The organism is Pseudomonas sp. SR18 (assembly GCF_023701505.1).
Taxonomy (GTDB): domain Bacteria; phylum Pseudomonadota; class Gammaproteobacteria; order Pseudomonadales; family Pseudomonadaceae; genus Aquipseudomonas; species Aquipseudomonas cyclaminis.
In genome coordinates this window covers 1-57,671 of record NZ_JAMQAU010000022.1, presented here as the reverse complement: position 1 = coordinate 57,671, position 57,671 = coordinate 1, and the positions used below count along the sequence as shown (strand labels likewise).

Below are 57,671 nucleotides of genomic sequence, written 5' to 3'. Positions count from 1 at the left end.
ACAAATCAGACAAGAAACTCAAGCCCTTTCTTGCTCCTGTTTGGTCGAACCCAAGCATTTTTTGAAAGCCCAAACCGCTCAAGCGGATGGCAGCCGTTTTCAAGCTCCAACAGCGGAAAACGGTACGGGTGTTGCAGTGCTGGAAGCTGGCAACTGTCACCCATCAGGAATACGGCCAAGGGCATTCAAGCCCCGAACCGAAGACTTCGGCATGGAAGCGGCGCGAACAGCCCCCTTCCTCCTGTCCCGAAGTTGTTATGCCAGGCCCAGGCCTGTTGTAAATGCTTCAGGACGGAACGGTGGGCACCTTGATGGTGCCCAAATAAATACAGAATGTGGAGACAACCCCCCATGCAAACCGACACAACTCGCGAGAACCCGCAGGGCTCCGTGCCGCAGGCAGCAGATTCGAATATGGATCTGTCCGCCACTGCACCTGGCCAACTGCGCGTGATCAAGCGTAACGGCACTGTCGTTCCTTACACCGATGACAAAATCACCGTCGCCATCACCAAAGCGTTTCTTGCAGTTGAAGGCGGCACCGCTGCCGCTTCGTCGCGCATCCACGACACCGTTGCCCGCCTGACCGAACAAGTCACCGCGACCTTCAAGCGTCGCATGCCATCGGGCGGCACGATCCACATCGAAGAAATCCAGGACCAGGTCGAACTGGCCCTGATGCGTGCCGGCGAGCAGAAAGTCGCACGCGACTACGTGATCTACCGCGACGCCCGCTCCAAGGAGCGTGCCGTGCGCACCCCGGCCGAAGAAGCCGCCGTGCAAGCGCACCCGTCGATCCGCATCACCCTGGCCGACGGTTCGTTTGCACCGCTGGACCTGGGCCGCCTGAACACCATCATCACCGAGGCCTGCGAAGGCCTGGAAGAAGTCGATGGTGACCTGATCCAGCGCGAAACCCTGAAGAACCTGTACGACGGCGTGGCCCTGACCGACGTCAACACCGCCCTGGTGATGACCGCCCGTACTCTGGTTGAACGTGAGCCGAACTACTCGTTCGTGACCGCGCGCCTGCTGATGGACACCCTGCGTGCCGAAGGCCTGGGCTTCCTGGGCGTGGCCGACAGCGCCACCCACCACGAGATGGCTGACCTATACGCCAAGGCCCTGCCTGCCTACATCGCCAAGGGTATCGAATTCGAATTGCTGAACCCGATCCTGGCCACCTTCGACCTGGAAAAACTCGGCAAGGCGATCAACCACGAGCGTGACCAGCAGTTCACGTACCTGGGCCTGCAAACCCTGTACGACCGTTACTTCATCCACAAGGACGGGATCCGCTTCGAACTGCCGCAAGTGTTCTTCATGCGCGTGGCCATGGGCCTGGCGATCGAAGAGAAGCACAAAGAAGACCGTGCGATCGAGTTCTACAACCTGCTGTCGTCCTTCGACTACATGTCGTCGACGCCGACCCTGTTCAACGCCGGTACCCTGCGTCCACAGCTGTCGAGCTGCTACCTGACCACCGTGCCGGATGACCTGTCGGGCATCTACCACGCAATCCACGACAACGCCATGCTGTCCAAATTCGCTGGCGGCCTGGGCAACGACTGGACTCCGGTACGTGCCTTGGGCTCGTACATCAAGGGCACCAACGGCAAGTCGCAGGGCGTCGTGCCGTTCCTGAAAGTCGTGAACGACACCGCCGTAGCGGTCAACCAGGGCGGCAAGCGCAAAGGCGCTGTGTGTGCGTACCTGGAAACCTGGCACATGGACATCGAAGAGTTCATCGAGCTGCGCAAGAACACCGGTGATGACCGCCGTCGCACCCACGACATGAACACCGCCAACTGGATCCCGGACCTGTTCATGAAGCGTGTCTTCGATGACGGCCCATGGACCCTGTTCTCGCCATCCGAAGTGCCGGACCTGCACGACCTGACCGGCAAGGCTTTCGAAGAGCGTTACGAGTACTACGAAGCCCTGTCCCAGTACCCAGGCAAGATCAAGCTGTTCAAGACCATCCAGGCCAAAGACCTGTGGCGCAAGATGCTGTCCATGCTGTTCGAAACCGGCCACCCTTGGCTGACCTTCAAGGACCCATGCAACCTGCGCAGCCCGCAGCAGCACGTGGGCGTGGTTCACAGCTCGAACCTGTGCACCGAGATCACCTTGAACACCAACAAGGACGAGATCGCCGTTTGCAACCTGGGCTCGATCAACCTGCCGAACCACATCGTCAACGGCAAGCTGGACACCGCCAAGCTGGAACGCACCGTCAACACCGCCGTACGCATGCTCGATAACGTAATCGACATCAACTACTACTCGGTGCCACAGGCGCAGAACTCCAACTTCAAGCACCGTCCGGTCGGCCTGGGCATCATGGGCTTCCAGGATGCGCTGTACCTGCAACACATTCCTTACGGTTCGGATGCAGCAGTCGAGTTCGCCGACAAGTCCATGGAAGCGGTCAGCTACTACGCGATCCAGGCTTCCTGCGACCTGGCCGACGAGCGCGGCGCCTACGAGACGTTCCAGGGTTCGCTGTGGTCCAAAGGCATCCTGCCGCTGGATTCGCAACAGATCCTGATCGAGCAACGTGGCCAGAAGTACATCGATGTTGACCTGGAAGAATCCCTGGACTGGGCGCCGGTACGTGCCCGTGTGCAGAAAGGCATTCGTAACTCCAACATCATGGCCATCGCACCGACCGCGACCATCGCCAACATCACTGGCGTGTCGCAGTCGATCGAACCGACTTACCAGAACCTGTATGTGAAATCGAACCTGTCGGGCGAATTCACCGTGATCAACCCGTACCTGGTTCGCGACCTCAAGGCCCGCGGCCTGTGGGACTCGGTCATGATCAACGACCTGAAGTACTACGACGGTTCCGTGCAGCAGATCGAGCGCATCCCGCAAGAACTCAAAGAGCTCTACGCGACTGCCTTCGAAGTGGACACCAAGTGGATCGTTGACGCCGCCAGCCGTCGTCAGAAGTGGATCGACCAGGCTCAGTCCCTGAACCTGTACATCGCCGGCGCTTCGGGCAAGAAGCTGGACGTGACCTACCGCATGGCTTGGTACCGTGGCCTGAAAACCACTTACTACCTCCGTGCCCTGGCCGCGACCAGCACCGAGAAGTCGACCATCAACACCGGTAAGCTGAACGCTGTGTCCAGCGGCAACCATGGTGATGATTCGGTACTCGCTGCTCCAGCCGGCCCGGCACCTGTGCCAAAGGCCTGCGCGATTGACGAGCCGGATTGCGAAGCTTGCCAATAAGCTGAATCCGCCTTGGGCCTGATTTCCCAAGGCTGAAAAGCCCTCGATATGCCTACGGTGTATCGGGGGCTTTTTTTGCCAGATACATTTCCTCCGTCCATAAAAAAGCCCCTCTTGCGAGGGGCTTTTTTGTGGAGCGTTACCGCATCACGTCATCTGGATGATGGTCTGCATGATGGTGCTCTGGGTGGAGATAGTCTTGGCGTTCGCCTGATAGTTGCTCTGGGCCTTGATCAGGTCCACCAGCTCGTTGGTCAGGTTAACGTTGGAGTTCTCCAGGGAGTTGGCCACGATCGAACCCAGGGTGCCGGCTTGCGGGGTGTCGTAACCCGGCTGGCCCGAGGAGAAGGTCTCTCTCCAGGTAGTGCCGCCTGCCGGTTGCAGGCCCTGTTCGTTGTTGAAGCTGGCCAGGGAGATCTGGCCGATAGCCTTGCTCTGCTGGTTGCTGAACGTGGCGAACAGTACACCGTTGCCGTCGATTTTCAGGCCGGTGATCTGGCCGGTAGCGTAACCGTCAGTGGTCGGCGGGTTGCGGTAGCTGGCCGAGTTGTACTGGGTGATATTGCCCATGTTCACGGCAATAGGACCGGCAGTCGCGTCGTTCGGCGTCCAAGTACCATCGGTCACCGACCCTGGAACCCAGCCAGTGAGTGTCAAGGTCTTGCTGCTCACGCCGCCGGTCACAACGTCCTTGAGCTTACCCGCGCCATCAAAGGTAATGGTCGACGGCACAGGAGCAGTGGTGCCGGTCGTTGTCGGCTTGGAACCATCCAGGTTACGGCCGTCGATCAACGTGTAGGCGTTCCACTCGTTGGCGTCGGTTTTCACCATGTACTGCACCATGGCGTGGGAGTTGCCCTGGGAGTCGTACAAGGTGGTGCTGTACTGAGTGGTAAACGTGGTGGTGTCGGCAGGGTTGAACGGCTTGGTAGTCTGGTTGATCACCGGCTCCGACGAGTTCAGGTTACTGGTGGAGTCCACTTTGGTGGACGCCTTCGGCGGCAGGTAAGACAAGTTCAGTTGCAGGTCGGTCAAGCCGCCTTTGATGATCTTGCCGTCGTCATCCGCCGCGTAGCCTTGCAGGCGCGAGGTGCCGGTGTTGTTGGTGATGTAGCCGTCTTTGTCGGCGCGGAACGCACCGCTACGGGTGTATTCCAGGGAACCGTCGCTGCCCTTCTGCACGAAGAAGCCGCCGCCCTGGATCGCCATGTCCAGCACGCCGCCGCTGCCGTTGACGTCACCCTGGGTGAACTGCTGGGACACCGCCGCCAGGTTCACGCCGTTGCCGATGCTGTTCTGCCCGGTGCCCAGTTTGGACGCGGCGTAGATGTCGGCGAATTCCGCACGGGACGACTTGAAGCCAGTGGTCGCGACGTTGGCGATGTTGTTGCCGGTCACGTCCAATTGTTTGTTGGCCGCATAGAGGCCGCTAAGGCCGATATTAAAAGACATGTTTCTCTCCCTCTGCCGTAGTTAGCCGGCTCTATGTACCGATAGTCTGAATTTGCGACAGTTTGACGCTGCCCATGCCGCCTGCAAGGTTCAGCAGCATTTCGCCGCCGGTCTTGCTCAATGTAACGCTGGTCACTGTTGCAGGCAGCGAAGTGGCCAGGGCCACTGAATCGCCCTTGTCGTTCTTGGTCGTGGCCGCGAAGGTGTAGGTGCCCGCTGGAGCCACCTCACCCGCGTCGTTCTTGCCATCCCAGATAAAGTCCGAGGTGCCGGCGCTCTGGGCGCCCATGTCGATGGTGCGCACCACGTTGCCGTCTTTGTCGGTGATCTTGATGGCGACGTTGCCGGTGGCAGCAGTCACCGCCACCGAACCGTTCATGCTCTTGCTCGTATCCACCAGGGCCTTGTCGGTCTGGGTGATGATCGAACGCCCTACCAGCGACGAAGCTTGCAGCGCCTGCGAAGAGCTGAAGTTGCTGGAGATTGCATTCACCGAGTCGTTCAGGGTGTTGATGCCTTCCAGGCTGCTGAACTGAGCCAACTGGGCCACGAATGCACCGTTGTCCTGAGGCGACAGCGGGTCCTGGTTTTTCAGTTGGGTGACCAGCAGCTGCAAGAATGCGTCCTTGCCCAACGACTGATTGCCGGTGGCCGCAGAAGCCGTGCTTGCGACATTGTTTGTTGCAGTGCTGACCTTGGAATTGAAAAGGTCCTGGACTGCTGAATTAGTAGTCGTATCAACGATGGCCATTATTTGGCGCCCCTTATCACTGACCCAGGGTCAGGACCTTCTGCATCATGGTTTTGGCGGTGTTCATCATTTCCGCGTTGGTCTGGAACGAGCGGCTGGCGGAAATCATGTCGGCCATTTCCTCGACCACGTTGACGTTCGGGTAGTACACGTAGCCTTTTTCGTTCGCCGCCGGGTGGTTAGGCTCGTAGCGGGCTTCGAGGTTGCTCTGGTCTTCGACCACGCCAAGCACCTGCACGCCTTTGCCGGCTGCGCCCTGCTCCTGAAACAGCGAGTCGCTGCCGCCGTTCTGACCGGCCTGGAACATGGTGGCAAACACCGGGTGACGGGCACGGTACGTCTGGTCAATGCTCGAAGACACAGTCTCGGCGTTGGCGATGTTACTGGCGACGGTGTTGAGCCGCGTGGTCTGGGCGCTCATGCCGCTACCGGCAATATTGAAAACACTGGACAGGGACATGGCTTACTCTCCACGCAGGGCTGACATCAGCCCTTTGAATTTGCTGTTGAGCAGGGTAAAGCTGGCCTGGAAGTTCACCGAGTTCTCGGCATACGCCGATTGCTCCAGCTGGGCGTCGACGGTGTTCTGGTCGATCGACGGCTGCATCGGCGTGCGATACAGCAACGACTCGTCACCACTGCTCAGGCCTTGCGCTTCGATATGACGGTTGTTGGTCATGTTCAAGGCGAAGGTGCCGTTCTTGGTCTTGTCCTGCTGTGCGGCGAGCACGGCGGAGAAGTCCAGATCCCGAGCCTTGTAGTTCGGGGTGTCGGCGTTGGCAATGTTATTGGCCAGGACTTCAGCACGCTGGGCGCGGAAGCCCAGGGCTTGTTCGTGGATACCGAGCGCTTTATCGAAGCTGATGCTCATGGCGGAAACCTTTAGGCTGACCTGCTGTTCGTTAACTGGGTTATAGCAAGGCGCATGCCAGTTTCTGAAAAGCCCATGAATCAAGGGGTTGCGAGGAGGTTGCCGGCGGCAATGCCAGAAAAGCGGCAACGGGTTTCCGCGTGGCGCCAGTAAAGCGGCAATGGGGAGTTGCCGCTTTCATCAACTTTGCCGCAGAAACAAATGTGGGAGGGGGTTTGCCCCCCTCCCACATTATTATTTGGCCTGGTAGATGATCCCCGGGCTGCACTGCACCATCTGGAAGTGATCCGGCAGGCCGTTCAGCGCCTCGGAAGCACCGAGGAACAAGTAACCGCCACGCTTGAGGGTGCCGTGGATGCGCAACAGGATGTCTTTCTTCACTTCTGCCGAGAAGTAGATCAGTACGTTGCGGCAGAACACCATGTCGAACTTGCCCAGGCTGGCGTAGCTGTCGAGCAGGTTGAACGAACGGAACTCCACGCGGCTCTTGATCGGCGCCTTGATCGCCCAACGTCCTGCCCCTTTGGGGTCGAAGTAACGTTGCAGGCGCTCCTGGGACAAACCACGGCCCAGGGCCAGGCTGTCGTACTCGCCGGTCTTGCAGTTGGTGAGCATGGTGCCGGACAGGTCAGTGGCAACAATCTGCGCCCCGGCCTTCAACTGGCCCATGTTGGTCCGCTCGAACTCATCGATGGACATCGAGATCGAATACGGCTCCTGCCCCGAAGAGCAGGCCGCCGACCAGATGCGCAAGCGCTGGCCCGGGCTGGCCTTGATGGCCTCCGGCAGCACTTTGCTCTTGAGCACTTCAAAGGGATAGGTATCACGAAACCACAAGGTTTCGTTGGTGGTCATGGCATCGACCACCATCTCTTTGAGGCCACTGCGCGGCTGCCCCTGGATCCGTTGAACCAACTCGCCCAGGGACTTGATGCCCTGCTGCTCCATCAGTTTATTAAGACGGCTGGATACCAGGTATTGCTTGTTTTCACCGAGCAATATGCCACAGGCTTTTTCCAGGAAGACCCGGAACTGTTCAAAATCCAAATTACCCGTAGACACTGATACCGCCTCTAAAATCGTGTGATCGCCAGGGGAATAAAGCCCTTAGCTGTGATCTGCTGCCTTGATCCGGGCGACTACCCGGGATGCCAGGTCATCAGGACGGAATTTGGCCAGGAAGTCATCGGCACCGACCTTCTTGACCATCGCCTGGTTGAATACGCCCGACAACGAAGTATGCAGGATGATATGCAATTTTTGCATGCGTGGATCGCTGCGTATCTCAGCCGTGAGGGTGTAGCCATCCATTTCCGGCATCTCGATGTCGGAGATCATCATCAAGAATTCTTCTTCCGGTTTCTTGCCTTCATCTACCAGCTTGCGCAGGTAATCCAGCGCCTGGCGGCCATCATTGAGCGCCACCACTTCCACGCCGACGGTTTGCAGGCAACGGGTCACCTGCTTGCGCGCCACCGAGGAGTCATCCACCGTCAGCACACGCAGCGAGACTGCCTTGTGCGCCGTTTCGGCATCCACCACACCCACGGAAATCGATTCCGAGGTCGGCGCCACTTCAGCGAGGATCTTCTCCACGTCGATGATTTCCACCAATTGGTTATCGACCCGCGTCACTGCCGTGAGGTAGTGGTCGCGGCCGGTGCCCTTGGGCGGCGGATGAATCTCTTCCCAGTTCATGTTGACGATGCGCTCCACCGAGCGCACCAGGAAACCCTGGGTCTTGGTGTTGTACTCGGTGATGATCACGAACGGGTTTTCGCGGTCCTGCAGGCCAGCCGAACCGGTGGCCAGGGCCAGGTCAAGAATCGGGATGGTCGCGCCACGGATGTTGGCCACGCCACACACCACGGGGCTGGACTTGGGCATGATCGTCAGCTTGGGACATTGCAGCACTTCCCGCACCTTGAACACGTTGATGCCATACAGCTGCTTGCCATCCAGGCGAAAAAGCAACAACTCCAGGCGATTCTGCCCTACCAGCTGTGTGCGCTGGTTTACTGAATCCATTACTCCTGCCATGCCCAGACTCCTACGCTAAAACCTTGAAGGTGCGACGCGCACCCAACACTAAACGGCACGAGCTTTGCTATTTATTGGCCATGGATATTAAAACGACAGTTTCCCGACGCCTTCGATTCCCACAGTACCGCAGATTGCTCTGCGCCTTGGTGGCGCTGCTTGCGTTGAGCCTGAACACCACGGCCCGCGCAGATAACGTCACCTTGCCTGATCTACTTATCGGCGTCACTCAGGGCTTTCTTGAGTTCACTGTAGAAGATTATCTGGCAACCACCCAGACACCGGGGCGTTATGAAATCCAGGTCAACCAGTTGGACCCACGGCTGCGCATGCCCATGTGCGACAAGGAATTGACAGCCACCCTGGAAAGCCCCGCACAGCCCATCGGTCGCGTAACGGTGCGGGTACGCTGCGACGGCGCCTCGCCCTGGACGGTGTTTGTGCCGGCTCAGGTCAAGCTGTTCCGCGATGTAGTGGTAGTGGCCCGGCCACTCAAACGCACCGGCATCATCGGTTTTGAGGACGTTGTACTGCGCGAACGCGACATCAGCCTGATCAGCCAGGGCTACTTGACGTCTGTGGACCAGGCCGTCGGGCAAAAATTAACCCGACCAGTGGTCACCGACCAGGTCATCACGCTGGTGCATCTGGAGCAGGCCGAGGTAATTCGCAAGGGCGACCAGGTGGTGATTTCCGCCAGCAGCGGTACGCTGAACGTGAAAATGCCCGGTGAAGCGCTGTCCAACGGCGGCATGAGTGAACAGATTCGCGTCAAGAACCTCAACTCCAACCGCGTGATCAAGGCGCGGGTAACAGCCCCAGGGCAAGTCGAGGTCGCTCTATAGATGACTGGTACAGGACGCCGGGTTTTCCTACACTGTGCAGGAGGTAGCCCATACGCAGATTTATTGTCATTTGCGTCTAAAGTTTATCCGGGTATGGCCGAAAACATGGCAAGCGTCCAAATACCCAGAGGTTTTTTATCATGGTCATCGATTTCAGCCGTTTAAATAACACCCCGGCAACGTCAGGCACTACGCGTACCACCGGCACCAAGGAAAGCGTAGAAGCCAAGGCCCCGCCACTGCCCGCCAAGGCAGAACAGGCCAGCCAGAGCGGGGAATCCGTACACCTGAGCAATGAGGCTCAACAGTTGCAGAAGGTCACTGACTCGCTGCGCGATCAACCGGTGGTCAATAAAGCCCGTGTGGCCGAATTGAAACAGGCAATCGCCGATGGCAGCTATAAAGTCGACAGCAACCGTGTAGCCAGCAAGCTGCTTAATTTCGAAGCCGAGCGCTAGGCAAAGGCCTGCGCAGGGCTTTTGGACGCTTAAAACCCAAGGCCAGCCATGCATCACGACGAACATTTGCTGCAACTGATCATTGATGATCTAGCGCCGACGCAACAATTGCTGGAGCTGCTAAAAGAAGAATCACTGGCCCTTTACGGCCGGGATATGCCGCTGCTGGAAGAAATTCTGGCGCGCAAGCAGTCGTTGATTGTCCTGCTGGAACAGCATGGCAAAAAACGCAGCCAGATCCTGATCAGCCTTGGCTTGCCGGCAGACCACGATGGCCTGGCGCAGTTGGCCAGCCACTCTTCGGTCGGCGATCAGTTACTGAGCCAGAGCAAAGAACTCAATCAAGTGCTCGCCCAGTGCCAGGAAGCCAACCTGCTTAACGGTCAATCGATCCAGCTTCAGCAAGCCACGACCGCCAACCAGTTGCGTATACTCCACGGCGGCGAGCCGCCGGCGCTGTATAACGCCCAAGGTTCCACCTCGCGCCTGGTCAAGCCAAGCACCCGCAGCCAAGCCTGACGCCGGTTTACCGTGCGCCCTATCCAAGGCGCGCCACATGCTGGCAAAATGCCGGTTCTTGCGTGTAGTCGTATTTTGTCTGGAGATGGAAGAACCGTGTTCAACGCCCTTAATGCGGAAGATGCCCCGCAGCCACCGAAGGTCCTCACCACGCCTCTGGAAATCGCCGGCACCTTGCGGATGCTGCAAGACAGCCATGACCCGCTGATCATCACCTTCCACGAGCGCAGCCAGCGCTTCCAGAGCTATCTGGTGGACGTCAACCGCGACAGCAACACGCTGGCGCTGGACGAAATGATCCCCCGTGATGGCGAACGCTACCTCGAAAACGGTGAACCCTTCCGTATCGAAGGCTTCCACGACGGCGTGCGCGTCGCCTGGGAAAGCAGCGGCACCCTGACCATCAGCGAAAAAGATGGCCACCGCATCTACACCGGCAGCCTGCCGGACGAGGTGGTCTACCATCAGCGCCGCAACGCCTTCCGCGCCGCGCTGAAGCTCGCGCAATTGGTGAACATCGAACTCGGCGGCGAAAAACTCAAGGCGCCGGTCAACGGCAAATTGCTGGATATCTCCGCCACCGGCTGCAAACTGCGCTTTGAAGGCGACATCTCCGAGCGGTTGCAACTGGGCCAGGTCTACGACCGCTTTATCGCCGCCCTGCCGTTTGGCAGCATGACGACCTCGGTCGAACTGCGGTATCTGCACTTCGAAGACAAGATCAACACCACCTTCGCCGGTGTGCGCTTCCACAACATGAGCGGCCTGGTGCAGCGTCAGGTCGAGCGCTTTGTGTACCAGTTACAGCGTGAAGCGCGACGCTTCGACAAGGACGACGATTTTTAATCCTTGAAGATCGCGGCAAAAAAAAACGGGCAGATCCTTTGCGGATCTGCCCGTTTTTGCTTTCAGGGGCGCGCCCTGCTCAAGTCGTGAGGATGCTCCTCTGGCCCCAGGGGTTCCGGGGGCCCAACAAAGGCGGGCTCGTCCACCGGCGGCGGCGGATCAACTTGCGGCTCGGGGTCGGGGACAGTCTGCATCTGCTCCTGTACCACTTGCTCATCGACGCGCGGGTCAAGCGCGGCCACCAGCGGCGAACTCGACATGCTGTCGGGCATCGCCACGTGATGCAGCGGTGCGTCTTCCACCTGATGCAGGTTGGTCACCGCCTTCGGCCGGATGCGCCATACCAGGATCAACGCGCACAGGCTGAAGAAGGCATACAGCATGTGACTGCCGAACATCTTCATGATCACACCAGCCAGCAACGGCCCGATACTCGCGCCGACGCCGTAAGTCACCAGCAGCATGGCGGTCAGCGACACCCGACGATCGCCTTCCACATGGTCATTGGAAAACGCCACCGCCAGCGGGTACAGGCAGAACTGCACCAGGGAACACAGGAATCCCGCGACGAACAGCACTTCCAGCGGCACCTGGGTCATGATCGCCAGCGGTAATGCCGCTACCGCCAGGCACAGGGCAAAGCAACGGATCAGCAGCGCACGGTCATAGCGATCCGACAACCAGCCCAACGGCCACTGCACCAACAGCCCGGCAAAAATGCAGCTACCCATGAACAGACCGACTTGCTCCGTCGTCAGCCCCTGCTGAGATGCATAAAGCGGCGCCAGGCCGTAGAACGAACCAACAATCAGCCCCGCGCCCAACACCGTACTCAGCGACTGCGGCACGCGCTTTATGAAGAAGCGCGGCTCCATAGGCGCCGGATGCAGGGGGGCCGGGTGAATGCGCCGAGTCATGGCCACCGGCACCAGGCACAGGGCAAAGCACAGCGCCACCAACATCAGCAGTTCAAGGCCGAGCTGGGGATGCATGACCAGGATCAGTTGACCCAGCACCAGCCCAAGGTAGGACGCGATCATATAGCCACTGAACACCACGCCCCGCTGCTTGGCATCCGCCTGCTCATTGAGCCAGCTCTCGATGACCATGTACTGGCACATCATGCCCAGGCCGACGATCATCCGCAGCACGATCCACGCCGGCAACCAATCGACCAGGCCGTGCCCCAATACCGCGGCGCCGACGATCCCGGCGCAAGTGGCATAGGCACGGATGTGCCCGACACGGGCAATCAGGCGGTGCCCGATCTTGCCGCCCAGCACCAGGCCGAAGTAGTTGGCCGCCATCAGCGCACCGACCCACAGGCTGTCGACATGGTCGGCCGCCAGGCGTAAAGCCAGGTAAGTGCTGAGCAGGCCGGAGCCGATCAGCATCATCAAGGAGGCGAAATAAAGGGCTCGAAAAGATTTCCAGATCTGGCGCATCGGCGTTCCGAGCGGCTCCTTGCAGTGAGAGACAGGGCTATCGGCATGATAGTCCTGGGTGGCCGGTTCCGGACAGGCGGTACGAACTGTTTCCGGGGATTATTTTGCTTGAACAGCTCAGACGACGCGGGGTGGCGTGAGAGGTACACCGTGGCGAAAAATACCCGGCAACACCTGCTGTGAACATTGATCGGCGGCAAGGTTCGATTGATGTTTGAAAAGACCGCACAGGCACAAAAAAGCCCCGCACAGAATAAGCTGTGCGGGGCTCTGAATCTGGTGTCCCAGGGCCGGTTCGAACGGCCAACCTTCCCCTTAGGAGGGGGATGCTCTATCCAATTGAGCTACTGGGACTTATGACAGCCGTCGGGCCAGTGGCGTTGTGACGGACGGCGTGCATGTTAACGGCCGAGGTCGGTTTTGTCATGTCGTCCGTGGGCTTTTTGAGTGTAGGACGAGATGCGGCCGGATAGTTGCCGTTTCGCCCCATAAATACGGGCACTTCGCCCAATCGTGCAAAATGCACTCCCCCAAAATGCCGGCATTGCAAATTGCAACCTCCCGACGCTTAAATCAAGTCTCAAGTCATTGATTATATTGACTTAATAGATTGGCACGAGACCTGCAATACTTCTCCTGCAACACCCCTTTCAACTACGGCGTTAAGCGGAGAACATGACCATGAACAGTGCCCTTCTGTTAGTCCTTAACGCCGTTGCCCTGACGGCACTGGTGACATTTCACTTTCAGTCGACTGGCAGCAACGACCCGGCTCAGATCAGCCAAGCGGTACCACATCACCTGCAACAACGCCCGCAACTGGCAGTCATGACGCCGAATGCACAACCGCCGGTACGCTTGGCCCAAGCTACCCAGGCCGCCCCAGCCGCTGAACACTGGGTTTTCTGAGGAAACCGCTCATGACCAAATTTGCCTGGCTGTTTGTGTGCATGACCACCGTGACTGGAATCTTTGGTTTGGTGGCCGACTCCCAAGACGTTCAACTCACCTCACTGATCGCCAGCGGTGTGTGCGCAAGCCTTCTGCTGCTAAGCCTGGTTATGGGTCGCCGCATCAAATTCGACCCGGTTTTGCGCTGATCCCCTTCCCCTTCGCCCTACCTTATGTCGCCTCGCCCTAGTAAATCGGCAAATTGCCACTAGTCTTAACACAAGGGCAAAAGGCCACTTTGCTATACCATGCGCGACCTCAAAACCCCGTTGCGGCCCGGCCTGCGGGATGATCGAGTATCTGTCGTCCTCGCAGAAAAGATTTCCAACCAGTCCGCAAAAATACAAATGAGTGCTGGCATAAAGCCTTTAGGCAGTTCAATATTTGTCACAGAATTGACGCCAAGGAACTGGCAAATCTGAGGCATGATGCGGCCTCTTTGCAATTCGGGTTGAACTTTGGTCGTGAGTCTTGTCTTAACTCTCATCGCTTGCGGCCAATTCCAAAAACCGCTCCCCTGAACTAACCGGTTAAATATATGCGCCCATTGAAACAGGCAATTTATTCCAGCCGTACGGCTGACAAGTTCGTCGTACGTCTGCCAGACGGAATGCGGGAACGCATTGCCGAGGTGGCTCGCAATCATCACCGCAGCATGAACTCCGAAATCATCGCGCGCCTGGAACAGAGCCTTATTCAGGAAGGTGCGCTGGGTGACGAGCTAAGCATGCGCCTGGACAGCCCTGAGCTGTCGCTGCACGAACGCGAACTGCTGCAGCGTTTTCGTCAGCTCTCCCACCGCCAGCAAAATGCCCTCGTCTCGCTTATCGCGCACGACGTCGAGGCGGCCGCAGAAGCCAATTGATCTGCAACTGAAAGCCGAAGCCAGCCATGTGCTGGCTTTTTTTTGCCTGGGATTTAGACAGGCTTCGACAGCGATAGGACGCAGCTGTCGAGCCTTTTGGAGGCGGCGTAGCGGACGCATTGACACCCCGCGACCAGCGGGGAAGCCAACGCAGGGGAGACAGGTCAGAGCAGGAAAATCGTCGCCAAGCCCAGGAAGATGAAGAAGCCACCACTGTCAGTCATGGCCGTGATCATCACGCTGGCGCCCATGGCCGGGTCACGACCGAGGCGCGCCAGGGTCATGGGGATCAGCACCCCCATCAGCGCGGCCAGCAGCAGGTTGAGCGTCATGGCGGCGGTCATCACCACCCCGAGCGACCAGCTGCCATACAGCAAGTAGGCCACCACACCAATCACGCCGCCCCACACCAGGCCGTTGATCAGGCCCACAGCCAGTTCCTTGCGCAGCAGCCGAGAAGAGTTGGCAGTACTCACCTGATCCAGCGCCATGGCGCGCACGATCATGGTGATGGTCTGGTTGCCGGAGTTACCGCCAATACCCGCCACAATCGGCATCAGCGCCGCCAGCGCCACCAGTTTTTCGATGGAGCCTTCAAATAGCCCGATCACACGGGAAGCGATGAACGCCGTAATCAGGTTAACGGCCAGCCACGCCCAGCGGTTATGCAGCGAACGCCAGACCGACGCAAAAATATCTTCCTCTTCACGCAGACCCGCCATGTTGAGGACTTCGGTTTCACTCTCTTCACGAATCAGGTCGACGATTTCGTCAATGGTCAGACGGCCAATCAGCTTGCCGTTCTTGTCGACCACGGGCGCCGAGATCAAGTCGTAACGCTCGAAGGCCTGAGCCGCGTCGTAGGCGTCTTCATCCGGGTGAAAACTCACGGTATCGCTGGCCATCAGGTCAGCAACCCTTTTTTCCGGATCGTTGACCAGCAGCCGCTTGATCGGCAGCACACCCTTGAGAATGCCTTCGTAATCGACCACGAACAGTTTGTCTGTGTGGCTAGGCAGCTCTTTCAGGCGGCGCAGGTAACGCAGAACCACTTCCAGGCTGACGTCTTCGCGAATGGTGACCATCTCGAAGTCCATCAGGGCGCCGACCTGATCCTCGTCATAGGACAACGCGGAGCGCACGCGCTCACGCTGCTGGCCATCAAGAGCCTCCATCAGCTCATGGACAACATCACGGGGCAGCTCAGGCGCGAGGTCAGCCAGCTCGTCGGCATCCATCTCCTTGGCCGCAGCCAGGAGCTCGTGATCGTCCATGTCGGCGATCAGGGTTTCACGAACCGAATCGGACACTTCGAGCAGGATGTCGCCGTCGCGGTCAGCCTTGACCAACTGCCAGAGGGTCAGTCGATCATCGAGCGGCAACGCTTCGAGAATGTAGGCAACGTCGGCGGAGTGCAGGTCATCGAGTTTGCGTTGCAACTCGACGAGGTTTTGCCGGTGGACCAGGTTTTCAACGCGGTCGTGGTTCGGACCTTCCTGGCGATGGGTAAGGTCTTCGACCACGCGCTGGCGCTGCAGCAGCTCGATGACTTGAGCCAGGCGATCCTGCAGGCTGTCCTGTGTTTTCTTTACTTCTACTTCGGTCATAGGCGAACTCCACTCCCAGCAGCGGGGCACGCCGGAAGGATCAATCAGTCAATTCATGATTGGTAAAGCGGGGTACTGAGTAACTACTGGGTAAGTCCATGGAGGTATTCCACAAGCCCCGGCGGGGCTGACGGGCGCAATGATACACCGCCCGGCCGTCTTTAACGTCAAAAAACTGGAAAGAACAAGCGCTTGCGAGCCAAAGCTGAGTATTGGCTGCATATAAGAACTGCGACGCCACCGCCTGAACGGAAAACACATGAGGAAGGAGAAAAAGATAAAGTCCGACACAAACGCCAGACGGCAAAAAGCCCGCACTAGGCGGGCTTTTTGTTTGTATGGTGCACTCGACAGGATTCGAACCTGTGACCGCTCGGTTCGTAGCCGAGTACTCTATCCAGCTGAGCTACGAGTGCAGATTGTGTTTTTAGACCAGATCACAACTGGTTGAAGCAAAGTTACCTGCATTGCTGCAGTTAACTCTTAAATGGTGCACTCGACAGGATTCGAACCTGTGACCGCTCGGTTCGTAGCCGAGTACTCTATCCAGCTGAGCTACGAGTGCATTTGTTGCCGCGCATTATAGGCCGTTCAATCTCTATGTAAAGCTATTTTTTCGTTAATTTTCAACAACTTACCGAAAAAACCAGATTGCAACGTACTAAGCAAATAATGGCGGAGAACGGGGGATTCGAACCCCCGACACCCTTTTGAGGTGTACTCCCTTAGCAGGGGAGCGCCTTCGGCCACTCGGCCAGCTCTCCGCAACACGGGGCGTATATTAACCACGTTCCTCCCCGTTTGCAAACATAAAAAACGATAAAAATTAAAGGCTTGGTTCTTCGTCCTTCTCTTTCTTGATCCGCAGGTAGATTTCCTCGCGGTGGACCGCTACCTCTTTCGGAGCATTAACCCCGATACGTACTTGATTGCCTTTGACGCCGAGCACGGTCACGGTGATTTCGCCATCACCGATAATCAGGCTTTCTGCGCACCGACGAGTCAGAATCAGCATACCTTTCTCCTCACGCATTTCATTTCAGGAACAACAGTCTGCAAAAAAAAGGCGTTCGACCTACGACCCGAGAGTCATAGCCCCAACGGCCTAAGTATTGTCGAGAGCACGCAAAAGACCATGCGCCCTACAAAAAAAGGAAAGGCGCGGTAGACCGCGCCTTCCTGGCATTACTTCATTCGCCCTGGCGGGCCGGAGCGTCCAGCTCGAACGCGGTATGCAGCGCACGTACAGCCAGTTCCAGGTACTTCTCTTCGATCACTACCGAGACTTTGATTTCCGAGGTAGAGATCATCTGGATGTTGATGCTTTCCTTGGCCAGAGCCCCAAACATGCGGCTGGCAACGCCGGCATGGGAACGCATGCCCACACCCACGATCGACACCTTGGCAATCTTGGTATCGCCGACCACTTCACGGGCGCCAATCTCGCTCGCGGTGTTCTCCAGGATTTTCAATGCTGCATCGTACTCGTTGCGGTGCACGGTGAAGGTGAAATCGGTGGTGTTATCGTGCGAGACGTTCTGCACGATCATGTCGACTTCAACATTCGCATCGCTGATCGGACCCAGGATCTTGAAAGCCACGCCCGGGGTGTCTGGCACGCCACGGATCGTCAGCTTGGCTTCATCACGGTTGAAAGCGATACCGGAAATGATCGGCTGTTCCATGGATTCCTCTTCATCAATAGTAATGAGGGTGCCCGGACCCTCTTTGAAGCTGTGCAATACGCGCAGCGGAACGTTGTACTTGCCGGCGAATTCCACCGCACGGATCTGCAACACCTTGGAACCGAGGCTGGCCATTTCCAGCATCTCTTCGAAGGTGATCTTGTCCAGGCGCTGGGCCACGGACACGACACGCGGATCGGTAGTGTAGACGCCGTCCACATCGGTGTAGATCTGGCATTCATCAGCCTTGAGGGCCGCTGCCAGAGCCACGCCGGTGGTGTCCGAACCGCCACGCCCCAGGGTGGTGATGTTGCCGTGCTCATCCACACCCTGGAACCCAGCTACAACTACCACGCGGCCGGCTTTCAGGTCGGTGCGAATTTTCTGATCATCGATCTGCAGAATGCGCGCCTTGGTGTGCGCGCTGTCAGTGAGGATGCGCACCTGGCTGCCCGTGTAGGACACCGCTGGCACGCCACGCTTGTTCAGGGCCATGGCCAGCAAGGCGATGGTCACCTGCTCACCGGTCGACACGATCACGTCCAGCTCACGCGGCAGCGGTTGCTGGTCGCCACTGATTGCCTTGGCCAGCTCGATCAGGCGATTGGTCTCGCCGCTCATGGCCGATAGCACCACCACCAGGTCGTCACCGGCATCGCGGAATTTCTTAACCTTGTCGGCCACCTGCTCGATTCTTTCGACAGAGCCGACCGAGGTGCCTCCAAATTTCTGTACGATCAAAGCCATTTCCAAGCCGCCTCAGCCCGTAAAGGGGCGCCTAAATATCCAATCAACCAGCACCGAACAAGCCCGCGACTAGACCACGGGCCGGTTAACAATGCCTTAAATACCTGCCTCGACAAACGGCACGGTCAAGGCCAGGGCCGCGTCCAGGGCACCGGCGTCTACACCACCGCCTTGTGCCATGTCCGGACGACCACCGCCCTTCCCGCCCACTGCCGCAGCGGCTTGCTTCATCAAATCACCGGCCTTGAGTTGGCCAGTCAGGTCTTTGGTTACACCAGCAACCAGAACGACCTTATCCTCATGGACACTGCCGAGCAGGATCACTGCGCGGCCGAGCTTGTTCTTCAACTGATCGACCAGGGCCAACAGCGCCTTGCCGTCCTGGCCATCCAGGCGAGCCGCCAGGACTTTCACGTCCTTGACGTCCACCGCAGAAGCCGACAGATCGTCGCCCGCCGCACTGGCGGCCTTGGCCTGCAACTGCTCCAGCTGTTTTTCCAGCGCACGGTTGCGCTCCAGCACGGCGGACAGTTTGTCGATCAGGTTGTCGCGGCTGCCCTTGACCAGGCTGGCCGCTTCCTTGAGTTGCTCTTCGGCCGCATTGAGGTAGGCCAGGGCCGCAGCACCGGTCACCGCTTCAATACGACGTACGCCCGACGCCACACCGCCTTCGCTGATGATTTTCAGCAGGCCGATGTCGCCGGTGCGGTTGGCGTGGATACCGCCACACAGTTCCACCGAGAAGTCGCCGCCCATGCTCAGTACACGCACGTTGTCGCCGTACTTCTCGCCGAACAGCGCCATGGCGCCTTTGGCCTTGGCGGTCTCGATGTCGGTTTCCTCAGTCTCAACCGGCGTGTTCTTGCGCACTTGTGCGTTGACGATGTCTTCCAGGGCCTTGATCTGCTCTGGCTTGATCGCTTCGAAGTGGCTGAAGTCGAAACGCAAGCGCTGGCTATCGACCAACGAACCCTTTTGCTGGACGTGCTCGCCCAGCACCTGGCGCAATGCAGCGTGCAACAGGTGAGTGGCCGAGTGGTTCAAGGCAGTTGCATGCCGTACGTCGGCATCAACCTGGGTATCAACCGGTGCGCCGACCGTCAGGTTGCCCAGCACCAATACGCCGTGGTGCAGGAACGCACCGCCGGTCTTGGTCGTGTCACGCACCTCGAAACGACCCGACGTCGAGCTCAGGAACCCACAGTCGCCAATCTGGCCGCCCGACTCGGCGTAAAACGGCGTCTGGTCCAGGACCACAACCGCCTCGTCGCCTTCATTCAGAACGTCGACCGCCTTGCCATCTTTATAGAGGGCAACGATCTTGGCCGAGCCAACGGTCGCCTTGTAGCCGGTGAATTCGGTCGGTACATCAACCTTGACCAGGGTGTTGTAGTCCAGGCCAAAGGAGCTGGCGGAACGAGCACGTACGCGCTGGGCTTCCATTTCACGTTCAAAGCCGGCTTCATCGATAGTCAGCTCGCGCTCACGGGCGATGTCGGCAGTCAGGTCCATCGGGAAGCCATAGGTGTCATAGAGCTTGAACACCACATCGCCCGGCACCACGGTGCCTTTGAGCTCAGCCAGGTCCTGCTCCAGAATCTTCAGGCCGTGTTCCAGGGTCTTGGAGAATTGCTCCTCTTCGGCCTTGAGCACGCGCTCGATATTGGCTTGCTGCTGCTTGAGTTCCGGGAAGGCTTCGCCCATCTCGGCCACCAGCGCGGCAACGATCTTGTAGAAGAAGCTGCCGGTGGCGCCCAGCTTGTTACCGTGGCGGCAGGCCCGACGGATGATGCGACGCAGCACGTAGCCCCGGCCTTCGTTGGACGGCAGCACGCCATCGGCAATCAGGAAGCCGCAGGAACGAATGTGGTCCGACACAACCTTGAGCGAAGACTGGCTCTCATTGGCGCAACCAATGGCTGCCGCCGAGGCACTCAGCAGGTTGGTGAACAGGTCGATTTCGTAGTTGGAGTGAACGTGCTGCATCACCGCACTGATCCGCTCCAGGCCCATGCCGGTGTCCACCGACGGCGCCGGCAGCGGATGCAACACGCCATCGGCGGTGCGGTTGAACTGCATGAACACGTTGTTCCAGATCTCGATGTAACGGTCGCCGTCTTCTTCCGGCGAGCCCGGCGGGCCACCCCAGATGTCGGCGCCGTGATCGTAGAAAATCTCGGTGCAAGGGCCGCACGGGCCGGTATCGCCCATGGTCCAGAAGTTGTCGGAGGCGTACGGCGCGCCCTTGTTGTCGCCGATGCGGATCATTCGCTCGGCCGGCACGCCGATTTGCTGGGTCCAGATGTCATACGCTTCGTCGTCCGTCGCGTAGACGGTGACCCAGAGTTTTTCCTTGGGCAGCTTCAGCACGCCGGTGAGGAAGGTCCAGGCGAAGGTAATCGCGTCTTTCTTGAAATAGTCGCCGAAGCTGAAGTTGCCCAGCATTTCGAAGAACGTGTGGTGGCGTGCGGTGTAACCGACGTTTTCCAGGTCGCTGTTCTTGCCGCCGGCGCGTACGCACTTCTGGCTGCTGGTGGCGCGGGTGTAGGCGCGCTTTTCCTGGCCCAGGAAGCAGTCCTTGAACTGGTTCATCCCCGCGTTGGTGAACAGCAGGGTGGGGTCATTGCCAGGGATCAGAGAGCTGGAGGCGACACGGGTGTGACCTTGCTCTTCGAAGAAGCGAAGGAAGGCTTCACGGATTTCTGCGCTTTTCATTAGGTTCTTCCACGGAGGCTGCGGCCAAAGGCCAGTGCGCAACATCATCAGACGGAGCGACGGCAAAAGGCCGCATTATATCGGCCCTTTGCCGGTGGTACAGCGTGTTTATGCGATAGAGAGGCTCAATTAGACGGCCTGCACGGTCATTTGCGCGAAAATTCGACGAATGCCCCAAGCACCTGCTCGATCTGCGCCCGGCTGACATCCAGATGCGTGACCATACGCAGGCGCGGCGCGGCGCTCAACTTGATCCCGCGCTCGGCGGCAAAGGCCTTCAAGGCCTGGGCCTGATCGCCGATCTGCACGTAGACCATGTTGGTCTGCACAGGCTCCACCTCATACCCTGCTTTGCGCAGTTCATCGCCCAGCCACTGGGCGTTGGCGTGGTCGTCGGCCAGGCGCTGCACCTGGTGATCCAGGGCGTAAAGCCCCGCTGCTGCCAGGGAGCCGGCCTGGCGCATACCACCGCCGACCATCTTGCGCAGCCGCCGGGCCTTGGCGATCAACGCCGTGGAGCCGCACAGCACTGAGCCGATGGGCGCACCGAGGCCCTTGGACAGGCACACCGACACCGAATCGAAATGTTGGGCGATCTCCCGCGCATCCACCCCAAGCTTGACCGCCGCGTTGTAGAGGCGCGCGCCATCCAGATGCAGGGCCAGGCCATGTTCACGGGTAAACGCCCGCGCCTTGACCAGGTATTCCAAGGGCAGCACTTTGCCCTGCATGGTGTTTTCCAGGGCCAGCAAGCGGGTGCGGGCGAAGTGGAAATCGTCCGGTTTGATTGCTTCCAGTACGTGGTGCAAATCCAGGGAACCATCCGCCTGCACTTCCAGCGGTTGCGGTTGGATCGACCCCAACACCGCTGCGCCACCGCCTTCGTATTTGTAGGTGTGGGCCTGTTGACCAACGATGTATTCCTCGCCGCGCTCGCAATGGGCCATCAACGCCAGCAGGTTGCTCATGGTGCCGGTGGGCACGAACAACGCGGCCGCAAACCCCAGACGCTTGGCCAGTTCGGCTTCCAGCAGATTGACGCTGGGGTCTTCGCCGTAGACGTCATCACCGCTGACGGCGGTGGCCATGGCGTCGAGCATGCCGGGGGTGGGTTGGGTCACGGTGTCGCTGCGCAGGTCAATCACAGTCATGAAACAGGCCTCTAACAGATTGGATACGTCCTTTTGTCAGTGATTACTGCGGGCAACGCCACGGAATATCAAGCCCCGTTTACATTCAATCGAATACCAACCAAACAAACCGATATAGGCTATCGATACGACGCTCGTGCAGTTTTTGAAAAAGCATGTTAAAAACTCTCCGCCGCCAGGGTTCTGGTGGCAACGTTCTCAGGGCGGGGTGCAATTCCCCACCGGCGGTAATTACACGCAATGTGTATAGCCCGCGAGCGCTTGGCGCCTCGAACTGCTCACGCGGGACGGCGACAAGGTCAGCAGACCCGGTGTGATTCCGGGGCCGACGGTCATAGTCCGGATGAAGAGAGAACGGGATTGGCACCTAAGGGCCGCGCGTCTGTTGACGCAGGCGTACCCTTAAATCCCATTCGATTCATAACGCCCTGTTTTTTTCTTAAACAGGAGTCAGAACATGCAACCCACCGCTATCGACAGCAAAAGCAAAAACCACCACGGCGAGCGCGTCGCGTTTATCCAGGCATGCTGGCACAAGGATATCGTCGATCAATCCCGTAAAGGCTTCCTCGCCGAAATGATCGCCCAGGGCTACCAGGAATCGGACATCGATTTCTTCGAAGTCGGCGGCGCCTTTGAAATGCCCCTGCACGCCAAGCTGCTGGCCAAGACCGGCCGCTACGCCGGTATCGTTGCCGCCGCGCTGGTGGTGGACGGTGGCATCTACCGTCACGAGTTCGTCGCCCAATCGGTGGTCAGCGGCCTGATGCAGGTGCAGCTGGAAACTGAAGTGCCGGTGTTTTCGGTATCGCTGACGCCGCATCACTTCCATGCGGGCAGCGAGCATCATGCGTTCTTCCATGATCACTTTGTGCACAAGGGCCAGGAAGCTGCGAAGACTTGCGCCGACACCCTGCACAAGGTGCGGGCGATCCGTCGTAGCGAGCCACGTGCAGTAGCGGTCTAGGCAACACTGCAAAACAAAATGTGGGAGGGGGTTTGCTCCCGATAGCAGTGTGTCAGCCAGCTCATCTGTAGCTGGGACACCGCCATCGGGGGCAAGCCCCCTCCCACATTTGCATCTCACCAGATCTCAGGAACTAGGCCAATCCGGCCTCTGTGGTCGGCACAATCAAGATCCCCGCCCGCAAGCCGTTCTTGACCTTAGGGTTGGGGAAGATGATGCGTGCGCCCTCCTCCTCGATCACCCAACGCGTCTTGGCCACGTCTTCGGCCAGCAGATAACCCTTGTCCAACTCCGAAAAGTTCTCCACGTCCGCCGGCAAGTGCAGCAGGAAAGCATCGCTGTGCTTGATGACTTCCCGCGAGACGGCGAATAGCTTCAACCCGTCCAGACTGTCAGTCTCAGGCTCGGTGCCTTCGATGATGTGCTTGAGCCGCAGCTCCAGGCGCGAAACATTGACCCCCTGGTTCTGCCCGAATGGCCGTGCCTTGCCCAGCTCCAGGGTGAAGGCCTCGGCGTCCAGCTGTTCGTAGGTAAACGCCGTGAAAGTGATCGACGTCTTGTTCTGCAGCAGCACCGCTTCCATGCCGGCAGCGTTCAGACGCGCCAGCTCATGACGCGAATGCTGGCGCCCGTCCTTCCAGGGGTACAGCGCGAACTGCTCGATCTTCGAACCACGGATGGCGGTGTGTAAATCGTAATGCAGGCGCGAACGGCCGGGCTGGCTGAAGAAGCTGCGGGCCAGTTGCTCAAGCTCGGCGGCGCGCATGGCTTCGGGGCCGATGTTTTTTTCATGTCGGCCGTTGAACAGCCGGTTGACGTCCAGTTCAAGGTAACGCTCACCGCGGCGCATGGCCTCGGGGTTACCGAACAGGAACAGAATGCGGGTACGGGGTTTGATCTCCCCACGGGCAATACCATGCAACAGGCGGTCGAGCAGTTCGATCGGCGCGGTTTCGTTGCCATGGATGCCGGACGACAGCAGCAGGTCGCTGCCTTTGTCCCGTGCTTCAGGAGGACGCACTTCAAGCGCGCCCTCGCTGAGCCAGCGCATCTGCACGCCGTCGACAGTCGATTGAATTTTTTGCGCCGGTTCACGACCGGCGAGGGTCAGTTCAAGCAATTTGCCGAGGGCGAGCATACGCAGCTTCCTTAGTGGTTGCAGCCTGGGCCGTGGACGTGATCGTCGTCATCACCTTCAACGTCGGCCGGTTCCATTTCCAGTTGCAGGCTCATCAGGTTGGTGGCCAATGGGCGCATCAGCAGGTTGGCGTATTCGGCGTCGCCTTCTTCAACGTCCACACCGATCAGCAGTTGGCCACGGCCGTCGTGCTGGATCCAGATTTCCTTGCCCTGCCAGACCACGGCGACGCGGGTGCAGGAGGTTTCCAGCTGGGTGCCGTCGGTGTCTTCAAGGATCAGCTTCAGGGTGTCGGTCATAAATAAAATATCTCAGCCACGTGGCGTTAATTGATCTGGAAAGGATAAACCGAGCCCAGTTTAAGGATTTGCGTCAGTTCATCCAGTGCCGTCCGGCACTCAAGCAGCAACTGCGGGTCAGCCAGGTCGGTTTCGCGCAGGCTGTCACGGTAGTGCTTGCCCACCCATTGGGTCAGGGTTTCGTACAACGACGCGGTCATGATAACCCCTGGGTTCACGGCCGCCAGCTCGGTTTCGTTCAACGCCACGCGCAAGCGCAGGCACGCCGGGCCACCGCCGTTCTGCATGCTTTGCTTGAGGTCGAAGACCTTCACTTCGCGGATCAGCCCACCGGCGGCAGTCAGGCCTTGCAGGTACTGCCACACACGCTCGTTGGCACGGCATTCTTCCGGCACGATCAGCAGCATCGAGCCGTCAGGACGGGTCAGCAACTGGCTGTTGAACAGGTAGGAACGCACCGCATCCTCGACGCTGACCTGGGCGCGTGGCACGCACACCGACTGGAAGTTGCCCCCCAGTTTGCCTAGCTTTCCTTGCAGTTCGGCGAGCATCTGTTCGGTATTGAGGAACGCGTCCTCGTGATAGAACAGCACTTCGCCATTGCCGACCGCGATCACGTCATTGTGGAACACACCGGCGTCAATCACTGCCGGGTTCTGCTGGGCGTAGACCACGCCTTCATCCTTCAGGCCATGCAGGCGCGCAACGGCCTGGGAGGCTTCAAGGGTCTGGCGTGCCGGGTATTTCTGCGGGGCCGGGTAACGGGGATCGAACGCGCTGCGGCCGAACACAAAAAACTCGACGCCGGCCTCGCCATACTCACGGCAAAAACGTGTGTGGTTGGCCGCGCCTTCGTCACCGAACTGCGCCACGGCCGGCAACGCGGCGTGGTGGGCAAAGTGCTTGCTGTCAGCAAACATCGCCCCCAACACGCGGCTGGTGGTCGGGTGTTCGATGCTGCGATGGTATTTGCAGTTGAGGTTGGCGGCGGTGAAGTGCACGCGGCCATCTGCCGTGTCGGCGCTTGGGCTGACGGTGGCGGCGTTGGCCACCCACATGCTCGATGCCGAGCAGCTTGCCACCAGCAACGGCATGGCCTGCTTGGCCGCCTGCTGGATCACCTGCGCATCGGTGCCGCTGAAGCCGAGGCTGCGCAAAGCGGCCACGTCTGGACGCTCCTGGGGCGCCAGCACACCTTGCACAAAGCCCATGTCCATCAGGGCTTTCATTTTTTGCAGGCCCTGCAACGCCGCTTCCTTGGGGTTGGAATGCTGCTGGCTGTTGCTCTGGGACGCGACGTTGCCGAAGGACAAACCGCCGTAGTTATGGGTCGGCCCCACTAGACCGTCAAAATTGACTTCATAGGATTTCATCGGCGAGGCTCCACGAACATCTGTTTTTATAGGCATCAGAATTCTTCAACACACCACAAATCCAGTGTGGGAGGAGGCTTGCCTCCGATAGCTGACTGTCAGTTGATAAATCAGGTGACTGATCCACCGCTATCGGGGGCAAGCCCATCCCACATTTAGATCAGTATAATGCCGGGGGTTAGCGTGGCGGGGACTACCAAGCTTGGGGTCTCCAGCGACGCCACCGGGTACGCGCAATAATCTGCCGCGTAATACGCACTGGCGCGATGGTTGCCCGAGGCCCCTACCCCACCAAACGGCGCGGTGCTGGCGGCGCCGGTCAGTTGTTTGTTCCAGTTGACGATCCCGGCGCGGCTTTCCAGCCAGAACTGCTGGTAACGCGCTTCGGAGTCCGACAGCAAACCCGCGGCCAGGCCGTACTGGGTGTTGTTGGCTTCGGCAATCGCCGCGGCAAAATCTGCGTAGCGGATCACCTGCAACAGCGGGCCGAACAGTTCCTCGTCTTCGCGCTCGGTCACGCCGGTCACGTCGATGATGCCTGGCGTCAGCAAGGCGGCCTGAGCCTGTGGCTGGGTCATTTCCAGCAGTGCGACAGCGCCATTCGCCAGCATCAGTTCCTGGGCCTCCATCAGGGCTTTCGCCGCACCGAGGGAAATCACCGAGCCCATGAACGGCGGCGGTTGCTGGTCGAACGCACCCACTTCGATCGTCGCGCTCACCGCCACCAGGCGCGCCAGCAGCGCATCGCCCCAGGCGCCTTCCGGCACCAGCAGGCGCCGGGCACAGGTGCAACGCTGGCCGGCAGAGATAAACGCCGATTGGATAATGGTGTAGACCGCCGCATCCACATCGGCCACTTCGTCCACCACCAGCGGGTTGTTGCCGCCCATTTCCAGGGCCAGGATCTTGTCCGGGCGCCCGGAGAACTGCTGGTGCAGGTGATTGCCGGTACGGCTCGAACCGGTAAAGAACAAACCGTCGATGCCTGGGTTGGCCGCCAACGCGATACCGGTTTCCCGTGCGCCTTGCAGCAGGTTCAACACACCCGCCGGCAGGCCGGCGTCGATCCAGCACTGCACGGTCAGCTCGGCAACTTTGGGCGTCAGCTCGCTCGGCTTGAACAACACGGTGTTACCCGCCAGCAATGCCGGGACGATATGCCCGTTGGGCAGGTGGCCAGGGAAGTTGTAAGGGCCAAACACCGCCACCACACCGTGGGGTTTGTGGCGCAAGACGGCAGTGGCGTCGCCCAGGGGGCCGCTCTTTTCGCCGGTACGCTCGCGGTAGCTTTGCACCGAGATTGCAATCTTGTTGGCCATGCTGGTGACTTCAGTGGCCGATTCCCACAGCGGCTTGCCGGTTTCCTCACCGATGCAGCGGGCAATTTCATCGGCGCGACTTTTCAGTGTATTGGCGAAGGCTTCCAACACGCTGATGCGCTCTTCCAGCGAACGTTTGGCCCAATCCGGGAACGCCTGGCGCGCAGCCTGCACCGCGGACTCGACCTGCTCGGCGGTGGCGCCATTACCGGCCCACAACACGCCTTGAGTCACCGGGTTGCGTGATTCAAACAGCTCACCCTGGCCAGCCAGCCAGCTACCTGCGATATACAGCGAATTCATTACTTCGACTCCCGAGCAGCAGACAACGGAACAGCACGCACTTGATCACCCACCACCAGTTGCAGGCGTTTGGCGGTCTGTGGATCGACCACCAGGGTGCCTGCCGCCAGACGTGCCGGTGCGGCGGTGATGCGGCAGTCCTCGCGCTTGCGGTTATGGATCAGGAACGGCGTAGCGTCGTCCCCCGGCGTGCCGATGGCCAACACCAGTGACTGGCTGTCGCGCACCGCACGGATCTTGCTGGTTTCACATTCCACCGCCGGGCCGGCGTCGAAAATATCCACATAGCCCTGGTAGCTGAAGCCTTCGCTCTTGAGCATGCTCAGCGCCGGCTCGGTGTCCGGGTGGACCTTGCCGATCACGTTGCGCGCGTCTTCGGACAGGAAGCAGCTGTACAACGGAAACTTGGGCATCAGCTCAGCGATAAATGCCTTGTTGCCCACGCCGGTGAGGTAGTCGGCCTGGCTGAATTCCATCTTGAAGAAGTGACGGCCCAGGCTTTCCCAGAACGGTGAACGTCCGGCATCGTTGGATACGCCACGCATCTCGGCGATGATCTTGTTGCCGAACAGTTGCGGGAATTCCGCGATAAACAGCAGGCGCGCCTTGGCCAGCATGCGGCCGTTGAGGCCGGTGCGGTAATCGGCGTGCAAAAACAACGAGCACAGCTCGGAATTGCCGGTGAGGTCGTTGGCCAGGAACAGCGTCGGAATCTCGCGATAGATATTCAGCTCCTGGGAGGCGCTGACGGTCAGGCCGACCCGGAAGTTGTACCAGGGCTCACGCAGGCCAACGGCGCCAGCAATGGCAGAAATCCCCACCACGCGGCCTTCGTCGTTTTCCAGCACGAACAGGTAGTCGGCATCGCCACGGCCGGCGTCGCCGCGAAAGGTTTTTTCCGCCCAGCCCACGCGATGGGTCAGGCGCTCTTCGTTGGCCGGCAAGGTGGTGAGGCCGGTGCCAGTGCTGCGCGCCAGATCAATCAGGGCCGGTAAATCGCTGCTGCGTACGGGACGAACGATCATGCTATCTCCTCGAACGGGCCGCTGTTGTCAGCCACCCGCGAAACTCTCTTTTTAAACCGCTACCAGGCGCACACTCGCGCCTTCGCCAACGCCCAGGGCTTCGGCGGTTGCCAGGTCCAGGGTCACCGGTTTGCCGGGCGCGTAGTCCAGTTCCAGCATCACCGCGCGGTAATCCTGCAACTGTGCGTTGCTCACCAGGTACTGGCGGCCGACACCCTTGACCATCTCGCCGATCTTCACCGGCACCACGCGGCTCTGGGCAATCGAGCGAATGCCTGAAACCCGTGCGTGCAGCGTCGGGCCACCGTCGAAGATGTCGATGTAATGGTCGGTCTCGAAGCCTTCGCGCATCAGGATGTCGAAGGTGATCTGCGCACGCGGGTGTACCTGGCCCATCGCCTCCTGCGCTTCGTCCGGCAACAGCGGCACGTAGATCGGGTAATGGGGCATCAACTCGGCGAGGAAGGTGCGGCTTTTGAGCCCGCACAGGCGCTCGGCGGCGGCGTAGTTGAGGTCGAAGAAGTTGCGACCGATGGCGTCCCAGAACGGCGAATCACCGTTCTCGTCGCTGTAGCCGACAATCTCGGTCACCACCGAGTCGGCAAAGCGCTCGGGATGGCTGGCGACGAACAGCAGGCGGCCACGGGAATTGAGTTCCGACCACGGCGAACCGACCAGCTCGGGCACCACGTAGAAACTGGTGAGCAGGCTGTTGCCGGTGAGGTCGTGGCACTGGGAAAGCACGTGGATCTTGTTGTGGATCTTCAGCTCGCGGGAAGCGTGCACGAAGGTCTCGTTACGAAAACTGTAGAAAGGCTCCGAGTAACCGGCCGAGGCGACGATGGCCGAGCAACCGGCGAGCTTGCCGGTCTCGGTGTCTTCAAGCACGAAGAAATAGCTTTCTTCACCGTTGAAACTGACCTCGGCCGCGAAGGACGCTTCGCTGGCGGCGATCTTGTCGCTGAGGCGTTCGACATCATCCGGCAAGGAGGTAACACCAATCGGGCTGTCTGCGGCCAGACGCTGTACCTCGCCCAGATCAGCCATTTGCGCGGGGCGCATCACCAGCATGGTGTCACTCCTTTAACTCGAAAAACTCATAGGAAAAAATACCGGACAGCTCCTGATTCAACACAGGGCCAAAATGTGGGAGGGGGCTTGCCCCCGATAGCAGTCTGTCACTTGATAAATCTGGTGACTGATCCACCGCATCGGGGGCAAGCCCCCTCTCACATGACACAGTCCGGCAATAAATGTGTATCAGGCTTGCGTCAGCGTTTTTACAGCCCGCTCAAAACGATCCAAACCTTCAGTGATATCTGCCTCTTCCACCACCAGACTCGGCGCAAAACGCACCACGTCCGGGCCGGCTTGCAGGATCATCAGGTTTTCTTTCTCGGCCGCGTTGAACACGTCCTTGGCTTTGCCTTTGAAGGCATCGCTGAGCACGCAACCGATCAACAGGCCCATGCCACGTACTTCGGTGAAGATGCCGTACTGCTTGCCGATCTGTTCCAGGCGCGCCTTGAACTGATCGTGCTTGGCGTTCACGCCAGCCAGCACTTCAGGGGTGTTGATCACGTCGATCACTGCTTCGGCCACCGCGCACGCCAGCGGGTTGCCGCCGTAGGTGGTGCCGTGGGTGCCGACTACCAAGTGCTTGGCCAGCGCTTCAGTGGTGAGCATCGCCGCGATGGGGAAACCACCGCCCAGGCTCTTGGCGCTGGTGAGGATGTCTGGCACTACGCCGTAATGCTGGTAGGCGAACAGGTGGCCGCTGCGGCCCATGCCGGTTTGCACTTCGTCGAACACCAGCAGCGCGTCATGGGCGTCGCACAGTTCGCGGGCGCCTTGCAGGTAAGCCAGCTCAGCTGGCAGTACGCCGCCCTCGCCCTGGATCGGCTCCAGCACCACAGCGCAGGTCTTGTCCGACACAGCGGCTTTCAGCGCGGCCAGGTCGTTGTAAGGAACGTGGGTGATGCCGGTGATTTTAGGGCCGAAGCCATCAGAATACTTGGACTGGCCACCCACGTTGACGGTGAACAGGGTACGGCCGTGGAAGCTGTTGAGCGCGGCGATGATTTCGTACTTCTCACTGCCGAAACGGTCGAACGCCACACGACGGGCCAGCTTGAAGGCGGCCTCGTTGGCTTCGGCGCCGGAGTTGCAGAAGAACACACGCTCGGCAAACGTGGCGTCAATCAGCTTATGGGCCAGGCGCAGGGCCGGCTCGTTGGTGAAGACGTTGGAGACGTGCCACAGCTTGTTGGCCTGTGCGGTCAGTGCACCGACCAACGCCGGGTGGGCATGGCCCAGCACGTTGACTGCGATGCCGCCGGCAAAGTCGATCAGCTCGCGACCCGCCTGGTCCCACACGCGCGAACCTTCGCCACGCACAGGGATGAATGCGGCAGGTGCGTAGTTAGGCACCATGACCTGATCGAAATCGGCACGTTGCACCGGGGCTTGCTCAACGGACATCGGAGTCTCCTGAAGAGGAACGCCTGCCTGGAACTGGCGGGCGATGCAGGGATTGTAAGGACAGTTTTCAGCGCGGCCTTGCCGCCAAGCGACAACTTCTTATAGCGCAAACCCCCGTTTTTGGCGGGTTTACGCCAATGCGACAAATAGCGTCGCAAAGGCGCAGTTTAAACCGTGCAAGGGCTTCGTGGGCAGGGGATGAAGGGATCTTCGCAAATCCGCCAAGACTGGCCGCGCTAATTGTCTACCGCCGGCGCTGCTACCTGATCTGATCTGCTTGGCTCACTTCTAAAGCTATCAAGGACAGGCACCATGCCTTTGCAAGCTCCTCCCGACGCCCTCCACCTGACAATCCTCAGCAATGCCATCGCCCCTTGGCTGGGCGGCGCCTCTGCCGCCAAGCGCGGGGCGCTGGCAGCCAACCCGCCGGCCGTTGCCGATTGGTACAGCACGATCACCGACCTGCAACATGAAAAGCTCAAACGCCTCAACGGCGAAGCCTGGACCACACAAAACCGTGTGGACCAGGCATTTTCCGCCATCAAGAGCCCCGAAGACTTCGGCGCCGAGTTACTGCAAAAGGCGCTCAAGGATGAGTTCGACCTCGACGCCAACGTACGCACCACTTACCTGCAACTCTATATCCCGCTGACTCTGGCAGGCATCACTGTTAAACCAGGCGCCGCCAGGACCTGGTCGGTCTCCCTGCTCGACGCCGCCCTGCATAACTTCGAAGCCGCTGAAGCCACCGATGGCGCCTATGAGCGCAATTCCGGCTTCACCACCGCGCCCAGCGCAACCGGCCAGTTCGTCAGCCTGCCCGGCTTCGACGAGAAGATCAGCGTGGTGCAATTCACCACCCTGTGCCGGCGCCTGGACATCGGCGGCCAGTACCAGCGCTACCTGGACCAGGCCCTGGATCTGGACAACCCGGTGGCCCGCACCGCCCTGCAGTACTGGCTCAAACAAAGCCACCTCGCAGCGCTGAAGCTGGCTTTGTTCATGGCCGTGCTGAACAAGGACCTGCCCACGGACCACTACTTGAGGCTACTCAACCTGATCAATCAGGATCACCCAGGGCACAGCGATTGCCCCCATGTGCTGGGGCATGACCTGTTTATCATGGGCTGCCGACTCACTGGCATTGTGCTGTTTGCCCAGGACCTGCAAGCCAGTCGCGGCGTGGAGCCGGTGGTCGCCTACATTCCCGACGACCCGGAACACCCCATCAAGTACTACGCCAGCAGTGCACAGTTCAGCCAGGCGCTGGCGACAAAACTGCGCTCGACGGACTATCAACGCTTCTTCAGTCGCTTTGTACGCCACGCAGATGCCGGGGTGTTCTTTGCCAACCTCAATCAGCGTCTCAGCCAGGTAGAGTGGCACCCGCACACCGTGGGCGATCCGCGCCCCAGTTGGCGTGATACGCCAGTGTCGCGCCCCAAGCTGCAACTCAGCAGCGAGAAAATCGACAGCGGCCTGTTCGAACACCTGTTCGAGATGAAACTGAGCAAGCTGCTGGACGACGCCCGTAGCCGCGCCGTATCCACCGCCACCGCCAACCAGAAGGCCCGTTGGGCGCGCTGGGCCTTGCTCCAGACAATCGGCGAAGCGCTGCTGCAAGCTATCGCCTTTGTGGCCATGCCCTTCATACCGCCCCTGGGCGCGCTGATGCTGGCGTACACCGCCTACCAAGTGCTCGACGAGGCCTTCGAAGGTGTTATCGAGTGGGCCGAGGGCCTGCAACGGGAGGCGCTGGGACATGCGCTCGGGCTCATGGAACAGCTTGTACAACTGGGCCTGTTTGCCACCGGCCTGCCCATTGCCGAAGCCCTGTTACGCCAAAAACTGCCCAAGGAGCTGTTGCAGTTTATCGATCGCTTCAAGCCAGTCACGCTGCCCAATGGCAACCGCCGCCTATGGCGCCCCGACCTGACACCCTACCGTCAGGCACTGAGGCTGCCGACCGACGCCCGCGCCGATGCGCAGGGCCTGCACCAGCACGCCGGTAAAACGCTGCTGCGTCTCGACGGCGAGCATTATCAAGTGCAGCAAGATGCGCGCAGTGGTCGCTACTACCTGCAGCACCCCACACGCCCCGGCGCCTACCAACCGCCAGTGATGACTAACGGCCAGGGCGCTTGGCTCACCGAGCTAGAGAATCCTCTGGGTTGGGACCGCAGCACCCTGCTGCGCCGGCTTGGCTACCAGACCGAAACACTCAGCGACACACAACTGGCGCGAGCCCGTGACGCCAGCGCCACCCACGACAACACCCTGCGACACATGCACGCCACCCAGCAAACGCCGCCGCCCTTGCTGGCCGACACCCTCAAGCGCTTCAAGATCGACCAGCAGTTGCAAGACTTCATTACCCAGTTGAACAGCGATGATCCGGCGATTTACACCAAAGCCGATGCACAAACCCAGCTGCAACTGCTGACCAGCTATGACTGGTGGCCCACCAGCAAAACCCTGCGCGTCGTCGACACCAGGGGCGAAACCCTCTGGCAGTACAAAGGCAAGGAAGGCGCCAGCGTGGTGCAGGTGCTCGATGCCCAACTGCGCAACGGCGATTTGTTACCCACCCTGATCGAGGGCCTCAACGAAACAGAACGCAAGCAACTTCTGGAAGAGGAATTTGGCGTGCCGCCCTCTTCGCCCCACACCCGTGCCGCCACCCTGCGCAAGAAACTGGCCAGGCTCGCCCAAGACAAGCGCTACAGCCTGTTCGACTCACACTACCGAGGCCAGAATCGTGCCGGCAATGCCCGCCTGCAAAAGATCATCGACAGTACATCACGCCCCGGCCTCCCCAGCTGCATCGCCGAAGAACTGCTGGCCAATGCCACCGGCGATGAACTCAAAGCGATAGATGCCGGCAAGGTTCCGCTGCGCCTGGTGGAACTGGCCGAATGGTCGCTGCATGAAGTCCGCACTACCCGTGCCTACGAGGGGCTGTACATGGAAACCATGGAGACCCCTGACACTGCTCGCCTGGCCCTGCATTCCCTGGAAAACCTGCCAGGCTGGCCGACCTGGATACGCCTTGAAATGCGGCAATACCACGCCGCAGGCAAACTGCTGGACGCTATTGGCCCACGTTATGCGCTGACCCAGCGAACCTTGGTGGAAATTCCCGACGGCCAGTACATACCACACGACGATCAAGGCCCATTGTTTGGCACCACCGACCTGTACACCGCAATTCTCCAGGCGCTTCCCGATACCGCAAGGGATGCACTGGGCATTCATATCGGCCAGGGCCCACGCCTCAAGCAGGCGATTGGCGAACACCCACTGGACCGCAACATCCTGCGCCAGTTGCTGGGCAGCGACCCGCTGCTCAAACCCACCTACAACCCGAGCGTCATGCGTCTGCGGGGCGGCATGGAAGGCTATCGCCCTGGCCCTCCCGAACAACCGGGCCCCAGTCAACTGCCCTCACTTGAACAGCAGATTCAGACCTTGCGGCCCGCTCTCACCCAAGAACCGATCCGGGAGTTGCTCACCACACTGGGACGCGACGCCGAAGGCGCGCAACTGGGGCTGGACAGGTTGAGAAACGAGTACATGCGCCTGGACATGGACCTGCTGGCCTGGGAGTCGAGCACGCCCAGCGTACATCCGGAGTCCGGCGTACCGCTGAGCGATACAGACCGCGAGTACCTGCGCCGCGATCGCCAGTTATTCAGCCATCAACTGCGACGTGCCTGGCGCCAGGAAACACCCATCGACGCTTTCTACGAAACGCCAACCCTCAACGGTCACGTTCTGCGACTGACCGTGCCACGGATTGGCGAGTTACCCCATTTGAACGCCCGCTTCGATCATATCGCCTACCTGGAGCTGCAAGGCGTGAACCAGACAGTGGAAGTCAACCCGTTCCTGTCGCACTTCCCGAGACTGCGCAACTTGAGCATTCGCGACCTGCGCCTAGGCGAATTACCAGCCTCGATTTCATCACAGAGCCACCTCAATGAACTGATACTGAACAATTGCAACATCACCCTCACACCCAGCAGCCAGGCGACCATCAATGGCATGAACCGCCTGCTGACGCTGGACCTGTACAACAACCCGCTGACGCTGCTGCCCAGCGTGGAGCAAATGCCGAACCTGAACTACCTGGACCTGGGTAATACCGGTATCAGCCAACTGCCGCCGGGCCTGCTAAACCTCAACCAACCCTCTCTGGTAATACTTTCCAACAACCACATCAGCGAACTGCCACTGCCGCTTTTCGACTTGCCCACCGCCACCACCGATCACTACGTCCTGTCTGGCAACCCGTTTTCATACCAGACCCTGGAGCACGTCAAAACCTACTTCCGACGCACCGGCAAGTACTTGGAGGTAACCCCTGATAGCGCCGATGTCGCCCAGGCCAAACGTCTGTTTCCCCGCTCGGACAACGATGCAATCAACCGTTTTATCTTCGGCCTGCCTGGAGATCTGGCGGCAGGACGAGCAGAGATGACGCAAATGGAAGCGGATCTGCTGAAGATCCGCGAAGACCTGACGCCCTGGGCTGAACACAGCGAAATCGACACCCAGGAGCGAGAGCGTCGTCATTATTTCATCACTGCCCTTGAAGCCGGCTGGCGCCGTGAAATCACCTCTGGAGAGCACTTTGAGGACGGGGCTGCAAGCTACGCCTTCATCCTGCATAGACCGATAAGCGGCGAATTGCCCCGCCTGCGCACACGGTTCAACCATATCGCTGCCCTGACCCTCAAGGGCACGGGCGAAACGTTGCGCCTGGGGGAGTTCCTGCAAAGTTTCCCGAATATCAACACCCTCACCCTTGAGCACTATAGTTTGGGCGAACTCCCCGATCTCAGCCCTCTGCACCAGCTTGCCGAGCTAACCCTGAACCAATGCGATATTCACTTATCCCCCTCTTCGGCCATTACGCTGCAAAGCATGCGCGACCTGAAACTGCTGGACCTGAGCAACAACCCACTGGGGTGGGTGCCAGACTTTGGCCAAATGCCCCAACTCACCAACCTGTCATTGCACAACACCGGGCTGACAGCGTTTCCAGCGTCACTCATCACCCCGCCAACCGTAAGGGCACGGGTAGATTTGAGCCACAACAGCATCAGCGAACTGCCGGACGAAGCGTTCATGTTGCCGGCCAGCATCAGCGCCTCTTTCGACCTGGCCGACAACCCGCTGTCGCTCGCCACCTTGAACCGTGTGAAACACTACTGCCAAGCCACCCGGGAGCACTGGAACGTCAGCCTCGCGGACGGTAATTTGCAACGTATCAAGGCACTGTTCCCCATGCTGTCGGAGGAAGACGCCAAACGGGAGCTGTTTCTATTGCCCGGCGAGCTACAGAATGCCAGTGAGCACATCACCCGACTGGGCCTTGAATACGCACAGCTGGAAACCGACCTGCATGCCTGGGTCCTGGATGTGCCGCTCAGAGACCCGCTGCTCGATACCGTGCTGGATGAAAACAGCCGCGCGGAGGAACAGATCCGACGCCTGCATTTCAAGGATTTACTACTGCGTTGCTGGCGGCGAGAGGTGGAGCTGGACGACAGCGAAACACTGCAACGGCACACCTACAAGTTGGTCTTTCACGGCCAACTAATGGGGGATTTGCCTGTCTTGAGCGCGCGTTTCGAACATGTGACGCTCCTGGAATTGCTGGGCGAAGGCACCAACCAGCAAATCGACGGGTTGTTGCGCGGCTTTCCAAACCTCAAGAGCCTGTCCGTGGAGCGACATGCCCTCACTGCGATTCCCGACAGCGTGTTCAGTCTCAATCAACTGCACCTTCTCAACCTCAGCGAAAACCTGATCCGCTTGACGCCCGACAGCACCGATCAATTGTCGCGCCTGGGCGATCTGATTCATCTGGACTTGAGCGACAACCCGCTCAACAACCGACTCGATGTGCGCAACCTGTCACACCTGACCACGTTATACCTGCACAACTGCGGGTTGACCGAGGTTCCGCTGGGCACCTTCAACCTGCCGCGACTGCGCACCCTTGACCTGAGCGACAACCTGATCGAGCACTTGCCCACAGACCTGCTGGATATGCCCCTGCCGCTCAACGATGACACCGATCTGAGCGGCAACCCCCTGTCCGCCGAGAGCCTGGCGATATTGCGCACCTATTACCGTCAAACGGGCTATGAGCTGGGGGTGGAAGAGGCTATGTATGATGAGCACGGCGTGGCGTTGACGCCGCCCGGCACACCGGACCCCATGGAAGAGTAGGCTTCAACCGCGCTCGGAAGGCGCCGACGACAACTCGAACGGGCTGCTGCTGCGCCGCTGGTTGCGGTCTTCACGGGGCGTGGCACCGAAGAAGTTACGGTAGGCGCTGGAGAAATGCGGCCCCGAGGAGAAACCGCACGACAGGCCAATCTGGATGATCGACTTGCTGGTCTGCATGAGCATCTGGCGGGCCTTGTTCAGGCGCAACTCCAGGTAGTACTGGCTGGGGACGCGATTGAGGTATTGCTTGAAGATTCGCTCCAGTTGTCGTCGGGATACGCACACATGCTGGGCAATTTCGTCAGTGGTCAGCGGCTCTTCGATATTGGCTTCCATCAGCAGCACCGCCTGGGTCAGCTTCGGATGGCTGGAACCCAGGCGGTTTTGCAGTGGAATGCGTTGGCGCTCGCCGCCTTCGCGGATGCGCTCCACCACCAACTCTTCGGAGACCGCGCCGGCTAGTTCGGCGCCGTGGTCACGGGCCAGGACCGCCAGCAACAGGTCGAGCACCGACATGCCGCCACAGGCGCTCAGGCGATCACGGTCCCAATCGAACAGATGACTGGTGGCGATAACCTTGGGGAAGCGCTCGGCAAAGTCGTCCTGCCAGCGCCAGTGCACGGCGGCGCGATAACCATCGAGCAGACCCAGTTGCGCCAACGGGTAGACCCCAGCCGACAATCCGCCAATTACACACCCGGCACGCACCAGTTGCTTGAGGGCGGAGCCGAGTTGCGAGGCGATGACGGTAGGCGGCTCATCGGCCAGCAGGAACAGTTTCTGGAAACCTTCCAACTTGCCGGCCCAGGGTTCGCCGGGCAATTGCCAGGCGCCGTCGGTAGCCGGCTCGGCGAGCAAAAACGACAGTTCGTAGACCACATCCGGATGCACCCGCTGGGCAACGCGCAAGGCCTCCTCAGCCAGCGCAAGCGTGAGTGCTTTTGTGCTGGGCCAAATCAGGAAACCAATTTTGTGGGCGGTCATGGAGTGCTATCCGAAGCGAGTAACAGTAATGAAGACAAAGGCCAATGCTAGCCCGTAAACCAACACAAAGCTCAAAAACTGATGAAGATCAATGTGGGAGGGGGCTTGCCTCCTCCCACAGGGAAACTATTTCAAACTGCCGGACAGGAACTGCTGCAACCGCTCGGACTGCGGGTTGACCAGCACTTCGCGCGGGTTGCCACGCTCCTCGACAATACCTTTGTGCAGGAACACCAACTGATTGGACACTTCACGGGCAAAGCCCATTTCGTGGGTCACCACCACCATGGTGCGGCCTTCCTGGGCCAGGTCCTGCATCACCTTGAGCACTTCGCCCACCAACTCGGGGTCGAGGGCCGAGGTGGGTTCGTCGAACAGCATCACCTCCGGCTCCATCGCCAAGGCGCGGGCAATCGCCACACGCTGCTGCTCGCCACCGGACATATGGCCGGGGAACGCATCCTTGCGATGGCCCACGCCGACCTTGACCAGGTAGTGCTCGGCCTTTTCGCGGGCGTCTTTCTTCGACATGCCCAGCACGTGCACCGGCGCTTCCATGACGTTTTCCAGCGCGGTCATGTGCGACCACAGGTTGAAATGCTGAAACACCATCGACAGGCGCGAACGCATGCGCTGCAACTGTTTCGGGTCGGCAGCCTTCAGGGCGCCGTCCTTGTTGGCCACCAGTTTCAGCTCTTCGTTATTGAGCAGGATCTTGCCGGCATGCGGCTGCTCCAACAGGTTGATGCAGCGCAAAAAGGTACTTTTGCCCGAACCACTGGAACCGATGATGCTGATCACATCACCCGCCGCGGCGGCCAGGGACACGCCTTTGAGCACTTCATGACTGCCATAGCGTTTATGCAGGTCTTGGACTTCAAGTTTGTACATGCTGTCGGTTCTCACAAAAACAGGTGGTCAGTCGTTGAGCAAGCGCCCGTGCCGCAGCGCTTCGCGCCCCGCCACCTTGGCCAGCCAGAAACCCGCTTGGGCATAACGTAGCCGTTCAACGGCAAACAACACCCCGGACGTGCCCGCGCAGATCACGCTGACGCGGTCTTCCAGGGGATCAATCACTTCAAAAATCGGCTCGCCCTTCTCGATCCAGTCCCCGGCTTTACGCAGGTAACTGATCACCCCGGCGTGGGGTGCAAACAGCAATTCGGTGCCTTCGAAGGGCACGCCTTCGCACGGTTCGTATTGCGGCGCCTGCCATTGCCCCTTGATCAGGCCTTGTTCGGCGAGAAACGCGAGGATGCCTTCGGCGTGGAAGATCGCTTCGTCACGGCCAGTGTCCGCTTGACCGCCCAACTCCAGCGTCGTCGCCAGGCAGGCCAGTGGGATCTGCGCGTCGGGGAAGGCGCGGGACAGACGCAGCCACGGCAACGAGCAAGCCTCATCAAACGAGCTGCCGCCGGAGTCTTCCGCAAGCAAACCGACTTTCACATTCAAGTGCGCCGACAACGAACGCCACTGCGGCCAGTGCTGGGGCAGCGCGTACATGTGCAGCGCGGCTTCGGCGTCGCAATGCAGATCGAGAACGATATCAGCGGTGCAGGCGTGGCTCAGCAGGACGCGTTGCATGCCTTGCAGTTGACTGCTCGGCGCGGGCAAGGCGTTGAATGCGTCGCTCATGGCCTGACGGATCATGCGCACGTTGGCGTGAGGATCGTCCCCCAGCTTGCCTTGCAGCAACGCGGCGACCGGCTCACTCAACTCGACGAAATCACGGTTGAAATTCTTGCCGCTGCCGATCTCGAAACGCCCCTGATGGCTGCCTTGCAACAGCTGGCCAAGGCCCATCGGGTTGGCCACCGGCACGAGTTCGATCACCCCGTTGAGGGCGCCTTGCTGTTCGAGCTCGGTGAGGCGTTTTTTCAGCTCCCACGCAGCGCGCATGCCGGGCAATTCATCGGCGTGCAGGCTGGCCTGGATATACGCCTTGCGCTCGCCGCTGCCGAAACGGAACACGCTCAGTTGGCGCTCGCAGCCCAGGTGGCCCCAGGGCAACAGGTGGTCGATACGTTCCATATCAGTGCTTCCGTGGAGCCAGGTAGCTCAGCCAGCGGCGCTCGGCCAACTTGAACAGGCGCACCAGGATGAAGGTCAGGCACAGGTAGAACAGGCCAGCGGTGATATAGGCTTCGAACGGCAGGTAGAACTGCGCGTTCACCGTGCGCGCGGCGCCCGTGATGTCGATCAGGGTGACAATGGACGCGAGACTGGTGGTCTGCAGCATCATGATCACCTCATTGCTGTACTGCGGCAGCGCGCGGCGCAGGGCCGACGGCAATAGGATGCGGCGGTACAGCTTGTAGCGCGACATGCCCATGGCCTTGGCCGCTTCGATCTCACCGTTAGGCGTGGCCTTGAGGCTGCCGGCAATGATCTCGGCGGTGTAGGCACTGGTGTTGATCGCAAAGGCCAGGCACGCGCAGAAGGTCGCGCTGGACAGCAGCGGCCACATAAAGCTCTCGCGTACCGCTTCGAACTGCGCCAGGCCGTAGTAGATCAGGAACAGTTGCACCAGCATCGGCGTGCCGCGGATCACATAGGTATAGAGCCAGGCCGCGCCGTTGACGACCGGTTGCTTGGACACACGCATCAAGCCCAGGGGCAAGGCGGCAAGCAGGCCGAAGAACAGCGAGATGGCGAGCAGTTTCAGGGTGGTCAGCAGGCCACCAAGGTACAGCGGCATGGCCTCCCAGATGACGTTGTAGTCGAAGATCATAGATCAGCCGCCCTTACGCCTACCGAGTAGCGCTTCTCAAGATAGCGCAGGGCCAGCAACGACACGCTGGTGATCACCAGGTACATCGCCGCCACTGCGAGGAAGAAGGTAAAAGGCTCGCGGGTGGCATCTGCCGCCTGCTTGGCCTTGAACATCATGTCTTGCAGGCCCACCACCGAAATCAGCGCAGTGGCCTTGGTGAGGACCAGCCAGTTGTTGGTGAAACCAGGGATCGCCAGCCGGATCATCTGCGGCACCATCACCCGGAAAAACACCTGGAAACTGCTCATGCCATACGCAAGCCCGGCTTCGGCCTGGCCCTTGGGAATGGCCATGAAGGCGCCACGGAAGGTTTCCGAGAGGTAGGCGCCAAAGATGAAACCCAGGGTGCCGATACCGGCGGCCAAGGGGTTCAAGTCGATATAGTCGTCATAGCCGAGCATCGGCGCGACGCGGTTGAGCAAGTCCTGGCCGCCGTAGAAAATCAGCAGGATCAGCACCAGGTCGGGGATCCCGCGGATCACCGTGGAATACAAGTCACCCAGCCAGGCCAACCAGCGCACCGGCGACAGGCGTAACGCGACCCCGATCAGACCCAGAACAATGGCCAAGGCCATGGACGACAAGGCGAGCTGAAGCGTCAACCATGCGCCATCGAGGATGACGGCCCCGTAGCCTTTCAACATGATTCAGGTCCTCGAAAAGGGGGATGAAAAAATGGCGCAAACCGCAGGAATTCTGTTGCTTGCGCCATTTGGGACAGATCGCTGCGACGATTTACTTGGCTTCTGGGCCGTAAATGTCGAAGTTGAAGTACTTGTCCTGGATAGCCTTGTACTTGCCGTTGGCGCGGATCGCGGCAATGGCTGCGTTGATGCGCTCCAAGTTTTCCTTATCGCCCTTGCGTACCGCGATGCCGATGCCTTCGCCGAAGTATTTAACGTCGGTGAACTGTGGGCCTACGAATGCGTAGCCTTTGCCCGCAGGGGTGTCGAGGAAACCTTCCTGCAACAGGGTAGCGTCCGCCACGGTGCCGTCGAGGCGACCGGCTTCCACGTCCAGGTAGATTTCGTTCTGCGAGCTGTAAGGCACAACGGTTGCACCTTTAGGCGTCAGGACTTCCTTGGCGAAACGGTCGTGGATCGAACCGCGCTGCACGCCGATCTTCTTGCCTTTCAGTCCGTCCAGGCTATCGCTGACGGTGGTGCCTTGCTTCATCACCAGCTGCGCCGGGCTCAGGTAGTAGCGGTTGGTGAAGTCCACAGACTTCTTGCGGTCGTCAGTGATGGACATGGACGACAGGATCGCGTCGATCTTGCGCACTTTGAGCGCAGGGATCAGACCGTCGAACTCTTGCTCGACCCACGTGCACTTGACCTGCATCTCTTCGCACAAGGCGTTGCCGATGTCGTAGTCAAAACCGACGATGCTGCCATCCGGCGCCTTCGAGGCAAACGGAGGGTAGGCCGCTTCGATACCAATTTTCAGAGGCTTGCCTTCAGCGAAAGCCTGCATGGACAGCACGGACAGCGCCAGGGCGCCCAACAGCACGAGTTTCTTCATCTTGGGACTCCATCGGTATAGGGCAAAACAGCAGTATGAGCCATGGCCCACGATGCGGCGAAGGTGAAACCGAATTGCGGTGCTGCGTCCTACACCAATTCAACAACGGCGACGACGAGCGAGTGATCGGCATTCTAACGACAGGCCGGAAGCCGATATTTCCTCAATGCGACAACAATTTACAGAAGCACCGAGAAAGCGGTTCCAGCTCATTGACAGCCTCTGAATTTTATGCAGAGACAAAAGACATTAAACCTGTAGACGCTGCAAATTGCGGGCCTATTATTCGCAAACCCTTCTGGCACGGCAAGTCTGGCGTTTAATCTAATTTATTGGCGTGTCTGGAATGGGGTTTTTGGGGGCACGGGCGTAGCGCTTTGCCTCATGTTTGGGCATGGGGTTACACATTTGCGCCGCTCGGTAACATTCAGAAACCTCCTACGCGAAAAACCGATATTTATTGGCCTGGCGGTCATGCAGATCTGTCAGCTACTCCTCCATACCCACCTTGGAATGCAATCCAAATGTGGGAGGGGGCTTGCCCCCGATGAGGGAGTGTCAGTGGGCTAATTTGGCACTGACCCACTGCAATCGGGGGCAAGCCCCCTCCCACATTGGATCTACATTGGTTTCAAGACCCCACAAAAAAGCCCCACCCGACTCACGCCGGATGGGGCTTTGTCCCAGTCACCCGCCTTACGCGACGTTCATGGTCTTGTGCGTCTCAATCAAATGCGCCACCACACCAGGATCCGCCAGTGTGGAGATATCGCCCAACCCGTCGTACTCAGCCGTGGCAATCTTGCGCAGGATACGGCGCATGATTTTGCCCGAACGGGTCTTCGGCAAGCCCGGCGCCCACTGGATCACATCCGGCGAAGCAATCGGCCCGATCTCCTTGCGCACCCAGTTTTTCAGCTCCAGGCGCAACGCTTCGTTCGGCTCTTCGCCATTTTTCAGGGTGACATACACATAGATACCCTGGCCCTTGATGTCATGCGGCACACCCACCACCGCCGCCTCGGCGACTTTCGGGTGGGCAACCATGGCACTTTCGATCTCGGCGGTGCCCATGCGGTGGCCGGACACGTTCAACACGTCATCCACACGCCCGGTGATCCAGTAGTAACCGTCCTCATCACGGCGCGCGCCATCACCGGTGAAGTACATGCCACGGAAGGTCTTGAAATAGGTATCGACGAAGCGGTCGTGATCGCCAAACAGCGTACGCGCCTGACCCGGCCACGAATCGAGGATCACCAGGTTACCTTCGGCAGCGCCTTCGATCAGGTTGCCCAGGTTATCCACCAGCGCCGGCACCACGCCGAAGAACGGCCGTGCCGCCGAACCCGGCTTGAGCGCGTGGGCGCCTGGCAGCGGGCTCATCATGTTGCCGCCGGTTTCGGTCTGCCACCAGGTGTCGACAATCGGGCAACGGGATTGGCCGACGTTCTTGTAGTACCAATCCCATGCTTCCGGGTTGATCGGCTCGCCCACGGAGCCGAGCAGGCGCAGGCTGCTGCCGTCTGCCCCTTCAACGGCGGCGGTGCCCGAGGCCATCATGGCGCGGATTGCGGTCGGGGCGGTGTAGAGGATATTGACCTTGTGCTTATCGACGATCTTCGCCACCCGCGTGATGTCCGGGTAGTTCGGCACGCCTTCGAAGAGCACGGTGGTCGCGCCGTTGGACAGCGGGCCATAGACAATATAGGTGTGGCCAGTGACCCAGCCGACGTCGGCGGTGCACCAGTAGATTTCGCCTGGGCGGTAGTCGAACACGCGCTCGTGGGTCAGGCCGGCGTACAACAGATAGCCGCCGGTGGTGTGCTGCACGCCTTTAGGCTTACCGGTGGAACCGGAGGTGTAGAGGATGAACAGCGCTTCTTCGGCGCCCATCTCTTTCGGCGCGCAGACAGTGCCCGCCACTTTCATCAAGTCTTCGTACCAGATGTCGCGATGCTGGTTCCACTTGATCTGGCCGTTGGTGCGCTTGCACACGATGACCTTCTGGATGCTGCTGGTTTCCGGGTTGGTCAGGGCGTCGTCGACGTTGGCCTTGAGTGGGATTTTCTTACCGGCACGAATGCCTTCATCGGCAGTGATCACCACCTTCGACTTACAGTCGATGATGCGACCGGCCAGGGCTTCCGGGGAGAAACCGCCAAACACCACCGAATGAATCGCACCGATGCGCGTACACGCCAGCATGGCGACCACGGCTTCGGGGATCATCGGCATATAGATAGTCACCACGTCACCGCGGTGTACGTCCTGCCCACGCAGGGCGTTGGCGAACTTGCAGACTTGCTCATGCAGCTCGCGGTAAGTGATGTTGCGGCTCTCGGCCGGGTCATCGCCTTCCCAGATGATCGCAATCTGATCGCCACGCTCGGCGAGATGACGGTCCAGGCAGTTGTAGGACACGTTCAGGGTGCCATCGGCGAACCACTTGATGTCGACATGGTGATCGTCGAACGAGGTCTGCTTCACCGTGGTGAAAGGCTTGATCCAGTCGAGGCGCTTGGCTTGCTCACGCCAGAAACCGTCGGGGTTGACCACCGACTGCTGGTACATGGCCTTGTAGGTCGCCTCATCGGTCAGCGTGTTGGCTGCTACTTCGGGGCGAACGGGGTACAGGGAAGCCGCACTCATCTTTCTTACCTCGGTGACAATAGTTGTTTTTGTATGCCCTGTTGTAGCCGGGGCGGCCCCATAGAACCATTCGACGATGGTAGTAACAAGCCCCTACACATTGCCCTGGTATCGACTGACAGGCCTCTGGCCTACGGCCTGCAAGGCTTTTGTCGTTGTGTGAAAAAACCTTTACCACGGGATTGTTACAAAAACCGCCAATAGTGTTTATCAAAAGCACGGGTATATGAATATAACCCGCAGGCCTAAAATCAACTCCGCCAACCAAGGCACTGTGGTTTACACAGCAGTGATTAACAACGTAACAGCCCCCACGAAGGCAACGTTAATCGCAACTAACCAATCCTAAGTTACACACGCGGCCTCACAAGGGCCACGTGCCCCCTCTCGCCCTGAAGAAGGTAAGTACAGAAATGAAAGCTCTCGTAGTTATGGCCCTCAGCAGCTTGTGCGCCACCGCCGCCCTGGCCGACGAAGCCCCGACCGAGCTGGCCGGCCAGAACGCCCCGATTGTTGAGGATTACACCTACAGCACCCACTTGGACGTTGCCAAAGTAGTGTCCATGAGTGAAGTTCCGAATGTATGTGAAGTTGTACCGGCCAAGATGGAATATGAAGATTCCCACGGTCAGCGCCATATTCTTAATTACAAGATCATGGGCAATGGCTGCTCTAACGGATAATAACGTCTGAAGTTGGATTCTTATTCGCCGCAAGAAATCGTTCTTGCGGCAAAGAGCCGGCCCTCCATCCCCTCGTCGCCCCCCTCGAAAAAAATCCTGCCGCTCGTCCCTTCAACCAACCCCAACAAACTCGCGCCTTGGCCCGAAAAGCAGGCTTTTTGTCTGCGATCCGAGACCATCCGCCGCAACACAAAGCCGAATTTTTCCCTATAATGCGCGGGTAAATCGGGCCTGCAATATCCCTTTACACAGGGACGAAGAGCCAGACCTGAGGCCTCCGCTGGAGCATGCACCTAGCGCTCCGCACCTCAAGCCTCACGCAGAACCCGTTACCCAATTGCGTTTATTTGCCTGCGCGAGCTGTTGCAACAAACGATTCCTTTAAAGAACCACCGCGGCCTGAGGGTCGTGTGAACACCCAACCATCCGGTTTCACACGGGCACCTTTGAGCCCTCACGCAGGAGACGACACGTCATGCTGAGCTGGGACGAATTCGACAAAGAAGAAGAAGGCGAAGTAGCCACCAAAGGCGCCAACGCCGGCCACGCCACCGAAGCCAACATGGACCGCCTCGACGGTGCCGGCGCTGCTGCCGCCATCGAAGCCCGCGCCGTCACCGCGAGTGACTCCGCCGCCATCGTGCGCGCCAAGGCCGCCCTGGACAAACTCGACGTCGCCGAAGGCCTCGCCGAACTCGAAGGCTCCGCCGCCCGCGTCGCCGTTGACGAAAAGCGCATGATCAACTGCCGCGCCGACCTCAACCAACTCGTACCCTTCAAGTACGACTGGGCCTGGCAGAAGTACCTCGACGGCTGCGCCAACCACTGGATGCCGCAAGAGGTCAACATGACCGCCGACATCGCCCTGTGGAAAAACCCCGAAGGCCTGACCGACGACGAGCGTCGCATCGTCATGCGCAACCTGGGCTTCTTCTCCACCGCCGACTCCCTGGTCGCCAACAACCTCGTGCTGGCCGTATACCGCCTGATCACCAACCCGGAGTGCCGCCAGTACATCCTGCGCCAGGCCTTCGAAGAAGCGATCCACACCCACGCCTACCAGTACTGCATCGAATCGCTGGCCATGGATGAAGGCGAGATCTTCAACATGTACCACGAGATCCCATCGGTCGCCAAAAAGGCAGCCTGGGGCCTGAAGTACACCCGCTCCATCTCCGATCCGAAGTTCGAAACCGGCACCGTCGAGACCGACAAAGAACTGCTGCGCAACCTGGTCGCCTACTACTGCGTGCTGGAAGGCATCTTCTTCTACTGCGGCTTCACCCAGATCCTGTCCATGGGCCGTCGCAACAAAATGACCGGCGTGGCGGAACAGTTCCAGTACATCCTGCGTGACGAGTCGATGCACCTGAACTTCGGTATCGACGTGATCAACCAGATCAAAATCGAAAACCCACACTTGTGGGATGCCGAGATGAAGGAAGAAGCGACCCAGATGATTCTGCAAGGGACTCAGCTGGAGATCGAATACGCGCGCGACACCATGCCTCGCGGCGTGTTGGGCATGAACGCGGCGATGATGGAGGACTACCTCAAGTTCATCGCGAACCGTCGTCTGTCGCAGATTGGGTTGAAGGAAGAGTATCCGGGGACGACAAATCCGTTCCCGTGGATGAGTGAGATTATGGACTTGAAGAAAGAGAAGAATTTCTTTGAGACTCGCGTGATTGAGTACCAGACCGGCGGCGCGTTGAGCTGGGATTGATTCCTTAGCGACTGTCACCATAAAAGCCCTGACCTGATCAGGGCTTTTTTATGCTCAGTGAATTGGCATTTCTTGAAGTACATAAACCTTAAAGCGAACTTCCACTATTCAAAATTGTGTTCAGCCGAACCAGTTCACTTTCAAGAAACTCATTGCGTTCTGACAATTTAAAATTCTCGTCTAATAGAAAATTTTTCGATGGCCTCTTGGGGTCATGATACACACCCAGATCAAAAACCAACTCCACCTCATCTTTGTAAGGCATCAAAGGCTGATATAACTGATAAAAAGCTCGCCCCACCGCGCCCCTAAAGAGCTCAAGTTCCGGACGCCTAGACCCCGCCGATAAAATATGGTCAGTAGCAATTCCAGGATACGGATCTATATAAACAATTTTCTTTAATCCTAGCTGATACGCTTTTTTGGCACAAAGCTCGCAAGGACTAGCGGTAGTAAACAATACTCCGCCTGTAAGTTTTTGTCCTCCATGCTTCGATATTTGCATAAACGCATTTTCTTCAGCATGTAAAGATCGAGTATGAACCTGATTTTTCTCACCCTCGATCTCGTTCTGTATTCCCTTAAAACAGAACGATAGATTCCTATCACCCTGCCCACTTTTAGCAATTATTTTAGAAAACTTATTACTTAATGCCGCCCTGAACTTAGGATCTTTTTGCTCGTAGTCACTATAGTCATCTTTATTTAACCCTAGCAGTAAGTCTTCTGCACTTCTCAATATACATGGCGTTTGTCCTTGAGGTGTGCTATTCCAACCAACTGATTTAATGCTATAAGACTCATCTGTTACGACAGCGCCAACCTGTCTAGATATACAACCAGAATTTTGCTTCGCTGTGTACGCTATCTGCATACAGTTTTCCAAAGACGTAGGCATTATAATTCCAGGCCTAGCCATCAGCGTCACATACCAAGCTAACTGGCTCACCAAATCATTGTGATTAAACTCACTGCCCTTGGAGTTATGAATATGCACATCGGAGTTTTCTATGCACTCTTGCATATTTTGCGCAATAAATCTCTCTGCTCCGGAGAGCTTACTTGGATATTCCTTAGCATCTATTTCAGCGATCACTTCAATTGAAAACTTTCGAAATTCTCGCAAACTACGACGCCTCTCAACATCTGTAGTATTAATAGAAAACAAATAAAAGTTTGCATATCTACGCTTAAGAAAGAAAGCCTCATAAGGACTTCTGATTGCATCGATCACAATGCGACAAGGCAACCCCTCCAACTTCGTCTTAGCCCGAACGACTTTAATTATAAAATTAATATGCTTAGGAAAATTGAATATCTCCCCAGCAATAAACCCCGATACATCTGCTCGCGCAGATGCTCTTATGTTATCCCCAGTTTTCTGGTAAAGCCGAGTAAAATTCGCCCCGCCTAGCACAACTCTTAATTTATTAGTTATTACGGGCAACTCCTTTAAATAAAGATCAAACCAATCTAAAACTTGATTTTGAGCAAGCACCCCATAATTCAAATTTAACTTATTCACTTTTTCTCTCACTGCATAAAACACCCTTGATACCTCAACTATCTTTTGCCTAGAAAAATCGGGAAAAAAATTCGTCAAATAAGTGCTAAAGGCACGAACAGATAAAATAGATAAGTGATATGTAATAACGCAACTAACCTCAACTCTATAAAATGGTTGCCAGCCACTACCGTCGGTATACCTCTTTATAATCTTATGTTTCTTTAGCTCATTTTCAGTCAGCCCTTCATAACCTTCACCTGGAACATTTATCTCAGCTGAAGACAATATCTTAGCTGCGGTAGTGCATCCTGATCCTGTCCGTCCTGTCAAACCGATTATGAGAAAGTTTTTCGTTTCTTTATAAATATTGTCAATTGCTGACGCAGTACTACTATCCATAGATTCCTCGTTAGCACAGAAATTTTGTTAATATCACAACCCAAAGAAAGTGGCGAATGGCCACTCTAGAGTAGATCACATGTTGCACAGCTGCACAGAAAACCAGGAAATTTCTTACTTATTTTTCACTGCCTGAAGAGTTGATCGAAGTCCTTGTTTACAGCTAGCCTCGTTTCAGGTGCCTAAGAAACGCCCAACGTAGAAGCAACCCTCAATCGCACAGCAAAGACTCCGCCTGACCTCAGCTCAGCCGGAACTCATGCTGTTTTGAAAGGCGCCCGTTGGGATTTCTTTAATCCGCACTCTACGTTGGGGGCTCTATCACTCCCAAAAATCACGTAGAGGTCATAAGAAATGCGTAGCCCGTATCTGCTCGACTCACCGACCACGGGAAGGGTGGCTATACCTGATCCGTTCATCGCTACCGTCTTCACCCGTCACACTCATCCGCTACATGCGCTTCTTCTAGAAAATCAGCCATGGTTTTGCGCTCGCGAACTTGGGCGTTTGATGGGTTGGTATCTGGATGAGCGAACAACGCGCAAGCTCGATGAAGACCAGCGGAGGACCGTAAAACTGCTGTTCCACGGCCAGCCGGAAGAAATGCTGATGATCAGCGAGTCAGGTGCATACGCGTTGCTGGTATATCACTACACACCGGGAAATCGCCTACTGCGTAGCTGGCTCACTCATGAAGTCGTTCCGACATTGCGAGACGAACGTCAGCCGCGAACAGTGGAGCGGCCGCTGTTAAGCATGTTGGATTGGCCGGAAATGTCATTGAACCTGCTGCATTGGCAGGATGAAGGCTGGATTCGCCTTCGAGACATGCCATATCTGTTGGTCAATCGAACCTACCGGAAAGAGTCGGCAAGGACCCCGTGGTGGCGCAAGTTCACTCAAACTTTCCGAATGAAGCAGCGAATCTACTAGCGCAGATGACCGCCAAATCCCAGCAAGCTGTAGGAAATTTCGTAGACGCAATAATGGCTACTCAGTATCGTCCGAGGGTTTTCTACCCTCGGCGGCTGTATGGATATTACGAAAGACAAAACGGACTGGAACGACGCAGAGCTGGCAGCTGCGGTCGAGGTATACCTAAAGATGTTGGCCTGGGAAAAGAGCGGCCAACCGTTCAACAAAGCCCTCGAAAACCGCCTTCTGCGCGAAGGACCGGTGGCCGGCCGTGCAAAGGGCTCCATCGAATTCCGCATGCAAAATATCTCCACCGTGCTAGACCGTATGGGCCTGGACCGCATTGAAGGCTATAAGCCTGCAAAGAACGTGGGCACAGGCGTAGAGCAACGCATCCGCTAAGCACTCGCCACACAGGGTGTATTCGAATCCGAAGACGCGGCCCAAACGGCAGACGAGCAAACGCTTATCCGACGCGCGTCCAAACTGCAGCAGCAACCTTTCCATAAGCTACCGGACGGCATTGCCCAGCCGCAGAAGGTATCGAGCGTCAGCACCTCCTTTGTTCGTGACCCGAGGGTACGTGCCTGGGTACTGAAAGAAGCCAACGGCATCTGCGAAGGCTGCAGCTCTAACGCGCCGTTCGAGGTCGACGGCCAGCCATTTCTTGAAGTACATCACGTCAAGCACCTCGCCCAGAAGGGTTCGGATCGCATCACCAATGCTGTAGCCTTGTGCCCCAATTGCCATCAGCGTTGTCACCGGTCGAGTGACCGGGAGGCTTTCACCGAAGGGCTTTACGCCAAAATCGGAAGATTGGCACGGGAGTAGACTCCTGCTGTCACAGCTGATGCGCACTAAAAAATACTAGATAGGACCGAGGCCAACCCGTGAACCCAGACATGCTCGAAGCCGGCCCCATCGACGCCAAAGTACTCTCCGTCTTTGACTTCGACGGCACCCTGACCCACCACGACAGTTTCGTGCCCTTCCTCAAGTTTGCCTTTGGCCCCGGCGAGTTTTATGGCCGGATGGTCAAGCTGGCGGTGCCGGGGCTGCGCTTTTTGGGGCGGCAGATCAGCCGGGATGAGTTGAAGGCTCAGTTGATCCGCACCTTTATGACTGGGGTGGAGAAGACGTGGGTGCAGCAGAAGGCCGAGGAGTATTGCCAGCGCAATTGGGCGCGGTTGATGCGCCCGGCGGGGGTGTTGTCGGTGGAGCAGGAGCTGGACTCGGGGGCAGTGGTGACGCTGTGTTCGGCGTCGCCGGCATTGGTGTTGCAGCCGTTTGCGGATCGGCTGGGTATCAGGTTGATTGGCACTGAGCTTGAGGTGGTCGACGGTGTGTTGACCGGCAAGCTCACCGGGAATAATTGCCGGTGTGAGAACAAGGTGTTGCGGCTTGAAGCGGTGTATGGCGACCTGGGCGAGTATCGGCTGCGGGCCTGGGGCGATACGCGTGGGGATCGGGAGTTGCTGGCGGCGGCGCAGGATGCGCATTTTCGGCATTTTCATGCGAAGAAGAAAAAGCGGGCTCGGTTGCAGCGGTGATGGGGTTAATTGGGATCGGCTGGAACACCGAGTCGATCCCTTCGCAGCCCCGCTGGGCTCGACAGTTCCCACATTTGGATCGGCGTGGTGCGTAAGCCGTATTCGGGACGGCGTTTTAACACGCCGCTTACACCCAATCTTCTACCCGCAAACCTGGCACGCGGTCGAACTCGCACCGGTTGTTAGTGACCATAATCAGGCCCTGCGAACGGGCATGCCCAGCGATCATCTGGTCGTACGAACCTATCGGAGTACCAGCTCTCGCTAGCTCAGCACGAAGTTGGCCTGTGTGCATAGCGGCATCCTGGTCGTATTTCAAAACTTCCAGACGTGCTGCAAAGCCTTCGATATCAGCCAAGTTTCGTTCTGGGTTAGGTGATTTTTCCGCGCCGTAAATCAGCTCTATCAGGGTTACGGTACTGATAGCTAGTTGGCCATAGTGCTTTTTGAATGTTTCGCGCACCTGCTGGGGTCTGTTTTTGATTGTGAAGATACAGATGTTGGTATCGAGCATGAACTTGAGCATTAAAAAGATTCCCGCTCTTGGTCAGCAGGCTGATCTCGGTCGTTCATGAAGTCCAGCGTGGCACCCTCGCCATCGAACCAGCTGTCCCATGATTCACCGGCTGGGGTGATGATTCGGGCCCTACCGATTGAGACGATATCTACACGTTTTACGTCATCCGGCAGCGCAGCAGCCTTTGGCAAACGTACAGCTTGGCTGCGGTTGCTTTGAAATACAGAACCTTGGTCCATAATGGCCTACCTCCAGTGGTCGTGTGATTACGCAACGCTACACCACGAAATGGATATATCAATGGGATATACATTTCGTTACTGGTCGAACGTCGATCCCATCGAAGCCTCGCTAAAGCTCGACACGTCCTACATTTGATCTGTGTAGCTCGGGAGAGCTATGTCGTAGCTTTGAGGTCCACGCCCAAGGCTGTGGCGAAGGCTCTTACCATCGGGCTTCGTGGCGCGTTGTGGCGCAGGATCAGGTTGAACGCGGTGCTCAGGTGGACCTGCTCCGGGCACAGTGCGCGCAGGCGCCCTTCCCTTACCAAGGGCGCGGTGTAGCGTTCCGGCAGGAAGCCGAGGAAGCGGCCAGTCAGGACCAGGATGGCGACGGCTTCGACCTGCGAGGCCAAGGCGAACTGGCTGTCGTCGCAATGACCAGCCCCTTGCTGGCCATGCTATTCAGCGCCATTGGTTTTCTGTTGCTAACCTTTGCCAGCAACCTCTACCTCACCACCCTGACGCTGGTGATCACCGAAGCCGCGTCGGCGCTGTTCCTGATCGGCCGGTTCTCAAGCGTGAACGGTTGCGCTACTGGATCCTGCTGGGAACCGTGCTGTTCATTGCGAGGCTGATCGGCTTCAGCCAGGCAAACAGCCTGCTCACCTGGTGCCTGGCGATGTTCGTGTTCACCTTGGGTGAGATGATCATCTATCCCTCGGAGTACCTGTTCATCGACACCATCGCCCCAGATGCCCTGCGCGGCATTTACTACGGCGCCCAGAACCTGGCGGCGTTTGGCGGGGCGATGAGTCCGGTGATTTGTGGTTACTTGCTGATCAATGCGGCGCCCACGAGCATGTTCTATGCGTTGGGCGCACTGACGGCGGTGGGTGGCACCTTATGTTTCTTGAGTGGGCGGCGGGTTGCAGGTTCTTGCTGATATTTACGTGGGATCCCGCTATTAATAGCGAAACTTCTCACGGACCCGAGCCCCATGAAATTCGACACGGCCTACAGCCTGAGTCTCGATGACAAGCTGTCGATCTACGACGTACGAGACCTGAATTTCGACGAAACCGTTGCCTACGACTCCGACAAGGACAGTTTCCTCTGCCCCAACGATGCGTGCCGAGGGGCATTCGATACGGGCAATGCGTTGAGCACGTTCAATGCAAAAAACGTCAACTACGTGCGCACGCCGCATTTCAAGAACAAGACCAGCACCCGGCATGTCGAAGGGTGCCGCTACGCCAGCACGCACAAGGGCGCTACCGATGAAACCTATGACGAGCGCGAGGACCATTTCCCGTCGGAATTTTTACTGACTCGACGTACGTACCCGCGCAGCACGCCGGTGGCCGGTGCCGAGGCGCAGATCCCACAGGAGCCGGCGAAAACTCCTTCAAACCTCGCCGGCCCATCTGCCAGCAGCAGCGACACCACCCCGGATAAAACCAGCGTATTCGCCCACCCGGTGGAATGCTTTGTGTCCAATATCGACGACAAAGACACGCTCAAGCGCATGCCGCTGAAAATCGGCGAGCACACCGCGACCTACTGGACGTTTTTCAAGAAGATCGAATACCTGCAAGACAACAAGGGTCTGATCTACTGGGGCAAGATCAAGGCGATCAAGGATTACACCAGCAGCTTTCGCATCGACTTCGAGAAGAAGGTATGGCTCGACAAGAAGCCCTACTCGGTCAATGTCTACCTGAGCAAAAAACTTATCGAAAACTACCGCAAGCGCACGGCGTTCCTGGAGCAGATCAAGGCGGCGGTGGACAGTGAGCGGACGCTGTATTGCTTCTTCTACGGGGTGACGCCGGAGCTGAAACACGTGCCCAGCAAGAAGAACCCCGAGCAATCGTTCGGGGTGTTCAGCGCGAATATCGAGAACCTGGATCATCTGATTATTCGAGAGGCGCCGGGACTCTGAAGGCATCAGCACATTCAGTGTGCGCGCCGCTTCAATGCGATGTTCAAAACCCCCTCAGTCCAGCGCTGGGTAAAAGCCCGCACAGAGGACAGAAAAAAATCCAGTTGATGAGCGGTCAAAACAACTGTACAAAAACACAGTATAGTTTGTCCTCCCCCGTCGAACCCTGGAGAAACCCCATGTCCTCCCTGGCAATGAGCTCTTTCGTAGAACAGCAGATCGTCCTGCACCAATTCACCGCCAAGCACAGTGCACAGGCCCGCGCGATGCTGGGCTGGAGCAGGCAAGACCTGGCCCGTCACGCGGGCGTGGCTGTGGAGTTGGTTCAACAGCTTGAAAGCCAGGGCGAGGTGGATGATGAAACCCGTTTGATCCTGGCGTTTCGGCTGGAAGCGGAAGGGCTGGTGTTTTTCCCGGGTTTTGCGCCGGGGTGGGGAATGAGTGCGCGCCGCTTTGACACCGCTCCAGCTGAACCCATGGCACGGGGCATCATGTCTCGGTTGATGAGCTCAACCAGCGTATCAATCGACTCGGCCACTGCCCAACCCAATGGTGCATAGGGTCGGGCAAGCCAATACCGAGACTTAGCGTCCGACCTTGGGATGTTCTTTCGCGGCCTCTTCGTAACCATGGGCCACGGCCAGCAGCGTGGGTTCGGCCCAGCGGGCCCCAAAGAAGTACGCACTGGTTGGCGCGCCCCGCTCATCCTTGCCGGAAGGGACCGAAATCCCTGGATAGCCGGCGACGGCAACCGCAAAGTAGCTGTTCGTTTCGAAGTCCGACACCATGGCGTCGAGCTTTTGCCCGTCAATCAACTCATCCACGGTGCTTCGAAAACCCTGGATAAGGGCATCCCATAGAGGCTTGCGTTCCTCGGCCGTCAAGGTGGACGCATCGATATCCCTGAGTACAGGCTGGTGGTCAGTCTCGGTGCCATCACGCTGCTCATTGAACTGGATCAACTCGGACACTGACTTGACCGGCAACCCATTGCGCTTTTCCAGGTATTCATTCAGTTCATCCTTTACATCGGCAAGCAGCAACTCGTCATAACCTGTGGAGTCCGCTATCCGCAAATTCACCGGTACCAGTACGGCACCTTGTGCGCGAAGTACTTCGAGGGTTTTCTTGAACTGTGGGCTATCGTCCACCGCCGAGCTTTCACCATTCGCGGAAAAGGTCGCGGGAAAACCGATGCGCTTATCCTTCAAGGCGCCAGGCTTTAGAAGCGCCGTGTAGTCAATTGCTGTTGGGGCATTCGCGTTCTGCGCATCCTGAGGGTCGTTGCCTGACATGACGTTGAGCATCAACGCAGCATCAAATACCGAGCGCGTCATGGGCCCCGGCGTGTCCTGTCGATGGCTGGCCGGAATGATGCCGCTGCGGCTCAACAAACCCACGCTGGGTTTCAAACCGACCACGCCGTTAAACGCCGCCGGTACGATGATCGAACCATTGGTTTCAGTCCCAACGGCCAAGGGTGCGAAGCCCGCGGCGACCGCGACAGCCGAGCCTGAGCTTGACCCACCGACCTCTGCATCCGCCTGATGAGGATTGAACGTTTGCCCGCCCCGCTGGCTGAAACCATCGGGGCAGCCGCGAAAGCCGGCCAGTTCAGTCAGGTTGGTTTTACCCAGGATAACTGCGCCTTGCTCACGCAGGCGCTCCACGATGAACGCATCCTTAGTCGCAGCGGCGCCCACCAATCCATAGGCGCCTGCACTGGTTTGCTGGGTGTCGCCTGTCTCGATATTGTCCTTGAGGAGCACCGGAATGCCGTGCAGTGGTCCCCGCACCTTGCCGTTGGCGCGTTCAAGGTCCAGTTCGCGAGCAATCTCCAGCGCTTGGGGGTTGAGTTCGATGATCGCGTTTAATGCAGGGTCGCGTTCTCGAATACGCGTTTGCAGAAAACTGACCAGGTCTTGCGAGGTCAGCCCACCTGGCCGGGCCATTTGTTCACTGAGCTCGCGAACACTGGCGTATTCCGTTCCTGGCGGCACCGGTTTTGGCGCCATATCTGTCGACTGAAGCACCATCCAGGAGGCTGCGTGGTTTACGAACCTGCTCACACCATAACCAATACCAAACATGAACGACCTCTAGGGAAGAATCTGAAATAACGCAGGATCACCGTTGACCCTTGCGCCAGTCTAAAAACTTCCCTCAGCCCAGCCTGCATGACGCAGGTAACTCATCACGTAGGATTGTTCATCACCGCAGGTAGCCCCTACTGTGCATCCGCCAGGCCACGCACACTGCGATAGCCCTGCACCAAGGTAGCCAGTGAATCCTTCGACCATCGCGCCCCGTAGAACCACAACGTAGTCCCCTCCCCCAATGGCTCACCCAGCCTCGGGTATCCGCTCCAGCAGGCCCCATGGAACGCGGCACTCTGACTGTCAGACACCAGCGCATCCAGCCGGTACTCATTCATAAGGTCATCGATTTCATTGCGCGTGTGCAGGTCGAATTGCAGCGAGTCATCGACCCGCTGTGCTGGCACCGGCAGCAGGAGCACCCCGGCCTGTCGTAACAGTGCCAACGCTCGCGTGAACGGTGCCCGGTGCTTGATGGGTTCATGTTCACCGCCGCGCCCATACCGGTCGGCAAAACCAACGCGTCGACCAGCCAGCGCGCTGTCGGGGGTAAAGGTGCTGTTGTTCTGCACCAGAGGCACCTCTACCATTACCGGTCCCTCAGGTTCGATGCCACTCAAGGCAATCAGCGTCAACGCGGGGTCGCGCACGGGTTTGATAGGGAGTGCCGGTACGTTATAGCCGGGTATCAAAACACCATCCTTGGGATGGACTTGAAGGCTCGGACATGGAGCTGCTGGACGCGTTTGAAGCCTTCGCGTACCCGAATGACATCGGTCCGGGCGTCTACGATATTCACTCGCCACGGGTGCCGGAGGCGTCGGAAATGGCCAACCTGCTGCGCAA

47 protein-coding genes, 4 tRNA genes, 4 pseudogenes and 1 riboswitch are annotated in these 57,671 nt (G+C 58.5%); of the genes and pseudogenes, 19 read left to right on the top strand and 36 right to left on the bottom strand.

All coding sequences use genetic code 11. The annotated features are described in order from the left end of the window. Nucleotides 1-351: 351 nt before the first annotated feature. Nucleotides 352-3,246: a ribonucleoside-diphosphate reductase subunit alpha gene (locus tag NDJ82_RS24990; RefSeq protein WP_099587187.1), complete on the top strand. Its 2,895-nt coding sequence runs from the start codon at nt 352-354 to the stop codon at nt 3,244-3,246. Between the two features lie 147 nt (nt 3,247-3,393). Here the strand turns inward: NDJ82_RS24990 and flgE are convergent, their stop codons facing one another. From flgE to NDJ82_RS24960, 6 genes are all read right to left on the bottom strand, one after another. Further along, the gene (gene flgE / locus NDJ82_RS24985) at nt 3,394-4,698 is read right to left on the bottom strand and encodes a flagellar hook protein FlgE (RefSeq protein ID WP_099587188.1); all 1,305 of its coding nucleotides are present in this window, start codon (nt 4,696-4,698) and stop codon (nt 3,394-3,396) included. Nucleotides 4,699-4,729: 31 nt separating this feature from the next. Further along, nucleotides 4,730-5,449, bottom strand: coding sequence for a flagellar hook assembly protein FlgD (gene flgD, locus NDJ82_RS24980; protein ID WP_099587189.1), 720 nt, complete (start codon nt 5,447-5,449; stop codon nt 4,730-4,732). 16 nt (nt 5,450-5,465) lie between these two features. Beyond that, nucleotides 5,466-5,909, bottom strand: coding sequence for a flagellar basal body rod protein FlgC (flgC, locus tag NDJ82_RS24975; protein ID WP_099587190.1), 444 nt, complete (start codon nt 5,907-5,909; stop codon nt 5,466-5,468). Nucleotides 5,910-5,912: 3 nt separating this feature from the next. Beyond that, nucleotides 5,913-6,320 carry a flagellar basal body rod protein FlgB gene (gene flgB, locus NDJ82_RS24970; RefSeq protein ID WP_017529461.1) on the bottom strand — a complete coding sequence of 136 codons (408 nt, stop codon included), beginning with the start codon at nt 6,318-6,320 and terminating at the stop codon, nt 5,913-5,915. Between the two features lie 234 nt (nt 6,321-6,554). After that, nucleotides 6,555-7,382: a protein-glutamate O-methyltransferase CheR gene (gene cheR / locus NDJ82_RS24965; protein ID WP_032886774.1), complete on the bottom strand. Its 828-nt coding sequence runs from the start codon at nt 7,380-7,382 to the stop codon at nt 6,555-6,557. Between the two features lie 45 nt (nt 7,383-7,427). Beyond that, the gene (locus tag NDJ82_RS24960; RefSeq protein WP_099587191.1) at nt 7,428-8,360 is read right to left on the bottom strand and encodes a chemotaxis protein CheV; all 933 of its coding nucleotides are present in this window, start codon (nt 8,358-8,360) and stop codon (nt 7,428-7,430) included. Between the two features lie 80 nt (nt 8,361-8,440). On the opposite strand from NDJ82_RS24960, the gene flgA reads away from it, so the two are divergent. The 4 genes from flgA to NDJ82_RS24940 all read left to right on the top strand — a co-directional run bounded on the left by flgA (nt 8,441) and on the right by NDJ82_RS24940 (nt 11,028). Further along, nucleotides 8,441-9,205 (top strand): flagellar basal body P-ring formation chaperone FlgA, encoded by a 765-nt coding sequence (gene flgA / locus NDJ82_RS24955; protein WP_099587192.1) that lies wholly within the window; start codon nt 8,441-8,443, stop codon nt 9,203-9,205. Between the two features lie 140 nt (nt 9,206-9,345). Then, nucleotides 9,346-9,663 (top strand): flagellar biosynthesis anti-sigma factor FlgM, encoded by a 318-nt coding sequence (gene flgM / locus NDJ82_RS24950; RefSeq protein ID WP_099587193.1) that lies wholly within the window; start codon nt 9,346-9,348, stop codon nt 9,661-9,663. Between the two features lie 48 nt (nt 9,664-9,711). Next, complete coding sequence (locus NDJ82_RS24945) at nt 9,712-10,182, top strand: flagella synthesis protein FlgN (protein WP_099587194.1); 471 nt, start codon at nt 9,712-9,714, stop codon at nt 10,180-10,182. A 96-nt stretch (nt 10,183-10,278) separates the two neighbouring features. Beyond that, nucleotides 10,279-11,028: a flagellar regulator YcgR PilZN domain-containing protein gene (locus tag NDJ82_RS24940; protein WP_191948361.1), complete on the top strand. Its 750-nt coding sequence runs from the start codon at nt 10,279-10,281 to the stop codon at nt 11,026-11,028. 62 nt (nt 11,029-11,090) lie between these two features. Here NDJ82_RS24940 and NDJ82_RS24935 read toward each other — a convergent pair whose 3' ends face one another. Together NDJ82_RS24935 and NDJ82_RS24930 are read right to left on the bottom strand one after the other, a co-directional pair. Next, nucleotides 11,091-12,473, bottom strand: coding sequence for an MFS transporter (locus tag NDJ82_RS24935; RefSeq protein ID WP_250926504.1), 1,383 nt, complete (start codon nt 12,471-12,473; stop codon nt 11,091-11,093). 277 nt (nt 12,474-12,750) lie between these two features. Then, nucleotides 12,751-12,827 (bottom strand) — tRNA-Arg (locus tag NDJ82_RS24930). A 327-nt stretch (nt 12,828-13,154) separates the two neighbouring features. Here NDJ82_RS24930 and NDJ82_RS24925 point away from each other — a divergent pair. The 3 genes from NDJ82_RS24925 (at nt 13,155) to NDJ82_RS24910 (ending at nt 14,289) form a co-directional block, all read left to right on the top strand. Then, a complete protein-coding gene (locus NDJ82_RS24925; RefSeq protein ID WP_099587217.1) occupies nt 13,155-13,382 on the top strand; it encodes a hypothetical protein in 228 nt (75 codons plus the stop codon). An 11-nt stretch (nt 13,383-13,393) separates the two neighbouring features. Continuing rightward, a complete protein-coding gene (locus tag NDJ82_RS24920; protein WP_250926503.1) occupies nt 13,394-13,573 on the top strand; it encodes a PA3371 family protein in 180 nt (59 codons plus the stop codon). Between the two features lie 389 nt (nt 13,574-13,962). Next, a complete protein-coding gene (locus NDJ82_RS24910; RefSeq protein ID WP_003175643.1) occupies nt 13,963-14,289 on the top strand; it encodes an Arc family DNA-binding protein in 327 nt (108 codons plus the stop codon). Nucleotides 14,290-14,453: 164 nt separating this feature from the next. Here NDJ82_RS24910 and mgtE read toward each other — a convergent pair whose 3' ends face one another. The 8 genes from mgtE to ltaE all read right to left on the bottom strand — a co-directional run bounded on the left by mgtE (nt 14,454) and on the right by ltaE (nt 22,194). Next, entirely contained in the window at nt 14,454-15,896 is a 1,443-nt protein-coding gene (gene mgtE, locus NDJ82_RS24905) for a magnesium transporter (protein ID WP_099587199.1), read from the bottom strand. Between the two features lie 339 nt (nt 15,897-16,235). Further along, a tRNA-Arg gene (locus NDJ82_RS24900) sits at nt 16,236-16,312 on the bottom strand. 72 nt (nt 16,313-16,384) lie between these two features. Continuing rightward, a tRNA-Arg gene (locus NDJ82_RS24895) sits at nt 16,385-16,461 on the bottom strand. A gap of 108 nt (nt 16,462-16,569) precedes the next feature. Further along, nucleotides 16,570-16,660 (bottom strand) — tRNA-Ser (locus NDJ82_RS24890). A 62-nt stretch (nt 16,661-16,722) separates the two neighbouring features. Then, nucleotides 16,723-16,911 carry a carbon storage regulator CsrA gene (csrA, locus tag NDJ82_RS24885; RefSeq protein ID WP_003175645.1) on the bottom strand — a complete coding sequence of 63 codons (189 nt, stop codon included), beginning with the start codon at nt 16,909-16,911 and terminating at the stop codon, nt 16,723-16,725. 175 nt (nt 16,912-17,086) lie between these two features. After that, a complete protein-coding gene (locus NDJ82_RS24880; RefSeq protein WP_090400445.1) occupies nt 17,087-18,328 on the bottom strand; it encodes an aspartate kinase in 1,242 nt (413 codons plus the stop codon). 96 nt (nt 18,329-18,424) lie between these two features. After that, the gene (alaS, locus tag NDJ82_RS24875; RefSeq protein WP_250926501.1) at nt 18,425-21,043 is read right to left on the bottom strand and encodes an alanine--tRNA ligase; all 2,619 of its coding nucleotides are present in this window, start codon (nt 21,041-21,043) and stop codon (nt 18,425-18,427) included. A 146-nt stretch (nt 21,044-21,189) separates the two neighbouring features. Then, nucleotides 21,190-22,194, bottom strand: coding sequence for a low-specificity L-threonine aldolase (ltaE, locus tag NDJ82_RS24870; RefSeq protein ID WP_112196516.1), 1,005 nt, complete (start codon nt 22,192-22,194; stop codon nt 21,190-21,192). Nucleotides 22,195-22,384: 190 nt separating this feature from the next. Then, nucleotides 22,385-22,554, top strand: a riboswitch (FMN riboswitch). Between the two features lie 97 nt (nt 22,555-22,651). On the opposite strand from ltaE, the gene NDJ82_RS24865 reads away from it, so the two are divergent. Continuing rightward, nucleotides 22,652-23,161, top strand: coding sequence for a 6,7-dimethyl-8-ribityllumazine synthase (locus NDJ82_RS24865; protein ID WP_101272595.1), 510 nt, complete (start codon nt 22,652-22,654; stop codon nt 23,159-23,161). A 133-nt stretch (nt 23,162-23,294) separates the two neighbouring features. On the opposite strand, the gene astE is transcribed toward NDJ82_RS24865, so the two are convergent. The 7 genes from astE to NDJ82_RS24830 form a co-directional block, all read right to left on the bottom strand. Beyond that, nucleotides 23,295-24,299, bottom strand: a complete 1,005-nt coding sequence (astE, locus tag NDJ82_RS24860) for a succinylglutamate desuccinylase (protein WP_250926500.1) — start codon at nt 24,297-24,299, stop codon at nt 23,295-23,297. Between the two features lie 11 nt (nt 24,300-24,310). Continuing rightward, nucleotides 24,311-24,598, bottom strand: a complete 288-nt coding sequence (locus tag NDJ82_RS24855; protein WP_003175651.1) for a hypothetical protein — start codon at nt 24,596-24,598, stop codon at nt 24,311-24,313. Nucleotides 24,599-24,624: 26 nt separating this feature from the next. Then, the gene (gene astB / locus NDJ82_RS24850; protein ID WP_250926499.1) at nt 24,625-25,971 is read right to left on the bottom strand and encodes an N-succinylarginine dihydrolase; all 1,347 of its coding nucleotides are present in this window, start codon (nt 25,969-25,971) and stop codon (nt 24,625-24,627) included. Between the two features lie 155 nt (nt 25,972-26,126). Next, on the bottom strand, nt 26,127-27,593 hold the full coding sequence (gene astD, locus NDJ82_RS24845) for a succinylglutamate-semialdehyde dehydrogenase (RefSeq protein WP_250926498.1): 1,467 nt from the start codon (nt 27,591-27,593) through the stop codon (nt 26,127-26,129). Beyond that, nucleotides 27,593-28,618, bottom strand: a complete 1,026-nt coding sequence (astA, locus tag NDJ82_RS24840) for an arginine N-succinyltransferase (RefSeq protein WP_060757323.1) — start codon at nt 28,616-28,618, stop codon at nt 27,593-27,595. Before astA ends, astD begins: the two co-directional genes overlap by 1 nt. A gap of 51 nt (nt 28,619-28,669) precedes the next feature. After that, nucleotides 28,670-29,689, bottom strand: a complete 1,020-nt coding sequence (aruF, locus tag NDJ82_RS24835; protein WP_032886753.1) for an arginine/ornithine succinyltransferase subunit alpha — start codon at nt 29,687-29,689, stop codon at nt 28,670-28,672. A 189-nt stretch (nt 29,690-29,878) separates the two neighbouring features. After that, nucleotides 29,879-31,099 (bottom strand): aspartate aminotransferase family protein, encoded by a 1,221-nt coding sequence (locus NDJ82_RS24830; protein WP_158877910.1) that lies wholly within the window; start codon nt 31,097-31,099, stop codon nt 29,879-29,881. A gap of 312 nt (nt 31,100-31,411) precedes the next feature. On the opposite strand from NDJ82_RS24830, the gene NDJ82_RS24825 reads away from it, so the two are divergent. Further along, entirely contained in the window at nt 31,412-37,339 is a 5,928-nt protein-coding gene (locus tag NDJ82_RS24825) for a dermonecrotic toxin domain-containing protein (RefSeq protein ID WP_250926497.1), read from the top strand. Nucleotides 37,340-37,342: 3 nt separating this feature from the next. Here the strand turns inward: NDJ82_RS24825 and NDJ82_RS24820 are convergent, their stop codons facing one another. The 7 genes from NDJ82_RS24820 to acs all read right to left on the bottom strand — a co-directional run bounded on the left by NDJ82_RS24820 (nt 37,343) and on the right by acs (nt 45,269). Beyond that, nucleotides 37,343-38,323, bottom strand: coding sequence for a GlxA family transcriptional regulator (locus NDJ82_RS24820; protein WP_099587210.1), 981 nt, complete (start codon nt 38,321-38,323; stop codon nt 37,343-37,345). 126 nt (nt 38,324-38,449) lie between these two features. Then, nucleotides 38,450-39,214 (bottom strand): ABC transporter ATP-binding protein, encoded by a 765-nt coding sequence (locus NDJ82_RS24815; protein WP_250926496.1) that lies wholly within the window; start codon nt 39,212-39,214, stop codon nt 38,450-38,452. A 27-nt stretch (nt 39,215-39,241) separates the two neighbouring features. After that, nucleotides 39,242-40,354, bottom strand: a complete 1,113-nt coding sequence (locus NDJ82_RS24810; RefSeq protein ID WP_250926495.1) for a succinylglutamate desuccinylase/aspartoacylase family protein — start codon at nt 40,352-40,354, stop codon at nt 39,242-39,244. A gap of 1 nt (nt 40,355) precedes the next feature. Then, nucleotides 40,356-41,054 carry an ABC transporter permease gene (locus tag NDJ82_RS24805; protein ID WP_099587212.1) on the bottom strand — a complete coding sequence of 233 codons (699 nt, stop codon included), beginning with the start codon at nt 41,052-41,054 and terminating at the stop codon, nt 40,356-40,358. After that, nucleotides 41,051-41,740, bottom strand: coding sequence for an ABC transporter permease (locus NDJ82_RS24800; protein WP_032886746.1), 690 nt, complete (start codon nt 41,738-41,740; stop codon nt 41,051-41,053). Before NDJ82_RS24800 ends, NDJ82_RS24805 begins: the two co-directional genes overlap by 4 nt. 91 nt (nt 41,741-41,831) lie before the next feature. Then, nucleotides 41,832-42,617, bottom strand: a complete 786-nt coding sequence (gene aotJ / locus NDJ82_RS24795) for an L-arginine-binding protein AotJ (protein WP_250926494.1) — start codon at nt 42,615-42,617, stop codon at nt 41,832-41,834. Between the two features lie 696 nt (nt 42,618-43,313). Then, nucleotides 43,314-45,269: an acetate--CoA ligase gene (gene acs, locus NDJ82_RS24790; RefSeq protein ID WP_099587214.1), complete on the bottom strand. Its 1,956-nt coding sequence runs from the start codon at nt 45,267-45,269 to the stop codon at nt 43,314-43,316. A gap of 413 nt (nt 45,270-45,682) precedes the next feature. Here acs and NDJ82_RS24785 point away from each other — a divergent pair, with 413 nt between their 5' ends. Beyond that, the gene (locus NDJ82_RS24785; RefSeq protein ID WP_250926493.1) at nt 45,683-45,952 is read left to right on the top strand and encodes a DUF2790 domain-containing protein; all 270 of its coding nucleotides are present in this window, start codon (nt 45,683-45,685) and stop codon (nt 45,950-45,952) included. A gap of 475 nt (nt 45,953-46,427) precedes the next feature. Next, nucleotides 46,428-47,678, top strand: coding sequence for a ribonucleotide-diphosphate reductase subunit beta (locus NDJ82_RS24780; RefSeq protein WP_005790649.1), 1,251 nt, complete (start codon nt 46,428-46,430; stop codon nt 47,676-47,678). Nucleotides 47,679-47,766: 88 nt separating this feature from the next. On the opposite strand, the gene NDJ82_RS24775 is transcribed toward NDJ82_RS24780, so the two are convergent. Further along, nucleotides 47,767-49,584, bottom strand: a complete 1,818-nt coding sequence (locus NDJ82_RS24775; protein ID WP_250926492.1) for a deaminase — start codon at nt 49,582-49,584, stop codon at nt 47,767-47,769. Nucleotides 49,585-49,938: 354 nt separating this feature from the next. Between NDJ82_RS24775 and NDJ82_RS24770 the strand changes: the two genes are divergently transcribed. From NDJ82_RS24770 to NDJ82_RS24760, 3 genes and pseudogenes are all read left to right on the top strand, one after another. After that, complete coding sequence (locus NDJ82_RS24770; RefSeq protein WP_250926491.1) at nt 49,939-50,517, top strand: BRO-N domain-containing protein; 579 nt, start codon at nt 49,939-49,941, stop codon at nt 50,515-50,517. Between the two features lie 99 nt (nt 50,518-50,616). After that, nucleotides 50,617-51,330: pseudogene (locus NDJ82_RS24765) on the top strand (HNH endonuclease). Between the two features lie 71 nt (nt 51,331-51,401). Continuing rightward, nucleotides 51,402-52,049, top strand: a complete 648-nt coding sequence (locus tag NDJ82_RS24760) for an HAD-IB family hydrolase (RefSeq protein WP_250926518.1) — start codon at nt 51,402-51,404, stop codon at nt 52,047-52,049. Nucleotides 52,050-52,176: 127 nt separating this feature from the next. Here NDJ82_RS24760 and vapC read toward each other — a convergent pair whose 3' ends face one another. The 3 genes and pseudogenes from vapC to NDJ82_RS24745 form a co-directional block, all read right to left on the bottom strand. After that, complete coding sequence (gene vapC / locus NDJ82_RS24755; protein ID WP_250926490.1) at nt 52,177-52,575, bottom strand: type II toxin-antitoxin system tRNA(fMet)-specific endonuclease VapC; 399 nt, start codon at nt 52,573-52,575, stop codon at nt 52,177-52,179. Next, nucleotides 52,575-52,805: a type II toxin-antitoxin system VapB family antitoxin gene (gene vapB, locus NDJ82_RS24750; RefSeq protein ID WP_250926489.1), complete on the bottom strand. Its 231-nt coding sequence runs from the start codon at nt 52,803-52,805 to the stop codon at nt 52,575-52,577. Before vapB ends, vapC begins: the two co-directional genes overlap by 1 nt. 158 nt (nt 52,806-52,963) lie before the next feature. Further along, nucleotides 52,964-53,215, bottom strand: a pseudogene (locus NDJ82_RS24745) (LysR substrate-binding domain-containing protein); the annotation flags it as partial. 132 nt (nt 53,216-53,347) lie between these two features. On the opposite strand from NDJ82_RS24745, the pseudogene NDJ82_RS24740 reads away from it, so the two are divergent. From NDJ82_RS24740 to NDJ82_RS24730, 3 genes and pseudogenes are all read left to right on the top strand, one after another. Further along, a pseudogene (locus tag NDJ82_RS24740) lies at nt 53,348-53,730 on the top strand (MFS transporter); the annotation flags it as partial. A gap of 54 nt (nt 53,731-53,784) precedes the next feature. Next, entirely contained in the window at nt 53,785-54,729 is a 945-nt protein-coding gene (locus NDJ82_RS24735) for a hypothetical protein (RefSeq protein ID WP_250926488.1), read from the top strand. Nucleotides 54,730-54,908: 179 nt separating this feature from the next. After that, entirely contained in the window at nt 54,909-55,289 is a 381-nt protein-coding gene (locus NDJ82_RS24730) for a helix-turn-helix domain-containing protein (RefSeq protein ID WP_099585390.1), read from the top strand. A 24-nt stretch (nt 55,290-55,313) separates the two neighbouring features. Here NDJ82_RS24730 and NDJ82_RS24725 read toward each other — a convergent pair whose 3' ends face one another. Then, nucleotides 55,314-56,819, bottom strand: coding sequence for an amidase family protein (locus NDJ82_RS24725; RefSeq protein ID WP_250926487.1), 1,506 nt, complete (start codon nt 56,817-56,819; stop codon nt 55,314-55,316). A gap of 137 nt (nt 56,820-56,956) precedes the next feature. Further along, complete coding sequence (locus NDJ82_RS24720; protein ID WP_244653921.1) at nt 56,957-57,517, bottom strand: hypothetical protein; 561 nt, start codon at nt 57,515-57,517, stop codon at nt 56,957-56,959. A 29-nt stretch (nt 57,518-57,546) separates the two neighbouring features. Here NDJ82_RS24720 and NDJ82_RS24715 point away from each other — a divergent pair. Next, a pseudogene (locus NDJ82_RS24715) lies at nt 57,547-57,671 on the top strand (hypothetical protein); the annotation flags it as partial.

What these genes read in the sequence shown, in the direction of transcription:
- NDJ82_RS24990 (WP_099587187.1), top strand. Translation starts at nt 352, where the DNA reads ATGCAAACCGACACAACTCGCGAGAACCCGCAGGGCTCCGTGCCGCAG.
- flgE (WP_099587188.1), bottom strand. Translation starts at nt 4,698, where the DNA reads ATGTCTTTTAATATCGGCCTTAGCGGCCTCTATGCGGCCAACAAACAA.
- flgD (WP_099587189.1), bottom strand. Translation starts at nt 5,449, where the DNA reads ATGGCCATCGTTGATACGACTACTAATTCAGCAGTCCAGGACCTTTTC.
- flgC (WP_099587190.1), bottom strand. Translation starts at nt 5,909, where the DNA reads ATGTCCCTGTCCAGTGTTTTCAATATTGCCGGTAGCGGCATGAGCGCC.
- flgB (WP_017529461.1), bottom strand. Translation starts at nt 6,320, where the DNA reads ATGAGCATCAGCTTCGATAAAGCGCTCGGTATCCACGAACAAGCCCTG.
- NDJ82_RS24960 (WP_099587191.1), bottom strand. Translation starts at nt 8,360, where the DNA reads ATGGCAGGAGTAATGGATTCAGTAAACCAGCGCACACAGCTGGTAGGG.
- flgA (WP_099587192.1), top strand. Translation starts at nt 8,441, where the DNA reads ATGGATATTAAAACGACAGTTTCCCGACGCCTTCGATTCCCACAGTAC.
- flgM (WP_099587193.1), top strand. Translation starts at nt 9,346, where the DNA reads ATGGTCATCGATTTCAGCCGTTTAAATAACACCCCGGCAACGTCAGGC.
- NDJ82_RS24945 (WP_099587194.1), top strand. Translation starts at nt 9,712, where the DNA reads ATGCATCACGACGAACATTTGCTGCAACTGATCATTGATGATCTAGCG.
- NDJ82_RS24935 (WP_250926504.1), bottom strand. Translation starts at nt 12,473, where the DNA reads ATGCGCCAGATCTGGAAATCTTTTCGAGCCCTTTATTTCGCCTCCTTG.
- NDJ82_RS24925 (WP_099587217.1), top strand. Translation starts at nt 13,155, where the DNA reads ATGAACAGTGCCCTTCTGTTAGTCCTTAACGCCGTTGCCCTGACGGCA.
- NDJ82_RS24920 (WP_250926503.1), top strand. Translation starts at nt 13,394, where the DNA reads ATGACCAAATTTGCCTGGCTGTTTGTGTGCATGACCACCGTGACTGGA.
- NDJ82_RS24910 (WP_003175643.1), top strand. Translation starts at nt 13,963, where the DNA reads ATGCGCCCATTGAAACAGGCAATTTATTCCAGCCGTACGGCTGACAAG.
- mgtE (WP_099587199.1), bottom strand. Translation starts at nt 15,896, where the DNA reads ATGACCGAAGTAGAAGTAAAGAAAACACAGGACAGCCTGCAGGATCGC.
- csrA (WP_003175645.1), bottom strand. Translation starts at nt 16,911, where the DNA reads ATGCTGATTCTGACTCGTCGGTGCGCAGAAAGCCTGATTATCGGTGAT.
- NDJ82_RS24880 (WP_090400445.1), bottom strand. Translation starts at nt 18,328, where the DNA reads ATGGCTTTGATCGTACAGAAATTTGGAGGCACCTCGGTCGGCTCTGTC.
- alaS (WP_250926501.1), bottom strand. Translation starts at nt 21,043, where the DNA reads ATGAAAAGCGCAGAAATCCGTGAAGCCTTCCTTCGCTTCTTCGAAGAG.
- ltaE (WP_112196516.1), bottom strand. Translation starts at nt 22,194, where the DNA reads ATGACTGTGATTGACCTGCGCAGCGACACCGTGACCCAACCCACCCCC.
- NDJ82_RS24865 (WP_101272595.1), top strand. Translation starts at nt 22,652, where the DNA reads ATGCAACCCACCGCTATCGACAGCAAAAGCAAAAACCACCACGGCGAG.
- astE (WP_250926500.1), bottom strand. Translation starts at nt 24,299, where the DNA reads ATGCTCGCCCTCGGCAAATTGCTTGAACTGACCCTCGCCGGTCGTGAA.
- NDJ82_RS24855 (WP_003175651.1), bottom strand. Translation starts at nt 24,598, where the DNA reads ATGACCGACACCCTGAAGCTGATCCTTGAAGACACCGACGGCACCCAG.
- astB (WP_250926499.1), bottom strand. Translation starts at nt 25,971, where the DNA reads ATGAAATCCTATGAAGTCAATTTTGACGGTCTAGTGGGGCCGACCCAT.
- astD (WP_250926498.1), bottom strand. Translation starts at nt 27,593, where the DNA reads ATGAATTCGCTGTATATCGCAGGTAGCTGGCTGGCTGGCCAGGGTGAG.
- astA (WP_060757323.1), bottom strand. Translation starts at nt 28,618, where the DNA reads ATGATCGTTCGTCCCGTACGCAGCAGCGATTTACCGGCCCTGATTGAT.
- aruF (WP_032886753.1), bottom strand. Translation starts at nt 29,689, where the DNA reads ATGCTGGTGATGCGCCCCGCGCAAATGGCTGATCTGGGCGAGGTACAG.
- NDJ82_RS24830 (WP_158877910.1), bottom strand. Translation starts at nt 31,099, where the DNA reads ATGTCCGTTGAGCAAGCCCCGGTGCAACGTGCCGATTTCGATCAGGTC.
- NDJ82_RS24825 (WP_250926497.1), top strand. Translation starts at nt 31,412, where the DNA reads ATGCCTTTGCAAGCTCCTCCCGACGCCCTCCACCTGACAATCCTCAGC.
- NDJ82_RS24820 (WP_099587210.1), bottom strand. Translation starts at nt 38,323, where the DNA reads ATGACCGCCCACAAAATTGGTTTCCTGATTTGGCCCAGCACAAAAGCA.
- NDJ82_RS24815 (WP_250926496.1), bottom strand. Translation starts at nt 39,214, where the DNA reads ATGTACAAACTTGAAGTCCAAGACCTGCATAAACGCTATGGCAGTCAT.
- NDJ82_RS24810 (WP_250926495.1), bottom strand. Translation starts at nt 40,354, where the DNA reads ATGGAACGTATCGACCACCTGTTGCCCTGGGGCCACCTGGGCTGCGAG.
- NDJ82_RS24805 (WP_099587212.1), bottom strand. Translation starts at nt 41,054, where the DNA reads ATGATCTTCGACTACAACGTCATCTGGGAGGCCATGCCGCTGTACCTT.
- NDJ82_RS24800 (WP_032886746.1), bottom strand. Translation starts at nt 41,740, where the DNA reads ATGTTGAAAGGCTACGGGGCCGTCATCCTCGATGGCGCATGGTTGACG.
- aotJ (WP_250926494.1), bottom strand. Translation starts at nt 42,617, where the DNA reads ATGAAGAAACTCGTGCTGTTGGGCGCCCTGGCGCTGTCCGTGCTGTCC.
- acs (WP_099587214.1), bottom strand. Translation starts at nt 45,269, where the DNA reads ATGAGTGCGGCTTCCCTGTACCCCGTTCGCCCCGAAGTAGCAGCCAAC.
- NDJ82_RS24785 (WP_250926493.1), top strand. Translation starts at nt 45,683, where the DNA reads ATGAAAGCTCTCGTAGTTATGGCCCTCAGCAGCTTGTGCGCCACCGCC.
- NDJ82_RS24780 (WP_005790649.1), top strand. Translation starts at nt 46,428, where the DNA reads ATGCTGAGCTGGGACGAATTCGACAAAGAAGAAGAAGGCGAAGTAGCC.
- NDJ82_RS24775 (WP_250926492.1), bottom strand. Translation starts at nt 49,584, where the DNA reads ATGGATAGTAGTACTGCGTCAGCAATTGACAATATTTATAAAGAAACG.
- NDJ82_RS24770 (WP_250926491.1), top strand. Translation starts at nt 49,939, where the DNA reads ATGCGTAGCCCGTATCTGCTCGACTCACCGACCACGGGAAGGGTGGCT.
- NDJ82_RS24760 (WP_250926518.1), top strand. Translation starts at nt 51,402, where the DNA reads ATGCTCGAAGCCGGCCCCATCGACGCCAAAGTACTCTCCGTCTTTGAC.
- vapC (WP_250926490.1), bottom strand. Translation starts at nt 52,575, where the DNA reads ATGCTCAAGTTCATGCTCGATACCAACATCTGTATCTTCACAATCAAA.
- vapB (WP_250926489.1), bottom strand. Translation starts at nt 52,805, where the DNA reads ATGGACCAAGGTTCTGTATTTCAAAGCAACCGCAGCCAAGCTGTACGT.
- NDJ82_RS24735 (WP_250926488.1), top strand. Translation starts at nt 53,785, where the DNA reads ATGAAATTCGACACGGCCTACAGCCTGAGTCTCGATGACAAGCTGTCG.
- NDJ82_RS24730 (WP_099585390.1), top strand. Translation starts at nt 54,909, where the DNA reads ATGTCCTCCCTGGCAATGAGCTCTTTCGTAGAACAGCAGATCGTCCTG.
- NDJ82_RS24725 (WP_250926487.1), bottom strand. Translation starts at nt 56,819, where the DNA reads ATGTTTGGTATTGGTTATGGTGTGAGCAGGTTCGTAAACCACGCAGCC.